Source organism: Methylobacterium sp. Gmos3 (assembly GCF_056430985.1).
In genome coordinates, this window is sequence record NZ_JBWJYL010000002.1 from 1 (window position 1) to 55,685 (window position 55,685).

At 68.3% G+C, this 55,685-nt stretch carries 51 protein-coding genes and 1 tRNA gene (1 of these 52 running past the window's edge); 18 read left to right on the forward strand and 34 right to left on the reverse strand.

The window, feature by feature from the left end:
- Positions 1-106: 106 nt before the first annotated feature.
- The 6 genes from tssG to tssA all read right to left on the reverse strand — a co-directional run bounded on the left by tssG (position 107) and on the right by tssA (position 7,184).
- A complete protein-coding gene (gene tssG, locus ACS5Q7_RS03425; protein ID WP_478338027.1) occupies positions 107-1,039 on the reverse strand; it encodes a type VI secretion system baseplate subunit TssG in 933 nt (310 codons plus the stop codon).
- The gene (gene tssF, locus ACS5Q7_RS03430) at positions 1,036-2,784 is read right to left on the reverse strand and encodes a type VI secretion system baseplate subunit TssF (RefSeq protein WP_478338028.1); all 1,749 of its coding nucleotides are present in this window, start codon (positions 2,782-2,784) and stop codon (positions 1,036-1,038) included. Before tssF ends, tssG begins: the two co-directional genes overlap by 4 nt.
- Before the next feature lie 255 nt (positions 2,785-3,039).
- A complete protein-coding gene (gene tssE / locus ACS5Q7_RS03435) occupies positions 3,040-3,441 on the reverse strand; it encodes a type VI secretion system baseplate subunit TssE (RefSeq protein WP_478338029.1) in 402 nt (133 codons plus the stop codon).
- 53 nt (positions 3,442-3,494) lie between these two features.
- Positions 3,495-4,979, reverse strand: coding sequence for a type VI secretion system contractile sheath large subunit (gene tssC, locus ACS5Q7_RS03440; RefSeq protein ID WP_478338030.1), 1,485 nt, complete (start codon positions 4,977-4,979; stop codon positions 3,495-3,497).
- Between the two features lie 27 nt (positions 4,980-5,006).
- Positions 5,007-5,510: a type VI secretion system contractile sheath small subunit gene (gene tssB, locus ACS5Q7_RS03445; RefSeq protein WP_478338031.1), complete on the reverse strand. Its 504-nt coding sequence runs from the start codon at positions 5,508-5,510 to the stop codon at positions 5,007-5,009.
- A 42-nt stretch (positions 5,511-5,552) separates the two neighbouring features.
- Entirely contained in the window at positions 5,553-7,184 is a 1,632-nt protein-coding gene (gene tssA / locus ACS5Q7_RS03450; protein WP_478338032.1) for a type VI secretion system protein TssA, read from the reverse strand.
- 292 nt (positions 7,185-7,476) lie between these two features.
- On the opposite strand from tssA, the gene ACS5Q7_RS03455 reads away from it, so the two are divergent.
- The gene (locus ACS5Q7_RS03455; protein WP_478338033.1) at positions 7,477-8,025 is read left to right on the forward strand and encodes an OmpA family protein; all 549 of its coding nucleotides are present in this window, start codon (positions 7,477-7,479) and stop codon (positions 8,023-8,025) included.
- Positions 8,026-8,036: 11 nt separating this feature from the next.
- Here ACS5Q7_RS03455 and ACS5Q7_RS03460 read toward each other — a convergent pair whose 3' ends face one another.
- From ACS5Q7_RS03460 to ACS5Q7_RS03470, 3 genes are all read right to left on the reverse strand, one after another.
- Complete coding sequence (locus ACS5Q7_RS03460) at positions 8,037-8,558, reverse strand: GAF domain-containing protein (protein WP_478338034.1); 522 nt, start codon at positions 8,556-8,558, stop codon at positions 8,037-8,039.
- A 294-nt stretch (positions 8,559-8,852) separates the two neighbouring features.
- Positions 8,853-8,928: transfer RNA gene (locus tag ACS5Q7_RS03465), tRNA-Lys, on the reverse strand.
- Between the two features lie 103 nt (positions 8,929-9,031).
- Positions 9,032-10,606 carry a 2-isopropylmalate synthase gene (locus ACS5Q7_RS03470; RefSeq protein WP_478338035.1) on the reverse strand — a complete coding sequence of 525 codons (1,575 nt, stop codon included), beginning with the start codon at positions 10,604-10,606 and terminating at the stop codon, positions 9,032-9,034.
- 403 nt (positions 10,607-11,009) lie between these two features.
- Here ACS5Q7_RS03470 and leuB point away from each other — a divergent pair, with 403 nt between their 5' ends.
- The 3 genes from leuB (at position 11,010) to ubiB (ending at position 14,572) form a co-directional block, all read left to right on the forward strand.
- On the forward strand, positions 11,010-12,119 hold the full coding sequence (leuB, locus tag ACS5Q7_RS03475; protein ID WP_478338036.1) for a 3-isopropylmalate dehydrogenase: 1,110 nt from the start codon (positions 11,010-11,012) through the stop codon (positions 12,117-12,119).
- A 103-nt stretch (positions 12,120-12,222) separates the two neighbouring features.
- The gene (gene ubiE / locus ACS5Q7_RS03480; RefSeq protein WP_478338037.1) at positions 12,223-12,996 is read left to right on the forward strand and encodes a bifunctional demethylmenaquinone methyltransferase/2-methoxy-6-polyprenyl-1,4-benzoquinol methylase UbiE; all 774 of its coding nucleotides are present in this window, start codon (positions 12,223-12,225) and stop codon (positions 12,994-12,996) included.
- 13 nt (positions 12,997-13,009) lie between these two features.
- Positions 13,010-14,572 (forward strand): 2-polyprenylphenol 6-hydroxylase, encoded by a 1,563-nt coding sequence (ubiB, locus tag ACS5Q7_RS03485; protein ID WP_478338038.1) that lies wholly within the window; start codon positions 13,010-13,012, stop codon positions 14,570-14,572.
- Between the two features lie 192 nt (positions 14,573-14,764).
- Here the strand turns inward: ubiB and zapE are convergent, their stop codons facing one another.
- The gene (gene zapE / locus ACS5Q7_RS03490; protein ID WP_478338039.1) at positions 14,765-15,997 is read right to left on the reverse strand and encodes a cell division protein ZapE; all 1,233 of its coding nucleotides are present in this window, start codon (positions 15,995-15,997) and stop codon (positions 14,765-14,767) included.
- 265 nt (positions 15,998-16,262) lie between these two features.
- Between zapE and ACS5Q7_RS03495 the strand changes: the two genes are divergently transcribed.
- A complete protein-coding gene (locus tag ACS5Q7_RS03495) occupies positions 16,263-16,859 on the forward strand; it encodes an N-acetyltransferase family protein (RefSeq protein WP_478338040.1) in 597 nt (198 codons plus the stop codon).
- Here ACS5Q7_RS03495 and ACS5Q7_RS03500 read toward each other — a convergent pair.
- The gene (locus ACS5Q7_RS03500; protein WP_478338548.1) at positions 16,856-17,641 is read right to left on the reverse strand and encodes a ComF family protein; all 786 of its coding nucleotides are present in this window, start codon (positions 17,639-17,641) and stop codon (positions 16,856-16,858) included. The genes ACS5Q7_RS03495 and ACS5Q7_RS03500 overlap by 4 nt on opposite strands.
- Positions 17,638-17,868, reverse strand: coding sequence for a hypothetical protein (locus tag ACS5Q7_RS03505; RefSeq protein WP_478338041.1), 231 nt, complete (start codon positions 17,866-17,868; stop codon positions 17,638-17,640). Before ACS5Q7_RS03505 ends, ACS5Q7_RS03500 begins: the two co-directional genes overlap by 4 nt.
- 147 nt (positions 17,869-18,015) lie before the next feature.
- Here ACS5Q7_RS03505 and ACS5Q7_RS03510 point away from each other — a divergent pair, with 147 nt between their 5' ends.
- Positions 18,016-18,897 (forward strand): methyltransferase domain-containing protein, encoded by an 882-nt coding sequence (locus ACS5Q7_RS03510; RefSeq protein WP_478338042.1) that lies wholly within the window; start codon positions 18,016-18,018, stop codon positions 18,895-18,897.
- Between the two features lie 21 nt (positions 18,898-18,918).
- On the opposite strand, the gene ACS5Q7_RS03515 is transcribed toward ACS5Q7_RS03510, so the two are convergent.
- Positions 18,919-19,158 carry a DUF2188 domain-containing protein gene (locus tag ACS5Q7_RS03515; protein WP_478338043.1) on the reverse strand — a complete coding sequence of 80 codons (240 nt, stop codon included), beginning with the start codon at positions 19,156-19,158 and terminating at the stop codon, positions 18,919-18,921.
- Between the two features lie 126 nt (positions 19,159-19,284).
- Between ACS5Q7_RS03515 and ACS5Q7_RS03520 the strand changes: the two genes are divergently transcribed.
- Entirely contained in the window at positions 19,285-19,551 is a 267-nt protein-coding gene (locus tag ACS5Q7_RS03520) for a hypothetical protein (RefSeq protein ID WP_478338044.1), read from the forward strand.
- 1 nt (position 19,552) lies between these two features.
- On the opposite strand, the gene fabI is transcribed toward ACS5Q7_RS03520, so the two are convergent.
- From fabI to fabA, 3 genes are all read right to left on the reverse strand, one after another.
- Complete coding sequence (gene fabI / locus ACS5Q7_RS03525; protein ID WP_478338045.1) at positions 19,553-20,383, reverse strand: enoyl-ACP reductase FabI; 831 nt, start codon at positions 20,381-20,383, stop codon at positions 19,553-19,555.
- A 98-nt stretch (positions 20,384-20,481) separates the two neighbouring features.
- Entirely contained in the window at positions 20,482-21,708 is a 1,227-nt protein-coding gene (gene fabB, locus ACS5Q7_RS03530; protein WP_478338046.1) for a beta-ketoacyl-ACP synthase I, read from the reverse strand.
- 183 nt (positions 21,709-21,891) lie between these two features.
- Positions 21,892-22,431 carry a 3-hydroxyacyl-[acyl-carrier-protein] dehydratase FabA gene (gene fabA / locus ACS5Q7_RS03535; RefSeq protein WP_478338047.1) on the reverse strand — a complete coding sequence of 180 codons (540 nt, stop codon included), beginning with the start codon at positions 22,429-22,431 and terminating at the stop codon, positions 21,892-21,894.
- Between the two features lie 191 nt (positions 22,432-22,622).
- Here fabA and irr point away from each other — a divergent pair, with 191 nt between their 5' ends.
- Positions 22,623-23,141: a Fur family transcriptional regulator Irr gene (gene irr, locus ACS5Q7_RS03540; RefSeq protein ID WP_478338048.1), complete on the forward strand. Its 519-nt coding sequence runs from the start codon at positions 22,623-22,625 to the stop codon at positions 23,139-23,141.
- Positions 23,142-23,195: 54 nt separating this feature from the next.
- Here the strand turns inward: irr and ACS5Q7_RS03545 are convergent, their stop codons facing one another.
- Positions 23,196-23,747, reverse strand: a complete 552-nt coding sequence (locus ACS5Q7_RS03545) for an SH3 domain-containing protein (RefSeq protein ID WP_478338049.1) — start codon at positions 23,745-23,747, stop codon at positions 23,196-23,198.
- A gap of 192 nt (positions 23,748-23,939) precedes the next feature.
- Between ACS5Q7_RS03545 and ACS5Q7_RS03550 the strand changes: the two genes are divergently transcribed.
- Complete coding sequence (locus tag ACS5Q7_RS03550) at positions 23,940-24,938, forward strand: 2-hydroxyacid dehydrogenase (protein ID WP_478338050.1); 999 nt, start codon at positions 23,940-23,942, stop codon at positions 24,936-24,938.
- Here the strand turns inward: ACS5Q7_RS03550 and ACS5Q7_RS03555 are convergent.
- Together ACS5Q7_RS03555 and ACS5Q7_RS03560 are read right to left on the reverse strand one after the other, a co-directional pair.
- On the reverse strand, positions 24,935-25,555 hold the full coding sequence (locus ACS5Q7_RS03555; RefSeq protein WP_478338051.1) for a Crp/Fnr family transcriptional regulator: 621 nt from the start codon (positions 25,553-25,555) through the stop codon (positions 24,935-24,937). The genes ACS5Q7_RS03550 and ACS5Q7_RS03555 overlap by 4 nt on opposite strands.
- Positions 25,556-25,619: 64 nt before the next feature.
- Positions 25,620-26,927 carry a flavin monoamine oxidase family protein gene (locus ACS5Q7_RS03560; RefSeq protein ID WP_478338052.1) on the reverse strand — a complete coding sequence of 436 codons (1,308 nt, stop codon included), beginning with the start codon at positions 26,925-26,927 and terminating at the stop codon, positions 25,620-25,622.
- An 89-nt stretch (positions 26,928-27,016) separates the two neighbouring features.
- Here ACS5Q7_RS03560 and ACS5Q7_RS03565 point away from each other — a divergent pair, with 89 nt between their 5' ends.
- Together ACS5Q7_RS03565 and ACS5Q7_RS03570 are read left to right on the forward strand one after the other, a co-directional pair.
- A complete protein-coding gene (locus ACS5Q7_RS03565) occupies positions 27,017-27,718 on the forward strand; it encodes a sulfate transporter family protein (RefSeq protein ID WP_478338053.1) in 702 nt (233 codons plus the stop codon).
- Between the two features lie 93 nt (positions 27,719-27,811).
- Positions 27,812-29,086, forward strand: a complete 1,275-nt coding sequence (locus ACS5Q7_RS03570) for an efflux RND transporter periplasmic adaptor subunit (RefSeq protein WP_478338054.1) — start codon at positions 27,812-27,814, stop codon at positions 29,084-29,086.
- Positions 29,087-29,088: 2 nt separating this feature from the next.
- Here ACS5Q7_RS03570 and ACS5Q7_RS03575 read toward each other — a convergent pair whose 3' ends face one another.
- Positions 29,089-29,466 (reverse strand): cupredoxin domain-containing protein, encoded by a 378-nt coding sequence (locus ACS5Q7_RS03575; RefSeq protein ID WP_478338055.1) that lies wholly within the window; start codon positions 29,464-29,466, stop codon positions 29,089-29,091.
- 324 nt (positions 29,467-29,790) lie between these two features.
- Here ACS5Q7_RS03575 and ACS5Q7_RS03580 point away from each other — a divergent pair, with 324 nt between their 5' ends.
- Positions 29,791-32,508, forward strand: a complete 2,718-nt coding sequence (locus ACS5Q7_RS03580) for an EAL domain-containing protein (protein ID WP_478338056.1) — start codon at positions 29,791-29,793, stop codon at positions 32,506-32,508.
- A 40-nt stretch (positions 32,509-32,548) separates the two neighbouring features.
- Here ACS5Q7_RS03580 and ACS5Q7_RS03585 read toward each other — a convergent pair whose 3' ends face one another.
- The 7 genes from ACS5Q7_RS03585 to ACS5Q7_RS03615 all read right to left on the reverse strand — a co-directional run bounded on the left by ACS5Q7_RS03585 (position 32,549) and on the right by ACS5Q7_RS03615 (position 38,899).
- Entirely contained in the window at positions 32,549-33,931 is a 1,383-nt protein-coding gene (locus tag ACS5Q7_RS03585) for a class II 3-deoxy-7-phosphoheptulonate synthase (RefSeq protein WP_478338057.1), read from the reverse strand.
- Positions 33,932-34,024: 93 nt separating this feature from the next.
- Positions 34,025-34,348 (reverse strand): RNA polymerase sigma factor region1.1 domain-containing protein, encoded by a 324-nt coding sequence (locus ACS5Q7_RS03590; RefSeq protein ID WP_478338058.1) that lies wholly within the window; start codon positions 34,346-34,348, stop codon positions 34,025-34,027.
- A gap of 76 nt (positions 34,349-34,424) precedes the next feature.
- Complete coding sequence (gene gor / locus ACS5Q7_RS03595) at positions 34,425-35,804, reverse strand: glutathione-disulfide reductase (protein ID WP_478338059.1); 1,380 nt, start codon at positions 35,802-35,804, stop codon at positions 34,425-34,427.
- Entirely contained in the window at positions 35,801-37,015 is a 1,215-nt protein-coding gene (locus tag ACS5Q7_RS03600; RefSeq protein ID WP_478338060.1) for an O-antigen ligase family protein, read from the reverse strand. The genes gor and ACS5Q7_RS03600 overlap by 4 nt, the downstream gene beginning before the upstream one ends.
- Before the next feature lie 6 nt (positions 37,016-37,021).
- Complete coding sequence (locus ACS5Q7_RS03605) at positions 37,022-37,564, reverse strand: DUF2059 domain-containing protein (RefSeq protein ID WP_478338061.1); 543 nt, start codon at positions 37,562-37,564, stop codon at positions 37,022-37,024.
- 29 nt (positions 37,565-37,593) lie between these two features.
- A complete protein-coding gene (rpiA, locus tag ACS5Q7_RS03610; protein ID WP_478338062.1) occupies positions 37,594-38,307 on the reverse strand; it encodes a ribose-5-phosphate isomerase RpiA in 714 nt (237 codons plus the stop codon).
- Positions 38,308-38,434: 127 nt separating this feature from the next.
- Entirely contained in the window at positions 38,435-38,899 is a 465-nt protein-coding gene (locus ACS5Q7_RS03615; protein WP_478338063.1) for a hypothetical protein, read from the reverse strand.
- Between the two features lie 127 nt (positions 38,900-39,026).
- Here ACS5Q7_RS03615 and ACS5Q7_RS03620 point away from each other — a divergent pair, with 127 nt between their 5' ends.
- Positions 39,027-39,704, forward strand: coding sequence for an HAD-IA family hydrolase (locus ACS5Q7_RS03620; protein ID WP_478338064.1), 678 nt, complete (start codon positions 39,027-39,029; stop codon positions 39,702-39,704).
- A gap of 6 nt (positions 39,705-39,710) precedes the next feature.
- Here the strand turns inward: ACS5Q7_RS03620 and ACS5Q7_RS03625 are convergent, their stop codons facing one another.
- Positions 39,711-40,865: a pyridoxal phosphate-dependent aminotransferase gene (locus ACS5Q7_RS03625; RefSeq protein WP_478338065.1), complete on the reverse strand. Its 1,155-nt coding sequence runs from the start codon at positions 40,863-40,865 to the stop codon at positions 39,711-39,713.
- Between the two features lie 123 nt (positions 40,866-40,988).
- Here ACS5Q7_RS03625 and ACS5Q7_RS03630 point away from each other — a divergent pair, with 123 nt between their 5' ends.
- From ACS5Q7_RS03630 to aat, 4 genes are all read left to right on the forward strand, one after another.
- The gene (locus ACS5Q7_RS03630) at positions 40,989-41,765 is read left to right on the forward strand and encodes a DsbA family protein (RefSeq protein ID WP_478338066.1); all 777 of its coding nucleotides are present in this window, start codon (positions 40,989-40,991) and stop codon (positions 41,763-41,765) included.
- Positions 41,766-41,926: 161 nt separating this feature from the next.
- On the forward strand, positions 41,927-42,394 hold the full coding sequence (accB, locus tag ACS5Q7_RS03635; protein ID WP_478338067.1) for an acetyl-CoA carboxylase biotin carboxyl carrier protein: 468 nt from the start codon (positions 41,927-41,929) through the stop codon (positions 42,392-42,394).
- Between the two features lie 20 nt (positions 42,395-42,414).
- Positions 42,415-43,767 carry an acetyl-CoA carboxylase biotin carboxylase subunit gene (accC, locus tag ACS5Q7_RS03640; protein ID WP_478338068.1) on the forward strand — a complete coding sequence of 451 codons (1,353 nt, stop codon included), beginning with the start codon at positions 42,415-42,417 and terminating at the stop codon, positions 43,765-43,767.
- Between the two features lie 57 nt (positions 43,768-43,824).
- Positions 43,825-44,502 carry a leucyl/phenylalanyl-tRNA--protein transferase gene (aat, locus tag ACS5Q7_RS03645; protein ID WP_478338069.1) on the forward strand — a complete coding sequence of 226 codons (678 nt, stop codon included), beginning with the start codon at positions 43,825-43,827 and terminating at the stop codon, positions 44,500-44,502.
- A 111-nt stretch (positions 44,503-44,613) separates the two neighbouring features.
- Here aat and ACS5Q7_RS03650 read toward each other — a convergent pair whose 3' ends face one another.
- Positions 44,614-45,261: a DUF2155 domain-containing protein gene (locus ACS5Q7_RS03650; RefSeq protein ID WP_478338070.1), complete on the reverse strand. Its 648-nt coding sequence runs from the start codon at positions 45,259-45,261 to the stop codon at positions 44,614-44,616.
- Between the two features lie 86 nt (positions 45,262-45,347).
- Positions 45,348-45,761: an NADH:ubiquinone oxidoreductase subunit NDUFA12 gene (locus ACS5Q7_RS03655; RefSeq protein WP_478338071.1), complete on the reverse strand. Its 414-nt coding sequence runs from the start codon at positions 45,759-45,761 to the stop codon at positions 45,348-45,350.
- 482 nt (positions 45,762-46,243) lie between these two features.
- On the opposite strand from ACS5Q7_RS03655, the gene ACS5Q7_RS03660 reads away from it, so the two are divergent.
- Positions 46,244-49,948: a vitamin B12-dependent ribonucleotide reductase gene (locus ACS5Q7_RS03660; protein WP_478338072.1), complete on the forward strand. Its 3,705-nt coding sequence runs from the start codon at positions 46,244-46,246 to the stop codon at positions 49,946-49,948.
- 124 nt (positions 49,949-50,072) lie between these two features.
- Here the strand turns inward: ACS5Q7_RS03660 and ACS5Q7_RS03665 are convergent, their stop codons facing one another.
- The 4 genes in view from ACS5Q7_RS03665 to ACS5Q7_RS03680 are tightly spaced (at most 37 nt apart) and all read right to left on the reverse strand, a layout consistent with a single transcriptional unit that may run on beyond the window.
- On the reverse strand, positions 50,073-51,755 hold the full coding sequence (locus ACS5Q7_RS03665; protein ID WP_478338073.1) for an alpha/beta fold hydrolase: 1,683 nt from the start codon (positions 51,753-51,755) through the stop codon (positions 50,073-50,075).
- Between the two features lie 37 nt (positions 51,756-51,792).
- Positions 51,793-54,228 (reverse strand): glycosyl hydrolase 2 galactose-binding domain-containing protein, encoded by a 2,436-nt coding sequence (locus ACS5Q7_RS03670; protein ID WP_478338074.1) that lies wholly within the window; start codon positions 54,226-54,228, stop codon positions 51,793-51,795.
- A gap of 3 nt (positions 54,229-54,231) precedes the next feature.
- Positions 54,232-55,200: a DUF1839 family protein gene (locus ACS5Q7_RS03675; RefSeq protein WP_478338075.1), complete on the reverse strand. Its 969-nt coding sequence runs from the start codon at positions 55,198-55,200 to the stop codon at positions 54,232-54,234.
- 5 nt (positions 55,201-55,205) lie between these two features.
- Positions 55,206-55,685: the 3' portion of an amino acid--[acyl-carrier-protein] ligase gene (locus tag ACS5Q7_RS03680; protein WP_478338076.1), read on the reverse strand. The gene runs 489 nt beyond the window's last position; only the last 480 of its 969 coding nucleotides appear in the window; the start codon falls outside the window, past its right edge — the gene reads right to left on this strand; it ends in the stop codon at positions 55,206-55,208.

Here is a 55,685-nt window from a genome sequence, read left to right on the forward strand (position 1 = left end):
AGCACATCCGCCTGCCGTAGCTTGGCGACGATCTCCTCGGGCTTCGGATGCTTGGCCATGTCGTCCGTCCTCCAGGCTCAAAAGCCATACCAAAGGGCGGACCACTTCAGTGGGGGCGGACCATTTCTGCCTCGTCGCCCAGCCATCCTTCCCAACCGAGCCGATTATCGCCGAGAACAAACGCTTTGGCTTCGCCTGGAGAGAGAATGAATGCCAAATCCCAGTCCAGGGGATCCCGAATCGCCAGCCGAAATATTTCAACCAGCGGTCGATGATCTTTCCCGTCTGGCAATAATTGATTGCAACGCTTGGCGCTGAGCGGCCCGAGTCGAAGGCGGAATTTCCCGGCCGCATCGCCCATCCGCTCGCCGGTGATCGTGTCGATCCCGAGGGCGAGTCCACTCCCGCCCAGTTGCCAGCGTGCCTCATCCGGGATGCGGATTTCCCGCGCGACGAATTCCTCGACCGCGCAGGGGATCTGGAAGAAGTCGCCCACGATGCTCGCCAGCACCGGTGCCGAGCGATTGGAAAGGGACAAGATGCCCGCATAGGGCATGAGCAGCGGTCGCGCCGTCCGCGCATCGTCGGTCAGCATACCGAACAGGGCCGCCACCGTACCGGAGATCGGATCCGACGCACCGCTCCGGTAACGCTGATGGTGCCGATAATGCTTCCACACCAGGAACAGCAACGACAGCAAACGGTGGTTGAAGAGATCCAGAAAGTCCCGCAACGCCCCCGAATCGTCGGCCAGGACGACCCGCTCCGTCAGGGACGGCGGCAGGGGCGAGGATGGCCCATGTAAGCCGAAGAGGTTCGCCGTGACCGTGACGGGCCCCCCATCCTCTCGCGGCGGATCGATCGCCGCGACTTCCTCCGGCGGAAAGCTCAACGACGGGTTGGCTCGGAAGCGCACGGTTTCGCGCCGGGGCGAGAATGTCGAGCCGATTCCCCCCGGCTGGGGGTAGCGCCTCTCCAGCCACAGACACAGTTCGTTAAACTGGATCGCGCTGGCCTCGGGAAGGACGGTGTCGCTCATAGGCCGACCGCCGTGCCGCGACGGGGCTGCCACCGATACTCGACCTTGGTGTCGCTCCCGCGGATCGTGAAGCGGTGCAGGGTGTTCAGGCTTGCATAGACTGTGAAGAACCGATCGAGCACGGCGCCGAGCAGGAAGAGTTCCGCTTCGCCGCCGATCTTGCCCTCGCTCACGGTGCAGACCAGGCTACGCAGGCGCACCGGGCAACCCGCTATCACCCCATCTTCGGCGCTGTGGGTGAACTCCTCGAGGGCCTCCTGCAGCAGTTCCAGGCGGCGCTGCGCCTGGAGATCGTGGATCGCGCGGAACTCGTAGCTCGCGAAGAGCGTGCGCAGGGCGCCGACATCGGCAAGCGATGAGAAGTTGCGCGCGAGGTTGGAGATGAGGCGCCAGAGCAGGCTCTCGCCCACAGGCGGCGGGGTGTGCGGGCTCACGCCCATCACGTTGGTGCAGCGAACCGTCGCCGGCGTCTCCGAAGTCGGCTGATCGATCATGCCGACCGCAAGGCGCTCCGCCAAGGCACCGTTGGTGCAGGTCAGCGACACCGAGACCACCTCCCCGGCGGCTCCGGTCAGTGCCGTTTCGGGTGTCACGAAGGACAGGAAATGGTCGATGCCGCGCCCGACCGCCGCCGGCCGCAGGCGTTCCCGGAAGAAGGGGCGCGTCCCGTCTTCGCCGGGGAGGTCATGGCGGAACGTCTCGAACGGTTCGTAATCGATCCGCCCCGCCTTCCCCTGCGTGTAGCCCGTCACGCTGTCGATGCCGTAGATGGCGGCGTCGGGATGCCCGCCGGTAACGACCCGGTACTCACTGCGCGAGCGGTCGAGGCGGAGGGGATGCGCGTCCTGCGAGAACAGGTTGATGACCGGAGTGCAGTTCAGCGCGATGTGGTCGCGCATGATGCGCAACTGATCCGGGAAGGCTCGCCCGAACCGGAAAGTCATCGTGAGGCGCCGCCCGGACATTTGCGCCGCGGCTTGCAATCCCGTGACGTCGAGGAACAGGAATTTCTGCGGGAAGGCGAGGTATTCCTGGAGGTAGCGGAATCCCGCGAAGGCGTTCGGCGGATAGGGAATCACAGCCTCATCCGGGCCGAACCCGACGGGCCGGATCACATCGCCGGGAAGCTCAATGCTCTCGCCGGCCTCGTTCGTGAGCACGATCGCCCGCAGATGCCGCGACAGCCACAGGAGCAGCGTGCGCCCGACGGAGGGCTCGCGCTCCGTGTTCAGGAACAGGCGCAATGTCCCGCCCTGAAGGGCTTGCAAGCTGGCTCGGCCGGTTGCCTGGATGGTCAGCGCCAGCCGCGCACCCGCCGGACCGCTCTCGCCCTCGAGATCGGTGATCGCCAAGGGCAGGACTTCGACCGGGTAGCAGGTGCGGAAGCGGCAGGAGACTCCGTCGATCGGCCGCGACGCCACCGAGATTCCGGCCGGCACCATGACAGCACCGGTCTCGCCGTCATTCACCGGCGCGAACGCCACTACGCTCATCGGCGGGATGGGCCGCAAGTAGTGCGGCCACAGCAGCCGGATGAGGCCGTGCACGAGTTCCGGCATCTCGTCTTCGAGCTTCTGCCGAAGCTGCGCGACGTTGAAGGCGAAGCCTTCGAGCAGACGCTCGACATCGGGGTCGCTCGCCTCCCGGGAGAGAAAGCCAGCCAGCCTGGGATTGGCTCGGGCGAAGTCTTGCCCGAGTTCTCGCAGGTAGGACAGCTCGTTCTCGTACAATGCGTTGAGCGACATGCTCTGATTGCCTGACTTCCTCGGCATAAAGAGCCGGAACGGTGCGCCGTATCGTAGGAGCCGACGACGAAAACTGGAGAGAACAGACCCGTCCTTGTGAGCGGAGCGAATCAGATCTGAAATTCCCGCCGTTCCGAGGCGTTTTGCTTTCAGGAATTGCGACGCTCCGTCCGCCGTGACGGCCGGAGTTGTTTCGGCGATGAGGCGGGGCGCCGCGTTGCCGCGTGCCGATCCGGTGCACGCCGATCGCTGTTGCTAATCCTTGAGATGGACTTGCCCGTCGCGATCGACGACCGCGTCGAAGCGAAGGCCCCCTTCCCGCGCGTCGTCGGAAAGAGTGGCGGAGATTGCGAACGTGTACACGCTCATCATCTCCGCCGTCGGCATGGGCCGGACGGTGATGTTCCGCAGGCGCGGCTCGAACCGCTCGAGCAGGAGTTTCACCGCACGGCCGATCTCAGGAACGGCCTCCGACGCTTCGTCCGACAGGTGAACGACATCGGGTAGGCCGAAATCGTGCCGGGTCTGGCAGCAACCCTGCCGGGCGTTCAGGATCCGGCGAACGTTGCTCAGCACGCTTTCCGCCTGGCTCGATGGACGCGATTGGATCGCCCCACCGACGCTCGCCGCCTCCAATCGCTCGAAGAGACTCGCCACCGCTCACCCCCCTGTCGCGGGCCGCCGCGTCGAACGCGACGGCCCCGTAAGCCTCACAGTTTGTCGAGCTTACCGGTGAGGGAGAGGGTGAAATCGGAGCCCATGTATTTGAAGTGGGGGATCACCGACAGGCCGACACGGTACCAACCGGGCTCGCCCTCGACGTCCTGGACGCGGATCTCGGCCTTCCGAAGCGGGCGGCGGGCCCGGACTTCGGGGGCCGGATTGTCCTGATCGACGACATACTGGCCGATCCACTTGCCGAGCTCGTCTTGCAGCTCGGCCTTGTTTTTCCAGGAACCGATATTCTCGCGCTGCAGGATCTTGATGTAGTGCGCCAACCGATTGATCATGAACATGTAGGAAAGCTGCGACCCGAGCTTGTAGTTCAGCTCGGCGCGCCGGCCCTCCTCGCTGGTCCCGAAGAATTTCGGCTTCTGAACCGAGTTGGCCGAGAAGAAGGCGGCGTTGTTGCTGCCCTTGCGCATGGTGAGCGCAATGAAGCCCTGCTCGGCGAGTTCGAATTCCCGGCGGTCGGTTATCAGAACCTCGGTCGGCACCTTGCTCTGCAACTGGCCCATCGATTCGAAGTTATGGACCGGAAGGTTGTCGACCACGCCGCCGGATTGAGGCCCGATAATGTTCGGGCACCAGCGGTAGAGCGCGAAGGATTCAGTGAGCCGCGTCGCGAAGGCGAAGGCCGCGTTGCCCCACAGGTAGTTCGTTGTCGAGCCGCCGCTCTTCTCCTCATAGTTGAAGGATTTCACGGCCGCGGCCTCGGAGCCGTAGGGCAGGCGCAGCAGAAAACGCGGCAGGGTCAGGCCGAAATAGCGGGCATCCTCGGTCTGGCGGAACGCGTTCCAGCGGGAATAGCGCGGTCCCTCGAAGATCGAATCGAAATCCTTGAGGTTGGCGATATCCTCGTAAGTCTCGGCGCCGAACATCTCCGGCGCGGCGGCGGCGATCATCGGCGCATGCGAGATGGCGCCGACACTCGACATGAACCGCATCAGCTTCACGTCCGAAGCTCCAGCGCCGAACGTGTAATTTGCGATGACCGCCCCGTAGGGCTTGCCGCCGAACTGGCCGAACTCCGCCGAGTAGATGTGCCGATAGAGGCCGGACTTGACCACCTCGGGACTGTCCTCGAAATCGGCCAGCAAATCCGATTTCGAACAGTTCAGGACTTCGAGGCGCACGTTCTGGCGGAAATCCGTGCGGTCTACGACGAATTTGAGGCCGCGCCAGGACGATTCGAGTGTCTGGAACGCCTTGTGATGGAGGATCTCGTCGATCTGCCGTGAGATTTTACCGTCGATATCGGCGATCATCTGGTCGATGACGCCGTTATTGATCTGCTCGTTCTTCCGCCGGGGCTGCATCAGCTCATAGACGAAGGCCGCGACGCCTCGCCGGGCGATGTCGTAGCCCTCGTCGGTGGGCTGTACCTTGGTCTCGCTGAGAATTTGGTTGAGCAGGGGAAGATTGTGCGGGACGGTGGGCGTCGCCTGCACCTCGGTGGAATACTGGACTGTCATGGATGGCGTCCTGGTGCGTGGGCGGGTTCAGTTGGCGTCGCCGGCCTCGGGGCCGGTGAGTTCGAGAAGAAGCTTCTCGCGCGTGCTCTCATTCTCGAGCATCCCCTGGATCGTCTTGCGGAAGGTCGGGACGTTGCCGAGGGGCCCGCGCAGGGCGACGAGCGCCTCGCGCAATTGCAGCAGCGCCGCGAGTTCCGGCACCTGCCGGGCGAGGGACTCGGGCTCGAAATCCCTGAGGCGCGAGAAGGCGAGGTTGACGCGCATTTCGCTGTCGTCCCGGCCGTCTTCGAGCCGGTTCGGCACATTGAGCGAAAGCTCGAGGGCGTGGCTCTTGAGAACCTCGTCGAAGTTGTCCTTGTTGATATCGACCGGGGGACGGTCGTCGACAGGCCTTTCATCCGGCCTGCCGGTGAAATCGCCGAGCATGAGGAGCTTCAACGGTAGCTCGATCTCTTCCCGTTGGTTGCCGGTACTGGGCCGGAACTTGATGTTGACGCGTTCTTTAGGCGCGACAGATACCTCTTTGGACATCGCTCTCTCTCGTCTGTGAGCGGGTTACCCGTGCGTCTGTCCTCAGCGGAACAGACGAGCGGCTGTGGCAAAGTCGAGCCTGACGAGCCGCTGGCGGGTCAGATCGAGCCCTTGGCGGCGGCGATCTTCAGGCACGAGTTTGAACGCGTCGGCATGGGTCAGGGCGCGGAACCGAAGTTCGGCCACCTGCGCCGCGAGGGCGGGCTCGAAACTCTCGAGGTTGTGCGCCTCGAGAAGGTGATCGAGATGGTCGAGAAGCGGCAGGGCGGCCGCGACCAGCCCGACATCGAGGCAGAATTGGGCTTGCGCGATCTGCCGGAGCAGACGGTCGCGACCGCTGCCGTTGCCACCGCTCTGGGTCAGCGCGGCCATGCGGTCCACGGCCTCCTTGCCCCGGCCGGAGGCGATGAGCGTGCGGACCTCGGCCTGGATCCGGTCGAGACCGTCGTCCAAATCGGCGGGAGACCCGCCGCATTCGGCAAGCCACGCCCGCGTCTCCGCCCCCACCAGCGGCGTACCGTCCGCGAAGCTGAGCGACGTCAGCGCCGGATGTCGGCGGAACAACAGAGACATCGCCCCGCAGACCGTCGCATGGGCATCCGTATAGTCCGGCCCCATGCGCCGGAGGATTTCGGCCGCGATTCGATGGCCCTCGATCCAGAACGGGGCGGTCCAGACCAGATCGTTCAGCGCCAGGAGCGCGGCGACGTCTTGCCCGCTCCGACACAGCTCCCGCAAAGCCGCCGTCTCTTCGACCGGCGGCATCGCCTGAGTACGGCCCTTGTCGTTCTGAGGTATCTGCCGGATGCGCCACCACGATGCGACGCGCGAAAGTAGGTATGGCCGGAAATCCCTGGGGTCGGCGGCCATCATTCCCGCGGAAAGGCTGCGTAGGGTCTCCGGCAGACCCTCGACCGTGGCCGGATCGACAGGAGGCGATGCGGGCGTCGCCGCCGCGGTCGGCACCGGGAGTTGCGCCTTCGCGGCCTCCTCTTCCCGCAGCCGCTCGGCTTCCGCTTGGGCGCGGCGGACATCGTCCCGCCTGGGATTCAGGGCGCGGACCAGTTCATCGAGCGAGCACGGGACCCGTTTGAGCCGCTGCGCCATCTCCCGCTCGATCTCGCCGAGCGCTTCGACGGCGTAGAGGACGGCGGGACCTTCATCCTCGGTCGGCTCGGCATCACAGAGGAGGGCCGCCCGCCCCGCGAGCCATTCCAGGGCGCCGGCGCGCGCCCGTTCTCGGTCGACCGGCGGCTGCATCGTCTCCCAATGCTGGGTGATCATACCTCGCAGGATGCCGAGGCCGGCGGCAAGGCCCTGGTACCGTTCCAGCCGGCACAGGGCGTAGGTCAGCCAGCAGCCGACGACGAGATCCTTGCCGTAAGCCTCGATCAGGGCCGTAGCGATGCGGGCGACCTCTTTCCACTCGACCGCCGCCGGACCTTCCGCTTCGAGTTGTTTGAAGCGCTCCTCAAGCTCCTCATATTCCGGCGTGGCACGGAGACTGACTCCGCTTTTCGCCGTATTGATCAGCGATGATCCCAGGATAATACGCGGATCGCTGAAGATTGGCGTCGATACAGCGGCTCGACGTCGCTCTTTCAATTTCGATGACAATGAATTCATGGCTGACGCCGTAATTCGTTTATTTGACGTAAAGATGACAATCAGCAAAATGCGCCAATATAGGACGAAATACTATAAGTTGTCCACGCGTATCGATGAAACCAAAAATTCCAGAACCCCCGTGTCACACGATATTCACGGAGCTTATCGCAAAACATCTCATGAATTAGTCCAGTGAAGCGTCGACAGCTTGCGCCAAGCCCTCTGTGATGGGCGACGGGGCGACGTCTAGCCGGACGATGCACCCGCATTATCGGTGCATAGGGTGTGAGAGGGGCACATCGGACCCGTGAACGCTCAAGTACGACTTCGCTATTTCCAGACCGGCTTTTATAGTGTCATGCTCATTGCGATCCTCTTGATCATTTCACTTCTGTTTCCGTATCTGTTGCCTGCGCCGAAGATCGAGGGCCCGGCACAGATCATCGCCAGCGTCCTGCCCAAGCCGAGCCAGCTTGAGCGTATCCGGGGGGCGCTCCGCGACGAGATCGCGGGAGGATCGATCGCCGTGGAACCGTTCGGCAGCTGGATCGCCATCCGCATCGGCAACGTCGTGGCGTTCTCGTCGGCCGACGCCCGGGTGCTGCCCACCTGCATCGGGCTTGTCCGGCGCATTGCCGACGTTGTGGAGCTGGAAAAGGGTTCGGTCCGAATCGTCGGTTATACGGACGATCAGCCGGTGCGGCCTGGCGGCACCTTCCGGGACAATCAGGCCCTGTCCGTGGCACGGGCCGAGGCGGTCGCTGCCCTGATCCGCCCGGCGCTTTCGGATCAAGCGCGAGTCGCGGTCGCCGGCCGGGGGTCGGACGAGCCGATCACCGACAACGCAACTGAGGACGCCCGCGCCCGCAACCGGCGAGTCGAGGTGCTCATAGCGCGGCAGCCGTGAGAGTCGGCGGCTTAACCCGCGGCTGCCTCGGCTTCGCGGTTTATGGAAAGCCGCCCGAGGGCGGTCCCCGCTGCCTGTGCGAGCATTTCAAGCCGCCGCACGGTTCCGGCATCGGGCTCGACGAACGCGCACCAATAGGCGCCGAGCGCCGCCATGGGTTCAGGCTCACCGATGGGCACCATCGCGAGGGTGCGTATGGATGTCCGCAGGTAAGACGCGAGCGGAACCCGAGGATCGTTCTCGATGTCGGGAATGATCACGGAGCGATTGTGCAGCATCGCCCAGCCGGAGACGCACTCGGTCAGTGGGAAGCTCTGACCGCGCCACAGGGGTTCGATCGAATCCTCGGCCACATAGCGGCAGCGCTCGCCCTCGCGCAGGATCACGGCAATGCCATCGGAGCCGACAACGGAACGGGCGTAGTCGCAAAGGACCGCCACAAGCTCATCGATGCCGGAAGCCATTGCGAGAAGCTTCGCAGCCTTCGTCAGCGCGACGCAGGGATCGTGAGCGTTCTCTGTTTCCAACACCATCCCACTACCCGCGATGAACCATCGCTCGACGGCCGGGTCGACGCCCGAGGAAGACCTCGGGCAGGACCGGGGCCGCACTAAGGCATCGACCCGGTCTCAACGCATGAGGCGAGGATATGGTTTGCCGGTAGGTGAAGCGAGTGACCGATGGAAGTAGTGCGCCGGTTAATCAGCGGTGCTGATTACCGATTCGGCGCGACGCGGATTGGTCCGCCAGCATCAACCGGACAGTCGTCCGGTGACAGCCGCATCACTGCGACTTATCCAATTTCAGATGTGGCTGTCTGATTTGCTTGGTGGGCGCACTAGGGTTCGAACCTAGGACCCGCTGATTAAGAGTCAGCTGCTCTACCAACTGAGCTATGCGCCCGATCACTTCAGTGATCGCCCCCGGCCGGCCACCAAGTCCGTCTGGGGTGCCGGGCTGATACCAATGCCACCGGGGGCTGTCCACCCCCGGTGGCGATTTTTTCTCACTCGGCCGCCGCGTGCTGTGCATGGAGCCGCACGGCCTGGGCCGAGAGCTTGTTCAGGGCAGACAGATAAGCCTTGGCCGACGCCACCAGCGTGTCCGGGTCGGCGCCGCGGGCGGTGATGCTGCGATCGCCGTCGCGCAGGCGCACCGTCACCTCGGCCTGAGCATCGGTGCCGCCGGTCACGGCGTGGACGTCGTAGAGGTCGAGCTGCGCTTCGTGCGGAACCAGGGCGCGGATCGCGTTGAACACCGCATCCACCGGCCCGTTGCCGTCCGCTTCCTCGATCCGCGAGCCGGCCTCGTCCTGAATGCGCAAGGTCGCCCGCTGCGGCCCGCGCGTGCCCGCGATGACCGACAGGGAGACCAGCCGGATCCGGTCCTGCGCCGTGGCGAGGTTCTCGTCCACCAGAGCCTCGATATCCTCGTCGTAGACGTGCTTCTTCCGGTCGGCCAACGCCTTGAAGCGCTCGAACGCGTCCTGGAACTGGTTATCGGACAGGTGCAGGCCGAGATCGTCCAACTTGGAGCGGAAGGCCGCCCGGCCGGAATGCTTGCCCATGACGAGGGAGGTCTTGGTGAGGCCGACCGAGGCCGGCGTCATGATTTCGTAGGTCTCGGAATTCTTCAGCATCCCGTCCTGATGGATGCCGCTCTCGTGCGCGAAGGCGTTCCGGCCGACGATCGCCTTGTTGAACTGCACCGGGAAGTTCGTGGCATGGCTCACGAGCTTCGAGGCGCGCGTCAGCATCTGCGATTCGATGCCTGTCTCGTAGGGCATCACGTCGGCGCGGGTGCGGATCGCCATCACGATCTCTTCGAGCGCCGCGTTGCCCGCCCGCTCGCCGATGCCGTTGATGGTGCATTCCACCTGCCGGGCGCCGCCCTCGATGCCCGCCAGCGAGTTCGCGATGGCGAGGCCGAGGTCGTTATGGCAGTGCACGGAGAAGATCGCCTTGTCGGCGTTCGGCACGCGCTCGCGCACGGCCCGGAACATCTCCCGGTACTCGGCAGGCGTGGCGTAGCCCACCGTGTCGGGCAGGTTGATGGTGGTGGCGCCCGCCTTGATCGCCGCCTCGACGCAGCGGCACAGGTAATCGATGGGCGTGCGGGTTGCGTCCATGGCCGACCATTCCACGTCCTCGATGAGGTCGCGGGCCTGCGCCACGGTCTTCAGGATGATCTCCAGCACCTCGTCCTGCGTCTTGCGCATCTGGTGCGCGAGATGGATCGGCGAGGTCGAGACGAAGGTGTGGATGCGTCCGCGCTGGGCGTGCCGCACGGCCTCGCCGGCGCGGGCGATGTCGGCGGTGATGGCGCGGGCCAGCCCGGCGATGGTGGCGCGCTTGGTGCGGCGGGCGATCTCGGACACAGCCTCGAAATCGCCGATGGAGGCGATGGGGAAGCCGGCCTCGATGATGTCGACGCCCATCGTGTCGAGCAGTTCGGCGACCGCGAGCTTCTCGTCGAAGGTCATGGTCGCGCCGGGGCATTGCTCGCCGTCGCGCAAAGTCGTGTCGAAGATCAGGACGCGGTCACGGGTGCCGGTCGTCTGGGTCGGGGATTGGGTGCTCATCGTGTCGCCTTCTTGAACCCTGTCGCGCTCCGCCCGGGCTGCTGGCCGGAGGCGGGATATGCCCTCGTCGGGCGGCTATTCGCGAAACAAAATCCCCTAAGGGCCCAGGCGCATGCCCGGACGGCCCTCAGGGGCGGGTAAGCAGAAGGTCGAGGAGGAGGACCGGGCGCGCGCGCGACAGCAGGGCCGCGTGAGCGGCACCGGCGGTCTCGGACGCTGAGCCGGCGCTGGCCAAGGCTCGTCTCTCCTCATGGGTCGCGCGGCCGAAGTCGCGCGTCAGGCGCGAAGAGGTACATCCGCACCGTTCGAAACTCAAGGGCATGGCGGGCGCGGACGGCTTCCCCTCGGACGGAGACCGCACTAAAGCCGCGCAAGTTCTCTCAAATCGTGCGCGAGACCCACCATGGCCAGCTACAAACTCCTGCTCCTGCCCGGCGACGGCATCGGCCCGGAAGTGGCGGGCGGGCTTCAGGAAGTGCTCGGCGCGCTGAAGGAGACCGGGCTCGCCAGCTTCGAGACCGAGACCGACCTCGTCGGCGGCTGCGCCATCGATGCCCATGGCGTGCCGCTGGCGGACGCGACCCTGCAGCGCGCGAAGGACGCCGACGCGATCCTCCTCGGCGCGGTGGGCGGGCCGAAATGGGCGGGCGTCGCCTACGAGAACCGCCCCGAGGCGGGGCTCCTGCGCCTGCGTAAGGATCTCGACCTTTTCGCGAATCTGCGTCCGGCGATCTGCTACCCGGCCCTGGCCGAGGCCTCCGCGCTCAAGCGCGAGCTGGTCGAAGGCCTCGACATCATGATCGTGCGCGAGCTGACCGGCGGCGTCTATTTCGGCGAGCCGAAGCAGATCACCGAGCTGCCGGATGGCGGCAAGCGGGCGGTCGACACGCAGGTCTACACGACGGGCGAGATCGAGCGCATCGCGCATGTCGCCTTCGATCTCGCGGGCAAGCGCTCGGGCCGCGTCGCCTCGGCTGAGAAGCACAACGTGATGAAGACCGGCGTCCTGTGGAAGGAGGTCGTCACCCGCGTCCATGCCGAGCACTACGCCGACATCGAACTGGAACATATCCTGGCCGACAACTGCGCCATGCAGCTGGTGCGCCGCCCGAAGCAGTTCGACGTGCTCGTGACCGACAACCTGTTCGGCGACGTGCTCTCGGACATCGCGGCGATGCTCACCGGCTCCCTCGGGATGCTGCCCTCGGCCTCCCTCGGTGCCGTGGACGAGAAGGGCCTGCGCCGCGCCCTCTACGAGCCGGTGCACGGCTCGGCGCCCGACATCGCCGGGCAGGACAAGGCGAACCCCATCGCCATGATCGGCTCGCTGGCCATGTGCCTGCGCTACTCGTTCGGCCTCGGCGATGCGGCGGATGCCCTCGACGGCGCCATCACCGATGCGCTGGCGGGGGGCGCCCGCACGGCCGACATCGCCGGCGAGGGCGCGAACCCGATGGGCACGAAGGCCATGGCCGAGGCCATCGCCGGGGCGCTGAAGGCGCGGGTCGGCTGAAGACACACCTCGAAACGACGTCTGGGACGCATGGCGGCGTGGGCGGACTCCGGCTAAGACGCCCGGATCGCCCGGCGGTCCGGGCGCGAAGGGCGGGAGCAGCATGACGGTGTCGGACGAAGGCTCGCGGCGCGAAACCACGGATTTTGGCTTCGAGCGCGTGGCCCTCAGCGAGAAGCAGGGGCGCGTCGACAGCGTGTTCCACTCCGTGGCCCGCCGCTACGACCTGATGAACGACCTGATGTCGGCGGGCCTTCACCGGGCATGGAAGGCGCAGCTCGTCTCGATGCTGCGTCCGTCCAAGACCCGGCCCTACGACCATCTCGACGTGGCCGGCGGCACGGGCGACGTGGCGTTCCGGGTCCTCGATGCGGGCGGCCCGGCGACGCGGGTGACGGTGCTCGACATCAACGAGTCGATGCTGCGCGTCGGCGCCGAACGCGCACCCGAGAAGTACGAAGGCCGGGTGAACTTCGTCACCGGCAACGCCGAGAGCCTGCCGCTGCCGGACGCTTCGTTCGATTCGTACACGATCGCCTTCGGCATCCGGAACGTGCCGCGCATCGATCTCGCGCTCAGCGAGGCGCGGCGGGTGCTGAAGCCCGGCGGGCGCTTCCTGTGCCTCGAATTCTCGGCGGTCGACGTGCCGTTGCTCGACAAGGTCTACGAGGCCTATTCCTTCCACGTCATCCCGCGCATCGGCGCGCGGGTGGCGGGCGATGCGGATTCCTATCGCTACCTCGTGGAGTCGATCCGCAAATTCCCGACGCGGGGCGCCTTCGCCGGCATGATCGAGCGCGCGGGCTTCCGCCATGTCACCGACCGGCCGCTCTCCGGCGGCATCGTGGCGATCCATTCCGGCTGGAAGGTCAGTTGAGGGTGGTGCACTCGTGATCGGCGCCGCCATCAACCTCGTCCGTGGGGCGCGGGTGGGCTTCGTGCTCGTCCGCGAGGGCGCGCTCGCCTTCGCCGACCCGTCCGAGATGCCGGCCGTCCTGCGCTTTGCCCTGAAGGTCGGCCGCTCCATCGAGCGGAAGGGCCTGGGCGACGGCGCCGCGCGGCTGTCGGCGGCGATGACGCGGCTCGGGCCGTCCTACGTGAAGTTCGGGCAGTTCCTGGCGACCCGCCCCGACATCGTCGGGATGCGCGCCGCCCTCGACCTCGAAAAGCTTCAGGACCGGGTACCGCCCTTCCCGCAAGCCACCGCCGTGCGGGTGGTGGAGGCCGCGTTCGGCAAGCCGATCGGCCAGCTCTTCGTGTCGTTCAGCGAACCCATCGCCGCCGCCTCCATCGCGCAGGTCCACCGGGCCGTGGTTCAGGATGCGGACGGCACCCAGCGCGCCCTCGCCGTGAAGGTGATGCGCCCCGGCGTCCGCGACGGGTTCAAGCGCGACCTGGAGGTGATGCGCTTCATGGCGCGGATCGTCCACGCCCTCTCGCCCGAGGCCGAGCGCCTGCGTCCGCGCGAGGTGGTGGAGATCCTCGCGCGCTCCGTGCTGATGGAGATGGATTTTCGCCTCGAAGCGGCAGCCGCCTCGGAACTGGCCGAGAAAACCAAGGGCGACGAGGATTTCCGGGTGCCCCGTCCCGAATGGGAGCTGACCGCCCGCGACGTGCTCTCCTCCGAATGGATCGACGGCATCAAGCTGCACGGCCCCGCCGACATCATCGCGGCGGGCCATGATCCGCGCGCGGTGGGGCGCGCGGTGATCCAGACCTTCCTCCGGCAGGCGATCCGCGATGGGTTCTTCCACGCGGACATGCACCAGGGGAACCTGTTCGTGGACAGCCAGGGCCGGCTGGTGGCGGTCGATTTTGGGATCATGGGCCGGCTCGGGCCGAACGAGCGGCGCTTCTTGGCCGAAATCCTGCTCGGCTTCATCACCCGCGATTACCTGCGGGTGGCGCGGGTGCATTTCGAGGCGGGCTATGTGCCGGCGCACCATTCGGTGGAGGATTTCGCCCAGGCCATCCGCGCCATCGGTGAGCCGATCCACCAGCGCAAGGCCGACGAGATCTCGATGGCCAAGGTGCTGACGCTGCTATTCGACGTCACCGCCCTGTTCGACATGAGCACGCGCACCGAACTGGTGATGCTGCAGAAGACCATGGTGGTGGTGGAGGGCGTGGCCCGCTCCCTCGATCCCAAGCTCGACATGTGGACCACCGCCGAGCCGGTGGTGCGCGCCTGGATCGCCCACAATCTCGGCCCCATCGGCCGGCTTCAGAGCGGCGCGGAGGCGCTGCGGACCCTCTCCGACGTGGTGACGGACTTCCCCGACCTCGCCGTGCGCCTGAAGCGGGTTCTGGTTCGGCTCGATGAGGCCGGCACGGGGGACGCAAAGAGGCTCGAACGCTTCGCCCGCAACGAGCGCCTGCGCGCAGTGTGGTCGACGCTCGCCCTGTGGGGCATCGCCATCGGCGCGCTGACCCTGGCGTTCCGGGGCTTGTAGAGCGCCTTCGCTGGTCCGCTACGCCCCCCCGATTCCCATCCGCCCCCCTCATCCTGAGGTGCCGCGAAGCGGTCTCGAAGGAAGCTTCCAGCATGCCGCGAGTGTCCTGGATGTCTCCTTCGAGGCCCGCTTACGCGGGCATCTCAGGATGAGGGAGTGGATTGGAGACAGGTAGGCTACCTGCTCCTACCCTTACGTCTCCACCAGCCCGCTGCTCGATCCGCTGGCCTCGGACGTCGCCCGGCCGTGCGGCTTGGCGATGTACTCTTCCGAGCGCATCTCGATGAGGCGCGAGACCGTGCGATCGAACTCGAAGGCCTCCCGGCCGGTGGTGGCCTTGTAGAGGTCCTGCGCCTCCGCTTCCGCCGAGGCAACGAGTTTCACGTTCCGGTCGTAAAGCGTGTCGATGAGCGTGATGAAGCGCTTGGCCTCGTTGCGCTCGGCCTCCTGCATCACCGGAATGCCGTCGATTAGCACCGTGTGGTAGGCGCGGGCGACGGCCATGTAATCCGAGGCACCGAGCGGTTGGCGGCAGAGATCGTCGAACCCGAACCGGGCGACGCCGCCGGCCTCCTGCGGCACCTTCACCTCGCGGCCGTGCACCGTCAGGCTCCCCGCCGCGCCCTTGGAGCGGCCGGTGAGACCCTTGAAAGCGGCATCGAGGGCGGCGCGGGCATCGCCATCCGCCGGCACGTGCCAGACCTTCGCGCCGCCGAGCTTTTCCAGCCGGAAATCCGTCCGTGAATCGAGCCGCAGTACCGAGACCCGCTCCTTCAGCACCGCGATGAAGGGCAGGAACAGCGCCCGGTTTAGGCCGCCCTCGTAGAGCCGGTCCGGCTCGACGTTCGACGTCGCGATGACGGTCACGCCCCGGCGGAACAGGTGATCGAACAGCCGCCCCAGGATCATCGCGTCCGCGATGTCGGTGACGGTGAACTCATCGAAGCACAGAAGCGTGGCCTCGTCCGCCAGAGCGTCGGCGACCGGGCCGATGGGATCGTCGCCCTTCACCTCGCCGCGCTTCAGCGCCTGCCGGTAGGCGTGAATGCGCTCGTGCGCGTCCGCGAGGAACCCGTGGAAATGGACTCGGCGCTTGGGTCCCGGCGCGGCCTCGTAGAACAGGTCCATGAGCATGGTCTTGCCGCGCCCGACCGAACCCCAGACGTAGAGGCCGCGTACCTGCTCAGGCTCGTCCTTGCGCTTGAACAGCCAGCCGAGGGCGCTGCCCTTGCTGGCGCGCTTGCGGCGGCCGAGTTCCTGCGCGATCGCATCGAGGCTGCGCACCGCAGCAACCTGCGCCGGATCGCGCTCGATGGCGCCGGTGGCGATCAGCGCCTCGTAGCGATCATGAACGGGGCCGGGCGAGACAGCGCTGCGGCGTGCCTCGGGAGACGGGCCGCGCCCTGCCGCGGATGTCTGGCTCACGAAACCGGTTCCTCGAAAATCCCTGGCCCGACAGCGCCGGGCTGCGACGTCCCTCTGCCGTGGGCCGGCATGACGAATCAAGTCTGCCAACTCGACGGCGGGGCCAAACCGTTCCATGCGAGGGCGTCATCGCAGCCCCGGCGGCGGACCCGTGCGACAGTTGTGCTGCATTGCACAATCAGGGTCCGTCTGCCATATGGCTTTGCTATTCGGGAGGAACGTCCGGATCCCGTGGCGCTGAAGCGCCAACCGACCGGAGACGTTCATGGCCGACCATCGGCATTCAGAACCATCACCCCTTGTCCGGCGCCTCTGGCTGAGCGACCGGCAGGCTGTGCTCGACTATTTCTGCCGCCTCGACATCGACACCCGCGCCAACCGCTTCATGGGTCAGGTCAGCGAGGCCGGCATCCGCGCCTATGCCGAGCAGGCGATGTCCGCGCGCGGTGTCATGTTCGGTGCCTTCCTCGACGGCACCCTGCGCGGCCTCGGCGAGTTGCGGCCCGCCGGCCCGGGCGCTTCGACCTACTTCATCGGGCCGGCGGCGGAAGCGGCCTTCGCCGTGGAGCGTCCGTTCCGCCGCAAGGGCCTCGGCGCCGCCCTGTTCGCCCGCATCACCCAAGCGGCACGAAACCGCGGCGTCAGCGACCTCCATGTCCGCTGCTTCGCCCGCAACGGGCCGATGATCCGTCTCGCCGCCCGCCAGGGTGCCACGCTCAATCGGGATGGGCTCGATGCGGACGGATCGCTGCATCTCGACCGGGCGACGCCCCTGTCTCTCTGGTACGAGAGCATCGCCGAGGCGTTCGATTTCACGCTCTCGGTGTCGTCGAAATCCACCGACCGGCGGGACGCGGCCTAGCCGACCGGTTCGCCCACCAGGGAGAAGGTGAGGAGATCGACGGATGCTGCCCCGCCGCGCAGCAGCGCGCGGGCGGCGGCATTCCCGGTGGAGCCCGTCGTGCGCACATCGTCCACGAGGAGCACGCGTCTCCCGGCGATGTGATGCGCCTCGGATCGGGGCACGTGGAAGGCCCCCGCGAGGTTTTCCGCACGCGCCGCGCGGCTGAGGCCGACCTGCGTGCGGGTCGCGCGTCTGCGCGCCAAGGCTTGCGGCAGGAAGGGCAGTTGCGCGCCTTCCGCGATGGGGCGTGCGAGCAGAGCCGCCTGATTGAAGCGCCGCCGCCACAGACGCCAACGGTGCAGCGGAACCGGCACGATGCAATCGGCCTCGGCGATCAGCGTCCGCCCGGCGGCGGCCATCATCCGCGCCATGGGCCGGGCGAGATCGTGCCGGTCCTCGTATTTCAGGCGATGGACGAGGCCGCGCGCCACCTCGTCGTAGAGCGCGACCGCACGCGCGCGGGCGAAGACCGGCGGCTGCGCGAAGGCTTGCGGGGAGGTGAGGCGACCGATCCCCAGATCGACCGCGAAGGGGATCCCGAGGCGGTCACAGAGCGGCTCATCGATCAGCCGCAGGCCGGACCAGCAGGCGGGGCAGAAGGCACCCGCATCGGCGGTGGCGGCGCCGCATCCGGCACAGGTGGGTGGATAGACGAGGCCTAACGCGGTGTCGCGAGCCTGACGCCATAGCGCGACGGCGCCCCGAAGGACGCCGCCGCCATCGTCGGAAAGGGCGCTCAGCGAGCCCCGGCAGGCTGCATCGCCTGCTGGTCGGCGGCCTTCGCCTTCGAGTTCGCATGGTGACGGCCGATGGCACAACCGGCGGCTGCGCCCATCACGCCGTGGCCCGCCATGTGGCCGGCGACACCGCCGACGATAGCGCCCTTGATGCAGCCCTTCGCCTCGGCGGCGCCGGTGGCGGTGAGAGCGGACAGGGCGACGACGGTGCCGAGAATCAGACGCTTCATCAGGTTTCTCCCGATCGATGATGTGAGCCAGGCTGGCTTGTGGGGCAGGAACGGCGACCGGCGGTTCCGGTTCCGTTTTCATCCCTCAGCCGACTTCACGACTTCGCGGGTAGTATCGTGCCCCTGCATACGCCATTTCAGCCGGTGATGAGTACGCCCCATCCGCTTTTCGACACCGCTCTGATCCGCCGCCGCCTCGCCCGCGCGAAGGCCGAGGGTTATGCGGGCTTCCTGATCGAGCGCGCCGCCGAGGATCTGGAGGAACGGCTCGGCACGGTGCTGCGCGACTTCCGCCGCGTCCTCGATCTCGCCAGCCCCGCCGCCTCGGCCGATCCGGTCCTGACGCGGCGTTATCCCGGGGCCGACCGCTTTCGCCTCGCGCCCCTGCCGGAGCCGGGACCGGGCCGCGCGGTGGCCGATGCGGAGGCTTTGCCTGTCGGGGCCGCGAGCGTCGATCTCGTTGTCTCGCTCCTTGCCCTGCACGCGGTGAACGATCTCCCCGGCGTGCTCGTGCAGGTCCGTCGGGCGCTGAGGCCGGACGGCTTGTTCGTGGGGTGCCTGTTCGGCGGCGCGACCCTCACCGAGCTTCGCCAGAGCCTCACCCAGGCCGAGAGCGAGATCGAGGGGGGCGTGAGCCCGCGCGTCGCGCCCTTCGTCGCGATCCGCGAAGCCGGGGGATTGCTCCAGCGGGCGGGCCTTGCCCTGCCGGTCGCCGATTCGGATCTGCTGACGGTGCGCTACGCGGACGCCTTCGCGCTCATGCGCGACCTGCGCGCCATGGGCATGACGAACGCGCTCACCGACCGCAGGAAGCGCCCGATGCGCCGGGCGACGCTGCTGCGCGCGGCACAGATCTATTCCGAGCGGTTCGCCGACGCGGACGGGCGGATCCGGGCGAGCTTCGAACTGGTGTGGCTCTCCGGCTGGGCGCCGCACGAGAGCCAGCAGAAGCCGCTCAAGCCGGGCAGCGCCACGGCGCGGCTGGCGGACGCCCTCGGCACCACCGAACTGAAAGGTGAGGAGGGCTGATCCGCCCTCCCCGCGCGCGGCCTATTCTTCGACCTTGGCCACCGGGCGGTCGTTCCCCTGCGCGGTTTCGTCGTGCCACTGGCCCGCCTTGTCCTGGTAGCGGATGCCCTCGGTCGAGCCTGGCACCTGCTGCTCGGCGGCGGCGGCTTGCGCGGCCTGGAGCGCCTCGTTCCGGCTGGGGAAGGTTTCGGAGAAGACGTCGCCGACCTTGTAGGCGTAGCCGCCGTCGTGCTCGACGATGTGATAGGTGACTTCCGACATGACGCCTCCGAACGCGTGAATGGGTTTCGGAGCGCGAACCCTCGGGGCGCCGCAGCGGTTCCGCGGCCACCGATCCGCCCGAATGCGCCACCAGATGCAGCGGCGGTTCTTCCGCAGGATGTCTCGATGCCGCTTCGCACCCGTCTCCTCGCCGTCGCAGCCTGCGCCGTGACGCTGAGCGCCGTCGTACCGGCGCAAGCGGAGGAAGGCTTTCTCGACAGGCTGTTCGGGGGCACGCCGGGCGCGGCGCCGGCCAATCCGTTCGCGTCGAACTACCCGTCCGCACCGCCGTCGCAACGGGAGGTCGCCGCTGCGCGGGCCGAACGGGGCGCGCGCCGGGCGCGCGGTGGCGAGGCGGGGCCGATCCCGCCCGGCCGCATCCCGGAGGAGTAGTTCAGGCGTCGCCGACGACGCCGGCCTCGTCCTGCGCCTGAAGCACGTCCGGACGCGGCATCGAGATGATGTTGTAGCCCGAATCGACGAAATGGGTCTCGCCGGTCACGCCGCCGGAGAGCGGCGAGAGCAGGTAGAGCGCCGATCCGCCCACTTCCTCCAGCGTCACCGTCCGCCGGAGCGGCGCGTGGGCGCGTTGGTGGTTGAACATGAGCCGCGCATCGGCGATGCCCGCGCCGGCCAGCGTCCGCATCGGGCCCGCCGAAAGGGCGTTCACGCGGATGCCATCGGGCCCCAGATCGGTGGCGAGATAGCGAACCGAGGCTTCCAGGGCCGCCTTGGCCACGCCCATGACGTTGTAGTTCGGCATGACCCGCGTCGAGCCGCCGTAGGTCAGCGTGAGCAGCGATCCGCCGTTCTTCATCCGCTTGGCGGCGCGCTGGGCGATCTCGGTGAAGGAGAAGCACGAGATCGTCATCGTGCGCACGAAGTTGTCCCGCGTCGTCACATCGACGTAGCGACCCTTCAATTGCGCCTTGTCCGAGAAGCCGATGGCGTGGACGACGAAATCGAGCTGGCCGTCGAAACGCTCATCCAACGTTTCGAAGGCGGCATCGACGGAGGCCAGATCCTCCACGTCGCAGGGCAGCACCACGTCGGAATCGAGCTTGGCGGCGAGCGGCGTGACCCGGCGCCCGAGGGCTTCGCCCTGATAGGTGAAGGCAAGCTGCGCGCCGTGAGCGTGAAGCATCTTCGCGATGCCCCAGGCGATCGAATGGTCGTTGGCCACGCCCATGATCAGACCACGCCGGCCTGCCATCAAACCCGTCATGCGATACCGTCTTCATCGTGGCCCACCGCCCCGGATGAGGGGCGGCTTAGAGACCCTGCCTTAGCCCGCCCGTCGCGGCGCTGTCCAATCGCCCTGCGTCAGGCGTCGATGTGCTTGAGCACCAGCGTCGCGTTGGTGCCGCCGAAGCCGAAGGAGTTCGAGAGCACATGGCCGAGCTTGGCGTCGTCGCGACGCGCGCGGAGGATCGGCATGTCGGCGAAGGCCGGGTCGATCTCGTCGATATGCGCGCTCTCGCAGATGAAGCCGTTGTTCATCATCAGCAGGGAGTAGATCGCCTCCTGCACGCCGGTCGCGCCGAGGGAGTGACCGGTGAGCGACTTCGTCGCCGCGATGGGCGGACACTTATCGCCGTTGCCGAACACCTCGCGGATCGCCTCGATCTCCTTGTCGTCGCCGACCGGGGTCGAGGTGGCATGCGGGTTGATGTAGTCGATATTCGCGCCCTTAAGGCCGGCGATCGCCTGCTTCATGCAGCGGATCGCGCCCTCGCCCGAGGGGGCGACCATGTCGTAGCCGTCGGACGTGGCGCCGTAGCCGGCGATCTCGCCGTAGATCCGCGCGCCGCGCGCCTTCGCGTGCTCGTACTCTTCCAGCACCACCACGCCCGCGCCGCCGGCGATCACGAAGCCGTCGCGCCCGGCATCGTAGGCGCGTGACGCCCGGGCCGGCGTGTCGTTGTACTTCGAGGACATGGCGCCCATCGCGTCGAACAGGACGGAGAGCGTCCAATCCAGCTCCTCGCAGCCGCCCGCGAAGATGATGTCCTGACGGCCGCCCTGGATGATCTCGGCGGCGTTGCCGATACAATGGTTCGACGTCGCGCAGGCGGACGAGATCGAATAGTTCACGCCCTTGATCTTGAACCACGTCGCGAGGGTGGCCGAGGCGGTGGAGGACATGGCCTTCGGCACCGCGAAGGGGCCGACGCGCTTCGGCCCCTTGCTGCGGGCGATGTCCGCCGCTTCCACGATGGACCGGGTCGAGGGGCCACCCGAGCCCATGATGATGCCCGTGCGGTCGTTCGAGACGTCGCCGTCCTCAAGGCCCGCATCCCGGATCGCCTGCTCCATGGCGACCTGATTCCAGGCGGTGCCGCCACCGTGGAAGCGCATCGCGCGGCGGTCGAGGACGGTCTCGGGGTCGAGGGACGGGGCTCCCTGGACCTGGCAGCGGAAGCCATGCTCCGCGAAGGGCGCCGCGCGGGTGATTCCCGAGCGCGCCTCGCGCAGGGAGGCCAGGACCTCCTGCGTGTTGTTGCCGATGGACGACACGATGCCCATTCCGGTGATGACGACGCGGCGCATGGAAAAACCAAACCTCCGTCGCGGCGTAGGTTGCCCGCGCCGCGTTGCGGTCAGCTAAGGGGTAGCCGGTGCAATCTCAACAGCCGGAAACACAAGGCGTTGCCCGCGCCACCCTCAACTTCGACATGCCGGGCCACTCGCGGCCCGACGACACCTTCTAGATGGGAGCGGATATCAGGCGTTCTAGGCCCGGAAAAGCGCGACGCGCAGGTCGCTCGCCTCATAGATCCGGTTCCCGTCGGCTTCCAGCCAGCCATCGGCGATGCCGAGCACCAGCCGGCCCTGACGGACACGCTTGATGTCGATGCCGTAGACGACCTTCTTGACCGTCGGCAGAACCTGATCGGCGAATTTCACCTCGCCGACGCCCAGGGCCCGGCCGCGTCCCGACGCGCCGAGCCAGCCGAGGTGGAAGCCGACGAGCTGCCACAGGGCATCCAGGCCCAGGCATCCCGGCATCACCGGATCGCCCTGGAAATGGCAGGGGAAGAACCAGAGGTCGGGCCGGATGTCGAATTCGGCCAGGACATGTCCCTTGCCGTGGGCGCCGCCCTCCTCGCCGATCGAGGTGATGCGGTCGAACATCAGCATCGGCGGCATCGGCAATTGCGCGTTGCCGGGGCCGAATAGCTCGCCGCGCCCGCAGGCCAACAGGTCCTCGTAGGAGTAGCTCGAGCGGCGGCTCGCGGCCGGCGATTGCGCGGTATCGGCGTCAGGCGGCATGAAAGCGCAGCAATTCCCGTTCAGTAGCGACGTTCCGGCGCCCACCGCCGGCACGTCCGGTGGCGGGTTAGCACGGGCGGGGGCGCGTTCAAAGCGTCTCCCCCCGTCAAGCTGCGCCGGGTTGCGACGCGGGGTCGCCTTCCGTATACTAGGGAAAGTTGTTTGCCCTCTCGTAGAGCGTACAGTCCCACATGTCAGAGATGGTGCCCCTGCAGGCTGTGCTGAGCGGTCGTATCCCCGCCCTCCCCACGGAGGCGAATGGGGCCGGCCGTCGCGGCTGCCCGCTGTCGGACCTGCGGGAGCGGCTGCGTCGCGCCGGTCTGCGCCCCACCCGTCAGCGCCTGTCGCTGGGCTGGCTCCTGTTCGGGCGTGGCGACCGTCACCTGACGGCGGAAATGCTCTACGACGAGGCGATGCGTGCCAAGGTGCCGGTGTCGCTGGCGACGGTCTACAACACCCTGCACCAGTTCACCGAGGCCGGTCTGCTGCGCCAGCTCGCGCTGGACGGGTCGAAGGCCTATTTCGACACCAACCCGAGTGAGCACCACCACTTCTACCTCGAGGAAGAGGGCGCGGTGATCGACATGCCCGATTGCGGCATCACGGTCGATTCCCTTCCCGAGGCCCCCGAGGGCATGGAGATCGCGGGCGTCGAGGTCATCGTCCGCCTCCGCCGCAGCCGCCCCGCCGGCCGCCGCCAGCAGGGTTGAACGGCCGTCCTTCGGCATAGCGTTGAAAATGGCCCGGCTCACGCCGGGCCTTTTTCATTCGACCTTTTCGTTCGGGTAGACACCCCAAAGACGGTTTTGCCGGATGTAACCGTCCACATCGCGCTTCGTCGGAAGCGCGACGACCAGGCGGCACCAGGTGCCGTTGCAGGTCTTGACGTTACCGATCACCCCGGATTGCAGCCGCGCCTGATCGCTCGCCGTGTCGTCGGGGCTGGAGCGCAGCGGCACCGCCGCCTTGGCGCCGTCCTTGTCCGGCCCGGCATTCACGATGGCCGTGCGGCGGCCCGAGAGAAGCGAGTGCAGCACCCAGCCCTCGGTGCCCTCGGAGTCGCGGATTCGCCGCCACGTCTCGAACTCACCGATGATCTCGACGGGCAAGCCGGCGCGTTGGAACACCCACAGGGTGCGGTGGTCCTTGGACGGACCCTCGCGCAGGTTCACGCGATCGGTCTTGAGGCTGGCGTAGCGCGGCAGCGGCAGTTTCGTGACCGGGCCGACGCCGCTTTCCTGAGCCGAGGCTGGGCCGGCGAGGCCCATTGTACTGGCGAACAGGACGGCGATGAGAGTCGGGCGTAGCGCGCGCATCGTCCCTCCGAGGATGACGTCCGGGCCGGATCTCCTCACCGTGGATCCGGGCTCCGATTGTGTTCCGCCCGGCCTCTGCTAGACAGGCCGTCAGAGCCGGCGTGAGCCGGCAACCGGGGTGCGGAAGCCGGTCCTGTGTGGCCGAACTCGGTTAACGGATGCTTGCGGCCGATGGGCCCGGGGGAGTGAGACGTGTCGAAGCGTAAGCCGCTCGTGGTGGTGACGCGCCGTCTGCCGGACGCCGTCGAGACGCGGATGCGTGAATTGTTCGACGTTCGGTTGAACGAGAGCGATGCGCCGCTCGGCGCCGAGGCCATGGCTGCCGCCCTGCGCGAGGCCGACGTGCTCGTTCCGACGGTGACGGACGAGATCGATTCCGGCCTCCTCGCCCAGGCCGGTCCGAACCTCCGGCTGATCGCGAATTTCGGCAACGGCGTCGATCACATCGATGTCGGCGTCGCGTTGGAACGCGGCATCACCGTCACCAACACCCCCGGCGTCCTCACCGAAGACACGGCGGACATGACGATGGCGCTGATTCTCGCCGTCGCCCGCCGGGTGCCCGAGGGCGCGCGCGTCATCCCCGAGGACGATTGGACGACCGGCTGGTCGCCGACCTGGATGCTCGGCCGCCGCATCACCGGCAAGCGCCTCGGCATCGTCGGCATGGGCCGGATCGGTCAGGCGCTCGCCAAGCGCGCCCGCGCGTTCGGTCTGCAGGTCCACTACCATAACCGCCGCCGCGTCCCGGCCGCGATCGAGAGCGCCCTGGACGCGACCTATTGGGAATCGCTGGACCAGATGCTGGCCCGCGTCGACATCGTGTCGGTGAACTGCCCGCACACGCCGGCCACCTATCACCTTCTCTCGGCGCGGCGGCTCAAGCTGCTGAAGCCGGAGGCCATCGTGGTGAACACCGCGCGCGGCGAGGTGATCGACGAGAACGCCCTCGCCCGCCTCATCGAGGGTGGCGACATCTCGGCGGCGGGCCTCGACGTGTTCGAGCAGGAGCCGGCGGTGAGCCCGCGCCTGGTGAAGCTCGCACGCCAGGGCAAGGTCGTGCTGCTGCCGCACATGGGTTCGGCGACCTTCGAAAGCCGCGTCGACATGGGCGAGAAGGTCATTATCAACATCCGGACCTTTATGGACGGTCACCGTCCACCGGACCGGATCCTGCCGAGCATGCTCTAAAGCACATCCCCGGTGGCGACGCGTTCGCCGCCGCCGGTCGTGTGAAACAGGCGCTCGCTGGTGAGCTTCAGGAAGTAGAACCCGAATTCCGGGTTCTGATAGTAGAGCTGCTTGACCTCCGAATAGGAGATCCGCAGCACCCTGCCCGCCTGCATGCAAACCAGCGACGCCGTGCGCGTGTTTCCGGGCGAAAGCAGTCCGAGTTCCCCCACGATCCCGCCCTGGCGCACCTCGACGCCCACTTCGGGGATGAGGAAGACGCCGCTTTCGACGTAGTACATCTCGTCGGCCGGATCGCCCTTTCGGAACACGGTCTCGCCCGTGCCGAAGCGCCGCTTGGCGCCGAAGGGAGCGAGCCATTCGAGCGTCAGGCTGCCCGAAGCCGCCGCTTCCGTCTGGCGTACGAGGCGTACCATCTCCCACAGCCTGTAGGCGTTGAATGGGATCTGGATGCACTCGGTCAGAACCACGGGCATGCTGCCGATGAGAATGCCGTAGCTGACGACGACGCAGCTCGCGCAAAGAGAGATGATCCGCAGCGGGATCATCGTGCTCATCGCGGAGGCCGAAATCGTCAGCACGGTGCCGAGATAGCCGACGGCCTCGATCCAGTTCATCGCCATCCCCGGAAGCGGTTGCGGCGGGGGAATGCCCGTCCGCATCCGATCCGGCAAGCCGCTCTCATGCTGACGTGGTGGCGCTCGGTGTCTTCAGCACCGCGTCGGCGGCACGCAATCCTTGTTCGTAGGCGCCGCCCACAGTGCCCCATTGCTCGCGGGAGAGGGCCTCGCCCGCGAAGAACAGCTTGTGGCCCACGCCGTCGCGCAGGGTGAGCCGCGCCTGCGCATGGCCCGGCGGCACCACCGCCCAGGAACCGCGCGCGTAGGGATCGTGCCGCCATGCGCTGACGGCGGGGATCGTGAGATCACGCAGGCGTGCCCGACCCACCTGCTCGGCCAGGACGGCGCGCACATGCCGGCGCACCGCATCCGCGCCGCCTCCCATGGCGTCGATGGCGGCGGCCTCGTGCACGTCGAGCTCGTAGAAGTGGAACGGCGTGCCGTCGATGCGGGTGAGCAATCCCGCCGGTGAGCGGCGGCGCCCGTGGAAGCCCGCGAGCCGGTCCCGGCCGCCGAACGGGCTCGACGGCCAATGCAGCACGGCGTGCTCGTAGATGCCGGTGGTGAAGCCGTCGATCGCCGCGCGAACCGTATTCGGCAGGGGCGGCGTGAAAGCCGGGCCGTCGCGCAGCACCATCATCGGCACCGTGACGATGGCGGTCTTCGCCGACACCTCCGTGCCGTCCTCCAAGGCGATGCGCACCCCCTGCCCGGCCCAATCGATGCGGCGGACGGGCGCGGTTAGGCGGATCGGCAGGCCGGCGGCGAGCCGCGCGAGGTAGTTGCCGTAACCCCCGGCGATGAAGAAGTTGTCGCCGTATTCCATGCTCGGGAAGTCGTGCAGGGAAACCTCGCCGAGGGGCCGCCCGGAGACGAGGCCGTGGACCTGCGCGACGCGCCCGGCCCAGGGTCCGAGCCCGGCCGGCAGGGCGCTGGCGGCGGGGCGGTCCTCGCCGTCCTTGCCGGCGCTGCCCGTCATGGCATGATCGGCGCGCGCGAAGGCGTTGGCGCCCGCGCGTGCTTCCCACGGACGGGCGGGCCTGCCCGATACCCAGGTATGGCTGTCCTGCGGCGCCCGGCGCAGACGCTCCCCTCGATCATGCCCCAGGGCGACGAGGGGGTTGATCGGCCCGGCATGGAGCCAGTGGGCGCCGAGATCGACCGGGTGGCCGCGCAGTGCCACCGTCCAGGCCCGGCCGCCGACCCGGTCGCGCGCCTCGAACACGGCCACCGACCGGCCCGCCGCGACGAGTGCCCGCGCGGCGGCGATCCCCGCGGCGCCCGCGCCGATGATCGCCACGTCCGGCGAGGGCGGCAGCGGCGCCAGGGCCGGACGGAAATCGGGAGCGTGGACCGGTTGCGTCGCCATCGTGACCGTCTTGCTCCTCACTCGCCCTTGCGCCGGGAAAGGCGCGATCCCACAACCCAGCCGTCTCGATCCGCTCCGGACCAGAACCGATGATTCTCGATTCCGCTTCCGCGGCCCTTCGTCAGACGCTGTCGCCCGCCCTGCGCGGTATCCTCTGGAAATCGCTCGGCCTCACCCTCGGGATCCTCGCGCTCCTGTGGCTCGGACTTACGCGGCTGCTCCAGGCGTTCCAGGCGAGCCACCACATCTCGTCGCAGTACCCGATCCTCGACAGCCTCGCCTACTACCTCGCCGGGTTCGGGCTGTTCGTCGCCCTCGCCTACCTGATGCCCGCCGTATCGATCATCGTGGCCGGGTTCTTCCTCGACGATGCCGCCGAGATCGTCGAGCGCACGGATTTCCCCGGCGAACCTCCGGGGCGGGCCATGCCGTTCGGCGTGTCCATGCTCTACGCCCTGCGCTTCGCGGGTGTGACGCTGCTCGTGAACCTCGTCGCGCTGGCCATCTTCTTCGTGCCGGTGATCGGCGTGGCCGCGTTCTTCGCCGCCAACGCCTACCTGCTCTCGCGGGAATATTTCGAGATGGCGGCGGCGCGCTTCCGCGACATGGACGGCGCGGCGCAGATGCGGCGGGACTACGCCGCCCGAACGCTCCTCGCGGGGTGTCTGCTGGCCGGCATGATGATTGTGCCGATCCTGAACCTTGTGACGCCGCTGTTCGGCATCGCTTTGATGGTGCATCTGCACAAGCGGATCACCGCGCGCCAGCTTCGCCTCGCCCAACCGCGCTGACGCCGCTGCGGCGAGGGGCGCCCTGGCCTTCCGGCCGAGGCGCCTCTAGCGTGAGGCGATGCCCGGTCGCCGCCGGGTCGGAGCGAGCCGTGCATGGAACCGCGTGAGGAAGGCCGGGAGCCGCCGCCCCCGCCGGGGAAAGCGCCGTTCGTGCTGCTGGTCCTCGCCGGACTCGGTCTGATCGGCTGGGGTGCCTACGGCCACTGGCAGCGCGACAGCGAGGCGACGCTAACCCTCGACAAGATCCGCAACGTCGTCCCCCGCGTGCGTACGGCGCTGGCGGAAAGGGCCGATGGCCCCCTCGACCTTACCTTGCCCGGCGAGACGCGGCCCTTCCTCACCGCCGCCATCGCCGCGCGGGCGACGGGCTACATCGCGGAGCGGCGGATCGACATCGGCTCGCGGGTGAAGGCGGGTGATCTGCTGCTGAGGATCGCGGCGCCCGATCTCGATCAGCAACTCGCCCAGGCCCAGGCCCAACTCGGCCAGTTGCAGGCGCAGCGGCTCCAGGCCGAGGCGCAGGTCGAGCAGGCCAAGGCCAACGTCACGCTGGCGAATCTCACCAACAATCGCACGACGACCCTGGCCGACCAGGGCTGGGCCTCTCGCCAGAACGCGGACACCTCCCAGGCCGGCGTGCTCTCGCAGGCCGCGACCCTCGCCAGCGCCGAGGCGGGCGTGAAGGTCGCCGCCGCCAACATCAAGGCGCAGGAGGCGGTGGTGGAACGCCTGAAGGCGCTCGCCGCCTTCGAGCGGATCGTGGCCCCGTTCGATGGGGTCGTCACCACCCGCAACGTCGATGTCGGTGATCTCGTGCGCGCCGACAACGGCGGCACGCCCCTCGTGACCATCGATCAGGACAGCACCCTGCGCATCGCCGTGAACGTGCCGCAGAACCTCACCCGCGGCGTGGCGCCCGGCATCGATGCGACGATCCGCGTGCCGCAGCTGCCGGGCCGCACCTTCGCCGGCTCGGTGGAGCGCAGTTCGGTGGCGCTACAGGCGGCCTCGCGGACACTCACTACCGAGGTCGATGTCCCGAACCCGGACGGCACCCTCCGCGCCGGAATTCATGCGGACGTCACGCTGAAGCTCCCGCGCGACAAGCCGGGCGTGATCGTGCCCTCCGAGGCCGCAATTTTCGCGAAAGGACAATTGCGCGTGGCGGTCGTGAAGGATGACGGGCGCATCACGTGGCGCACCATCCGCATGCGCCGTGATTTCGGCCGGGCCCTCGAAGTCGAGGATGGCGTCGAGCCACAGACCCGGATCATCCTCGGCCCCTCGCCGGACCTCCGCGAGGGCCAGCCGGTGGACCGGGACGACGGGCCGTCCGGCTACCATCCGATGCGATCGGCGGCGCGCTGAGATCAGTTCACGCGGACGAGGAGCTTCATCTTCGGGTGGATGCCGCAGAGCACCTGGAACACGCCCGTCTGGGTGAACGTGACCGGCGTGCGGCTCCCAGGCTCCTGATCGCCGGAATCGAACGTGAAGTTCGGCGAATCCACGTAGGCATGGTGGAGGAGATCGCTGTCGTCGTTGACGATGGTGACGGTCTCGCCCTTCGTCACGACGAGGGTTTCCGGGTGGAAGGTCCGCCCCTTCTGCGAAACGATGATCCCCGACGCCTGTAGCTTACCGACGATGGGTAGGCCGGCGACCATGCCGAGCCCGAGCGACAGGAGCGTCGGAAACAGCACGGCAAGACCGGGCTTGCGGGGCGGGACTGTCGCGGGGATCGTCATGCAGGCTCCCGTATCTTCAGAGACGATAGCCATACAAGGTTGAGAAAAGCTTTTGCTTGGTCGAACGACCGGCGCTGCTTGCCTTCGTGATGCAAGGGCGCGGCTGACGTGCCACTTTCTCAATTCAATGAAACGCTCAGCTAATCACACTTTAAGATGTGGCCCATAGGATCGACCACGCGGACCGAGTGGTGACCCGGTGAGATGCAATATTTTGAGGTCGCATTCCCGATGAAGGCCAGGGCTTCCGCTCACAGGCGGAGCTCGCCTCTCGGCGCCTTCGCCGCAACGATCAAAGCGCGCATCTTCATCGCGTTCTTCGTGATGAGCCTGCTGTCCGGCGGACTTGGCTTCTATGCCATCGTCGCCATCGCCCATGTCGGTGACCTCGTCGGGCGGACGTACGACCAGTCACTGATGTCGATCAATTACGCGCGTGCCACGGCGGCCGACTTCGCCAAGATGCGCGCGGCCTTCGCCCGCCAGGGTCTCACGCGCGACAAGGCCGCCATCGCCAAGCTCGACGCACAGATCACCGAACTGCACACGACCCTCGCCGAGGATCTGACGATCGCGGTCGAGCGCTCCCAATCGGATCGGGCCGTGCGTGCCGCGCTCGCCGTCCAATCCGGGGTTGCCGCCTGGGACGATATCCGGCGCAGCTTCGGCGATCTCTCCTCGGTTCGGCCCGAGCGGTGGGACGCCCTCGATCACCAAGCCGATGCCATCGACGCCCAGCTCGACATGCTGGTGAACTACACCGCCGGCGACGGCTTCACCTTCCGCCAGGCGGCGCGGATGGCGGTCGGCAGCGAGCTGCGCCTGAACATGGCGGCGGCGGCGCTCGCCTTTTTCGGCTCGGCCGTCATCGCATGGCTGCTGCACCGTCGCATCCGCGGGCCGATCGTCTCGGCCTCGCTGGCGGCTCAGCGGATCGCGGGCGGCCACCTCGACGATTCGATTCCCACCGACGGGCGCGACGAACTCGGCAGCCTGCTCCGCTCCATGGCGGCGATGCGCGACAACATCCGCGCGATGATGGAGCGCGAAGTCCGCCAGCGGCAATCGGCGGAACGGCTCCTGACCGACGCCCTGCAAAGCTCGCGGGAGGGCGTCATCGTCGTCGATCCCTCCGGTCGCATCGCCTTCGCGAACCCGATGGCGATCCAGTTCTTCGACGGCCTCTGCACCCAGGGCCGTGTCGCGGACGATGCCGGCTGCCGCGAAGCCCTGTCCGGCGACGGCGAGTTCCACCTCTCGAACGGCCGTTGGCTGCGCGTGAGCCGCAGCGCCACCGAGGGCGGCGGCTTCGTGGCCGTGTGCAGCGACATCAGCTTGGAGAGAGCCCAGCAAGCCCAGCTTCGCGAGACCAATCTTCGCCTGGATGCCGCGCTCGACAACATGTCCCAGGGCCTCTGCCTGTTCGACGCCAACAACCGTCTGATGGTGGTGAACCGCCGCTACGCACAGATCTACGGCCTGCCCCCGGATGCGGTGGCGCCGGGCATGACGGCGCAGCAGGTCCTGGCGGTCAGCGTCTCGCGCAACGGCGATGCCGGCCGCGTCCTGCTCGACGCGTCGCAGGGTGATCGCGACGCCGCGAACGGCCCCTTGTCCTTCCCCGTCATCGATGAACTGCCGAACGGCAAGGTCATCGCCGTCGAGCGCCGGAACACCGCCGATGGCGGCTTCGTGGCGACCTACGAAGACGTCACTGAGCGCCGCCACGCCGAGGCGCGCATCGCCTTCCTCGCGCATCACGACGTGCTCACCGGCCTGCCGAACCGCATCGCCCTGGAACAGCAGATCAACTCGGCCATCGCCCAGACCGGGCGGGACCAGGGCTTCGCGATCTTCGCCCTCGACCTCGACGATTTCCGCCCGATCAATGACACGTTCGGCCACTCCGTGGGCGACGAGCTGCTGGTGGCCGTCGCAAATCGCCTCAGCGCTTGCGTGCGCGAGATCGATTGCGTCGCCCGCATCGGCGCCGACGAGTTCGTCGTCGTCCAGCGCGCCGTCGAGCGGCCGGAGGATGCCGCCGTCCTCGCCCGGCGTATCATCGATGTCGTGAAGGCGCCCTACGTCCTCTCGAACCAGACCGCCTGCGTCGGTGTCACCATCGGGATCACCGTCGCGCCCGGCGACGGCACGAGCTCGGGCAAGCTCCTCAAGAATGCCGACGTCGCGCTCGCCCGCGCGAAGGCCGAAGCGCGCGGCGCGTTCCGCTATTTCGAGCCGGATATGGATGCCCGGCTGCAAGCCCGCCGCATTCTGGAAAGCGACCTGCGTACCGCCCTGGAGACCAAGGCGTTCGAGGTCTACTACCAGCCGATCTACAGCCTCGGCTCCGAGCGGATCTGCGGCTTCGAGGCCCTGCTGCGCTGGAAGCATCCGGTGCGCGGCTTCATCTCGCCGGCCGAGTTCATTCCCCTTGCAGAGGAACTTGGGCTCATCGTGCCCCTCGGCGAATGGGTGCTCGCGCAGGCCTGTTCCGATGCCGCGCGCTGGCCGGAAGGGTTGAAGATCGCCGTGAACGTCTCCGCGGTGCAGTTCACCTCCGCGAGCCTCGTTTCGGCGGTGCGCGACGCCCTGCGCAACACCGGCCTCCCCGGCCGGCGACTGGAACTGGAGATCACCGAATCGGTCCTCGTGGCCAATCCGGGTGTCACCACCGCAATCCTGCACAGCCTGAAAGGCCTCGGCGTGCGCGTGTCGATGGACGATTTCGGCACCGGGTACTCATCGCTGAGCTACCTGCGCAGCTTCCCCTTCGACAAGATCAAGATCGATCAGTCCTTCATCCGCGACCTCTGCGAGGAGGACGGCACCGACTTCATCGTCCGCGCCGTCATCAGCCTCGGCGCCAGCCTCGGCATGACGACCACGGCGGAGGGCGTCGAGACGGAAGCGCAGCTTGCACGGCTGCGCGCCGAAGGGTGCGACGAGGTGCAGGGCTATCTCTTCAGCCGCCCGGTGCCGATCACCGAGGTGCCGGGCCTCATCACCCGCTGGAACGGCGCGACGCGCGCCATCGCCTGACAAAGAGAGGGAAGGCCGGGCTCGTCACCCGGCCTTCGTCTCATTCCGCCGCGTCGAGGCGCGGGGTGTCGAGATCGGCCCGCTCGCGCTTCACGAGTTCGGCCGTACGGAACGCCACCTCCAGGGCCTGCTCCGCGTTGAGGCGCGGGTCGCAGTAGGTGTGGTAGCGGTCGCTGAGGTCGTCGGCCGTCAGGGCGCGGGCGCCGCCCGTGCACTCGGTCACGTCCTTGCCGGTCATTTCCAGATGGATGCCGCCGGCAATCGTGCCCTCGGCGCGGTGGACGCCGAAGAAGCCCTCGATCTCCTGCATCACCCGGTCGAACGGACGGGTCTTGTAGCCGCCCGCCGAGATCGTGTTGCCGTGCATCGGATCGCACACCCACACGACCGACCGCCCTTCCCGCTCGACCGCGCGAACGAGGTTCGGCAGGTGCTCGCCCACCTTGTCCGCGCCGAAGCGGCAGATGAGGCTGAGGCGGCCGGGCTCGTTCTCCGGGTTCAGGAGGTCGATCAGCTTGATCAGCCCCTCCCCCGTCATCGACGGCCCGCACTTGAGCCCAATCGGGTTCTTGATGCCGCGCGCGTATTCCACGTGGGCATGGTCGGGCTGGCGGGTGCGATCACCGATCCACAGCATGTGCCCGGAGGTGGCGTACCAATCGCCGCTCGTGGAATCGACGCGGGTCAGGGCCTGCTCGTAGCCGAGCAGCAGCGCCTCGTGGCTCGTGTAGAAATCGGTGGTCCGCACCTCCTGGTGCGTCTCCGGGTTGATGCCGATGGCGCGCATGAAGCCGAGCGCATCGGTCATGCGCGAGGCGACGTCCTGGTAGCGCGAGGATTGCGGCGAATCCTTCACGAATCCCAGCATCCACCGATGCGCGTTCTCGAGGTTGGCGTATCCGCCGGTCGCGAAGGCGCGCAGCAGGTTCAGCGTCGCCGCCGATTGCCGGTAGGCCTCGAGCTGACGGCGCGGATCCGGGATGCGGGCCTCTTCCGTGAAGCCGATGCCGTTGACAATGTCACCGCGGTAGCTCGGCAGTGACACGTCGCCCTGCGTCTCGTTCGGGGACGAGCGCGGCTTGGCGAACTGCCCGGCGATGCGCCCGACCTTCACCACGGGCGATCCGCCCGCGAAGGTCAGCACCATCGCCATCTGCAGGAACACGCGGAAGAAATCGCGGATGTTGTCGGCGGAGTGCTCGTCGAAGCTCTCGGCGCAATCGCCGCCCTGGAGCAGGAAGGCCTCACCGGTTGAGACACGGGCCAGCGCCGCCTTCAGCTTGCGGGCCTCACCTGCAAAAACCAGCGGCGGAAAGCTGGCGATCTGAGTCTCGACGGCAGCCAGGGCGGCGGCGTCCGGATAGGCCGGCACCTGCTGAATCGGCAGGTTCCGCCACGTCGTCGGTGTCCAGCGCTCGCCCATGATTCCTCTCCACGCACCTCGTTCGTGCGGCCGCGCCCTTCGCGCGGATGGGGGCTTATAGAGACATTCCTCACGGATCGCGAGGGGGCTGCGCTAGAGGCCGGGCTCGCCGTCCTCGACCTCGATTCCGTGCTCGGCGAGGATCCAGAAGATCGCTTCCAGATCCTCCGCCGACACGTCCCGGGGCGGGAGCGCCTCCTCGAGGTCGTCGTAGGTCAGGCAGCGGCTGCGCTGCGCCTCGGCCTTCGCCAGCAGCCTGTCGATCGCCCGCCTGATGTCAGCCGGCAGCGCATCCTGGCTCGGCAGGCGATACGTGAAAGCCGGCCGCAGGGCATCGGCCAGAAGGCCGTCTATGATCGCTTGACGCCGCTCGTGGGCATCGTCGCGCTTTCCGTCGCCAGAGCCTTGCTTGCCCATCCGCCTGATATGGCTCAGGGGCGCACCGCGTCGAGGCCTAGGATGCCGCTTCCGTTCCGCGTCGCTCCGGAAAGGGTCAACCGACTCCCACCGGATGCTTGGTCACGGCCGGCACCCGCATGGTGACGAGTTCCTCGGCGGCGGTGGGGTGGACGGCGATGGTGCGGTCGAAATCCGCCTTGGTGGCGCCCATCGTCACGGCGATGCCCACCGCCTGGATCAGCTCGCCCGCATCCTGTCCGAACAGATGGACGCCCACCACCCGGTCGGTCGCGCAATCGACGATGACCTTCATCAGCACCCGCTCGTCGCGGCCCGACAGGGTGGCCTTCATCGGCCGGAACGAGGCCTTGTAGACGTCGATCCGGTCGAAGGTCCTGCGCGCTGCCGCCTCGCTGAGACCCACGGTGCCGATCTCAGGCGTCGAGAACACGGCCGTGGGGATGAGGTGGTGATCGACGCTGGTCGGCTTGCCGCCGAATTCGGTGTCGGCGAAGGCATGGCCCTCGCGGATCGCGACCGGCGTGAGGTTGGCTCGGTTCGTGACGTCGCCCACGGCGAAGATCGAGGGCACGCCGGTCCGTGAGAACTCATCCACCGGGATCGCCCCAGCGGCATCGGGCACGATGCCCACCCGGTCGAGGCCCAGCCCGCCAATATTCGGCTTGCGGCCCGTGGCGAGGAGAATCTGGTCCGCTTCGATCACGCTGCCATCGTCCAGCGTGGCGGCGAGGCCGGAACCGGACCGCTCGATCCTGCTCAGGGTGCGCCCGAGGCGCAGGTCCATCCGCTTCCCATAGGCGTCGGCGAGGGCGTCGCGCACCTCGTCGTCGAAGCCGCGCAGCAGCTTGTCGCCCCGGTGCAGGAGCGTGGTGCGGCTCCCGAGCGCCGCAAACACACCCGCGAATTCGACCGCGATATATCCGCCGCCGATCACGAGGATGCGCTCCGGCAGGCTCTCCAGTTCGAACACCTCGTTCGAGGTGATGGCCAGCTCCACCCCCGGCACGGCCGGCTCCTTCACCGGATGCGCGCCCACCGCCACGAGGATCCGCTCCGCGCGCACGCGGCGATCCGACGTCAGTAGGCGGACCGTATGGGCATCCTCGATCACCGCCCGCTCGGTGACGATCTCGACGCCCGCCCGCATCAGGTTCACGTCGTAGATGCCTTCGAGCCGCGTGACCTCGGCATCCCGTCTCGCCTTCAGCACGGACCAGTCGAAGCGCGGCTTCTCCACCGTCCAGCCGAACCCCGCGGCGTCCTCGAACTCGTCGGCGAAGCGGCCGGCATAGACCATCAACTTCTTCGGCACGCAGCCCCGGATCACGCAGGTGCCACCGACGCGGTATTCCTCGGCCAGCATGACCTTGGCGCCGTAGCCGGCCGCGATCCGTGCCGCGCGCACTCCGCCCGAGCCGCCACCGATGACGAAGAGATCGACGTCGAAGCTCATAGCGGCAGATCCGTCGCGGAGGGTCGGGAATGGGCATGGGCCGCCCGCGCCCAGGTGATGGCAGCACCGAGCCCGGCCGTCCACCATCCGGCCCAGCCGTTATGCTCAACGAAGGCGATGGAGGCCGAACAGGCGACGAGGCCGAGGGCCACGGCGAGATCCGCCGGCGGCAGGACGCTCAACCGCGCGAGCATCAGCATCAGGACCAGCGCCGCGAGGAACGCCCCCGGCACGCCGAGTTCGGCCCAGACCTGCAGGAAGCTGTTGTGCGGGTGGCCGACGGCGAGAAGGGTCCGCATGTCGGGCGCCACCCGTCCCGCCACGGGGGTCTGGGCGAAGCGTGCGCTGGTGCCGATGCCGGCCCCGCGCCAGGGCGCGGCGGCGACCGCCGTGCCGAAGCTGCGCGCGATGGCGACCCGCGCCCGCGACGAGGATTGTGTCAGCTGCTCGTGCGCCGCCTCGGGCATCAGCTTGGCGAGGAGGTCCCCCTCGACCGGCGCGAGCGCCACGGCGAGGCCGAGGCCCAACCCTGCGACGGCCACGCCGACGCCTCGCGGCAGCACCCGGCTTAAGCCCGCCATGGCGAGCCCGGCCATGAGCCCCATCATGGCCGCGCCGCTGATCGAGCGCAGGATGCCGAGACCCGCGAAGCCCAGCGTCGCGAGGGCGGCGAGCCGCATCCGAGCCCGCCACAGGAGGAGCGCGAGGGGCGCCGCGACGAGATCGAGGGTCAGGGCAGGACGGTTGAAGACGAAGGCTGCCACGCGGGTGCCGAGCATCCGTTCCGCCGGCAGGTCGAGCGCCAGATCGACGGCGATGAACAGGCCGGAGGCGACGATGGCGAAGCAGCCGAGCGGCAACGCGAATTCAGGGATTCGCCCCGGCGCGAGCCGCGCCAGCAGGTAGGCCGCAAGCAGCGTAGGCAAAAACTCGCCGAGCACGCGCAGCGAGAGCGCGGGGAACGGGCTCCAAGCGAGCGAGACCAGCCCCCATCCGAGGAAGGCCAGGGCGGCGAGACCGAGCGGTGTCCTGAGGGGGGCGACGAGCAGGGATGGCGTCTCGCCCCTCCCCTCGCGCCAGCGCCCGGCCAGGAAGGCGAGCGCCGCGATGGCCATGACGACCGGGCTCGACCGGTTGGCGAGCACCATCGCCAGCGGAAGCAGCGCCAGGGCCGCCCCGCCGAGGGCGTAGAACGGCCGTGCCGCGTGCATGGCGGCTTACTGGAGCTGGTGGCCGCGCTTGCCCAATTCCGCGCGGACGCGGATCATGATGTATTCCGAGACTTCCTCCGTCCAACCCTGCATCGCCCGGACCATCTCGTCCAAGAGGGCCGGCTGCATCTCGACGTAGCGCTTGCCGGCGGGCGAGCGGAAGAAGTTGGCGATATCGGTCAGTTCGGCCTCGGAAAACTTCGCCGCATAGGTCCGCGCGGCGATGTCAATCATCCGCTGCTTCTGCAACTCCATCTCCGGCTGCAGGGCGACCAGAACCTCATCGAGGTCCTTCTGAAGCTCCGGCCGGGTGATGGCCTGCTTGCGGATCTGGTCCGCGAAGGACGGGATGATCGAATCGAACGAGCGGGCGATACCGGAGGAGAGCATCACCTCGCGGGCGAGCGCGAGATGGTTGGCGCTGTAGGTCGGCCCGGCTGGGGTGTTGGCCGCCGGGGTCGGGGCGGCCGGTTTCTTGGCCTGGGCGAGCGCCGGCAGACAGGGAGCCGCGAGGGTGAGGCCGACCAGCGCGGCGAGGAGGCGGGACATCGATGGGTCCTGTCGGTTCGAGAATGGGTTCAGCCGAGGCGACCGAGCACGGTCACTTCGGCTTGTCCGCCGACATCGGCGGCGAGAATGGCGGCGGTCGCGATCCCCAGGAAGAGGCCGTGCTCCACCACGCCGGGCACCGACCAGAGGGCGGCGCCGAGCCGTTCGGGATCAGGGATGCGGCCGAGCTTGGCATCGAGGATGACATGGCCGCCATCGGTCTTCACCGGCTGCCCGTCCGGCCCGAGGCGTAGGGCGACCGGCCCCTGGCAACCGGCGGCGGCAATTGCCCCCTCCACCGCATGGGTCGTCGCGGTGAGGCCGAACAGGTTCACCTCGATGGGGAGCGGAAAGGCGCCCAGCGTCGCGACGTACTTGGCGGCGTCCGCGATCACCACCATCCGCTCGCTCGCGCAGGCGACGATCTTCTCCCGCAGCAGCGCAGCGCCGCCGCCCTTGATGAGGCGCAGATTGCCGTCGACCTCGTCCGCCCCGTCGATGGTGAGGTCGAGGTGCGGAAGCTCGTCCAGGGTGGCGAGGCGGATGCCGAGGCCCTCGGCCTGCTTTCGCGTCGCCTCCGAGGTCGGCACGCCGATCACGTCGAGCCCGTCGCGGACCTTCGCGCCGAGAAGCTCCACGAAGGCCGCAGCGGTCGAGCCGGTGCCCAGACCCAAGCGCATTCCCGGCCGAACCATTTCGAGCGCGCGGGCGGCGGCGGCCCGGCGAAGGTCGGGGCCGCTCATGGCAGGCGGCTCCGGCAGGTTTCGACGGGGGAATAGGCGCGCATGGTCGGGCTGGCCCTGAGGGACATTCACCGCGCCCCTACCACGCCGGCCGCCGGACAGGAACGGGACTCGCGCACCGTGACCGTCACGGACGGCCGCCCTGTGGAGGGGTGGCGCTGGTCCCCGGCCTTCCGGCGGAGATGGACGGGACGGGCGAACCGTCCTGCGCCTCGGCGCCGGGGCGGGATTGCTGGGTGCAGACCACCTGCTCCTTCTTCACCAGCACGAAGCAGATGCTCATCTCGCCGGTGCGGTAGTTGACCCGGAACACGCCCGCCTCGCGGGCATGGCGGCTGGCCACGAGGCCGTACTCGGAGGGCGGCTGCGCTCCCGCGCCTTCGCCGGCGCCGAAGCACACCGTCTGGCCGATGCCGCCACCCGATTCCTGGAGGCCGTACTGGCAGGAGGTGACTTCGCCGGTCACCTTGTCGACCCGGTACATGCGGTTCAGATCGGTCTGGGGTGCGGGCACGAATTCGTAGGACGACGCCAGGGCCGGCAGGGCGTGCAGCGAGGCGCAGACGAGGAGCGTCGGCAGGAGAGGGCGCATGATACATCCGCAGGAGGGAGACCTCCGCTCTCGCTGAGGTTTCGGGCAAGTCTTAGGCACGCCGCCCCTTGCCGGTGGGTCGGGGGGCGGATAGCCAGACGCGATTCCCTGGATAACGGATTTTGCCATGGCCGCCCCGCCCATCGCCGTGTTCGATCTGGACGGTACCCTCGCCGAAACCGCCGGCGATCTGATCGGCACGCTGAACGTGCTCCTTGCCCGCGAGGGGCTCGCGGAGCTGCCGCTCTCGCAGGCGCGGGAATTGATCGGCGCGGGCGCGAAGGCTCTCATCAAGCGTGGCTTCGAGGCCGAGGGGCGCGAGATCGGCCCGGCCGAGCATGAGCGGCTGTTCGATGACTTCATCGCCCATTACGGCGAGCACTTGGCCGATTCCTCGCACCTGTTCGAGGGCGTCGTGCCGGCGCTGGACCGGCTGGAGGAATCGGGCTTCCGTCTCGCCGTCTGCACCAACAAGTACGAGGGCCAGTCGGTGAAGCTCCTCGGCCTGCTGGGCATCGCGGATCGCTTCGCCGCCATCTGCGGTCGGGACACGTTTCCGCAATCGAAGCCCGATCCGCGCCATCTCACCGGCACGATCGCGCGTGCCGGCGGCGATCCCGCCCGCGCGGTGATGGTGGGTGATTCCCGCACCGACATCGACACGGCGAAGGCCGCCGGCATCCCGGTCGTGGCCGTCACCTTCGGCTACACGGACACGCACGTCTCCGCGCTCGGACCCGACCGTGTGATCGAGCACTTCTCGGAGTTGCACGAGGCCGTCACCTCGCTGGTGCGCGCAGCCTGACCGGGCTCAGGCCAGCCACGTCCTGAGCCGGGCCACCGTCTCGCGGCAATCCTTCTCCGATCCGGCGAAGGAGAACCGCACATGGTGGCCCCCGGCGGCGGGGTCGAAGTCGAGGCCGGGCGTCGAGGCGATGCCGGCCTCGTTGAGCATCCGGCGGCAGAAGCCGGCGGCGTCGTTCGTCAGGTTCGACACGTCCGCGTAGATGTAGAACGCCCCATCCGCCGGATGGACCTTGCCGAGGCCCAGACCGGGGAAGGCATCGAGCAGGATCGCGCGGTTGCGGGCATAGCCCTCGCGCACGGCCTCCAATTCCTCGGTCGCGTCGAAGGCGGCGAGCGCCCCGACCTGCGAGAGGTAGGGTGCCGAGATGTAGAGGTTCTGCGCCAGCCGCTCGACGGCGCGCAGCAGGCTTTCCGGCACGACCATCCAGCCGATGCGCCAGCCGGTCATGCAATGATACTTCGAGAAGGAATTGATGATCACCGCATCCGGCTCGAACTGGAGCGCGGTGGCGGCCGGAGCGCCGTAGGTGAGGCCGTGGTAGATCTCATCCGAGATCAGCGGCAGGCCGAGGCTGCGGGCGCGGGCGCAGAGGTCGCCCAGCGCCTCGGGCGCGATCACCGTGCCGGACGGGTTCGCCGGGCTCATCACCAACACGCCGTTCAGGGTGTTCGCCGCGTGGGTGGCCTGTAGCAGGCCGGCGGTGGGGGCGAAGCGGTCCTCGTCGCGCAGCACCATCGGCACTGGCTCGACGCCCAGCGACGCGAGGATGTTGCGGTAGGCCGGGTAGCCCGGCTGCGGCACGCCGACCCGGTCGCCCGCATCGAACAGCGCCATGAAGGCCAGAAGGAAGCCCGCCGAGGAGCCCGTCGTCACCACGACCTGCTCGGGTGCCACCGCGACACCGTAGCGCGACCTGTAGTCCCGCGCGATGCGCTCGCGCAGAGCCGGCAGGCCCAGCGCCTCCGTATAGGGCACGCGCCCGAGGGTGAGCGCCTGCCGCGCGGCCTCGATCACCGGACGCGGCGCGCCGGCCGAGGGCTGCCCGACTTCCATATGGACCACATCGAGGCCCGAACGCTCCCGCGCGGCGGCGGCGCTCATCACGTCCATGACCATGAACGGTGCGACGGCCGAGGCCCGGCGGGATGGATGCGGCATGGGACCAATCAGGTTCGCGCGCCCGTCGGGCGCAGACCGGCTATTTGACCGCGCGCCGTGAAAACGCCAAACCCTCGGGCAATAGGCTCGCGCCTGTCAGACGCCCGCGTCCCGCGAGGATCCATGCCCTTCTCCCGCTCTCTTCCTGCTCTCGCGCTCGCGCTGAGCCTCGGCGCTTCCGCCACCGCCCTGGCGCAGGAAGCCGCCGCGCCCTTCACCGACGCGCAGCGCTCGGCCATCGAGGGGATCATCAAGGACTACCTGATCAAGAACCCCGAGGTTCTGCAGGATGCCCTCGCCGAGGCCGAGAAGCGGCAGGTCGAGACGCAGCGCCTCGCCCAGGCCGCCGCGCTCAAGGAATCCCGCGAGATGCTCGTGAACGGCAAGCACGACGTGATCGGCGGCAACCCGACGGGCGACGTCACCCTGGTGGAATTCTTCGATTACAATTGCGGCTATTGCCGGAAGGCCCTTGGCGATGTCCAGGCGCTCATCAAGTCGGACCCGAAGCTTCGGGTCGTCATCAAGGACTTTCCCGTCCTCGGCCCGGAATCGCTCGAAGCGAGTCAGGTCGCCGTGGCCGTCGCGCAGCAGTTGAAGGGCGACAAGCTCTTCGACTTTCACCAGAAGCTCCTCGAAACGAAAGGCCGGGTGAACGGCGCCAAGGCCCTCGAGGTAGCCAAGTCGATGGGCCTCGACACCGCCAAGTTGCAGAAGGACATGGCCTCCCCCGAGGTGAAGGCGGCTCTGTCCGAGAATCGCGGCCTGGGTGATCGCCTCGGCCTGTCCGGCACGCCGGCCTTCATCGTCGGCGACGAGGTGATCCCCGGCGCGGTCGGCGTGGAGCCGATGCGCAAGACCATCTCCGACGTCCGCCAGTGCGGCCACGCCTCCTGCTGAGGCAATCGACGCAACAACCTTTCATCGCGTCTTGTCGCGGGGCGGCATCGTCGTCTAAGACCACGGGCGCCCGCGGCGAACCGCGGTGCCTTCCGGCGCCCGGTCGAGCCTGAGCCCCGCCCGCCGGAACATCGGACCCGATGCCAGACGAAGAAGGCCGGATGCCCAAGCACGACTCCATCGATCCCGAGCTCGTCCGCGAGCTCGCCCACCTCGTCACGGAGACGGGTCTCTCCGAGATCGAGGTCGAGAAGGGCGACCTGCGCATCCGCGTGGTCCGGCGGATCGAGCCCGTGTCCGTTCAGGTCGCGGCGCCCGCACCCATCGCGGCGGCGGCGCCCGCGCCGATGCATATGCCCGCGGCCCTGGCCCCGGCCGAGCCCGCGCGCACGGAGCCCGGCACGGTGCCCTCCCCCATGGTCGGCACCGCCTACCTGCGTCCGTCGCCCGAGGCGAAGGCCTTCATCGATGTCGGCTCAAGGGTCGACGTCGGTGACAAGCTGCTGCTGATCGAGGCGATGAAGACCTTCAACGAGATCGTCGCGACCCGAGCCGGCACCGTGACGGCGATCTTCGTCGAGGACGGCCAGCCGGTCGAGTTCGGCGAGGCGCTCCTCGTCATCGCCTGACGCCCCGGGAAGCAGCCGCCATGTTCGACAAGATCCTGATCGCCAACCGGGGCGAGATCGCGCTGCGTATCCTGCGGGCGGCGAAGGAACTCGGCATCGCCACCGTGGCGGTCCATTCCACCGCCGACGCGGATGCGATGCATGTGCGCCTCGCCGACGAGAGCGTGTGCATCGGCCCGCCCGCCGCGCGCGACAGCTACCTCAACATCCCCTCGATCATCGCGGCCTGCGAGATCACGGGGGCGGATGCGGTCCATCCCGGCTACGGCTTCCTCTCGGAGAATGCCCGCTTCGCCGAGGTGCTGGCCCACCACGAGATCGGCTTCATCGGCCCCAAGGCGGAACACATCCGCATCATGGGCGACAAGATCGAGGCGAAGCGCACGGCGCTGAAGCTCGGCATTCCCTGCGTTCCCGGCTCCGAGGGCGGGGTCGAGACCGGCGACGAGGCCAAGCGCGTGGCGGCCGAGATCGGCTATCCGGTGCTGGTCAAGGCCGCCTCCGGCGGCGGTGGTCGCGGCATGAAGGTCGCCCGCACCGAGGCCGATCTGGATCAGGCCATCGGCATGGCCCGCTCCGAGGCGAAAGCCGCCTTCGGCGACGATTCTGTCTATCTCGAAAAGTATCTCGAGAAGCCGCGCCACATCGAGGTCCAGGTGCTCGGCGACGGCAACGGCGGCGCCGTTCACCTCGCCGAGCGCGATTGCTCGCTCCAGCGCCGCCACCAGAAGGTCTGGGAGGAAGGCGGCTCGCCGGCCCTGAACGAGGCGATGCGCGCCGAGATCGGCGGCATCTGCGCCAACGCCATGCAGAAGCTCGGCTATCTCGGCGCCGGCACCGTGGAGTTCCTGTACGAGGACGGCCGCTTCTACTTCATCGAGATGAACACCCGGATCCAGGTGGAGCATCCGGTGACGGAGATGATCACCGGCATCGATCTCGTGAACGAGCAGATCCGGGTCGCGGCGGGCGCGCCCCTGTCGGTGTCGCAGGGCGACATCAAGGTCGAGGGGCACGCCATCGAGTGCCGCATCAACGCCGAGGACCCTGAGACCTTCCGGCCGTCACCGGGGCTGATCACCTATTATCACCCGCCGGGCGGCCTCGGAGTTCGCGTCGATTCGGCCGCCTTCCAGGGCTACCGCATCCCGCCGAACTACGATTCGCTCATCGGCAAGCTGATCGTCCATGGCCGCACCCGGAACGAGTGCCTGATGCGCCTCCGCCGGGCGCTGGACGAGTTCGTCATCGACGGCGTCGACACCACGCTGCCCCTGTTCCGGGCCCTGGTCCGCAATCAGGACGTGCAGAACGGGATGTACGACATCCATTGGCTGGAAACGGCCCTGGCCAGCGGCGCTCTCAAGACCTGACGCCGCGCGGCGCCCGGGCCTCTGGCCTTTCGCGCGGCGGCGGGCGACATTTCCGCCATGCATGACGGCGCCCGTATCGACATCACGCCCGAAATCCTGCTGAAAGCCTACGCCGCCGGGATCTTCCCGATGGCGGAGGATGCGGACGATCCGACGCTCTACTGGGTCGAGCCGCGCGCCCGGGGCATCCTGCCCCTCGATGGGTTCCGCATCCCGCGCCGCCTCGCCCGCACCGTCCGCTCGGACGTGTTCGAGGTCCGCTCCGACACCGATTTCGGCGGCGTGATCGAAGGCTGCGCCGGGCCGCGCCGGGACAGCGAGCGCACCTGGATCAACGGGCGTATCCGCGACCTCTACGGCGCCCTGTTCGACGAGGGCTACGTCCACACGATCGAGGTCTATGCCCGCGACACGCAGCGCCTCGTCGGCGGGCTCTACGGCGTCTCCCTCGGCGCGGCCTTCTTCGGGGAGAGCATGTTCCACCTCGCCCGCGATGCCTCGAAGGTGGCCCTGGTCCACCTGATGGCGCGGCTGAGGACGGGCGGCTACCGGCTGGCCGACACGCAATTCGTGACCGACCATCTCGCCCAGTTCGGCGCTGAGGAGATTCCCCGCCACGCCTACAAGCGCAGGCTCGCCACAGCGCTGGACGGCGAGGCGGATTGGGACATCTGGCCGGGGGACGGCAGCGTCAGCGGAGAGCAGGCGCTGCTGGCACTCGAAAGCCCGGAATGATCCGCCTCCCGCCGTCATTGCGAGCGTAGCGAAGCAATCCAGGGAAGCGCCAAGCCAGGAAGGCGGCCCTTCGCCCCTGGGTTGCTTCGCTACGCTCGCAAAGACGAGAGATCAGCGAAAGATCGCGTCGAAGATCGATTGCGGCTGAGGCGGCGGCGGAGCCGGCGCCGGGCCTTCGTTCGACGGGAAGAACTTTCGCGAGGGCTTCTGCTTCGGCTGGACCGGAACGCCGCGCGGCGCCTCCACGTCCACCTGCCCGGCCGAGTTGACCTGCTGGGCGGTCTTCGTCGCGTCCTTGCGCTTGCCCGACTTCTCGGGCTTCGCCGCCACGGCCGTCACGTCCTCCTGCTCCTTCGCCTCGGCGATCACGTCGCTGCCGCCCTTACAATCGACGAGCCACACGTCGTAGATCGGATGCTCGATGGCGTGCAGGCCGGGGCTCGACGCGAACATCCAGCCGGTAAAGATGCGGCGGTACTTGTTGTCGAGGGTCACTTCGTCCACCTCGAGGAAGGCCGTGGTCTTGGCCGGCTCGGTGGGCGGGCGCGAATAGCAGACGCGCGGGGTGAGCTGCAGGGCGCCGAACTGGACCGTCTCGTCCACGGCGACTTCGAACGACACGATGCGGCCGGTGATCTTGTCGAGGCCGGAAAACACCGCCGTCGGGTTCTTGATCTTGTCGGCGAATGCCGGCACGGCCGCGAGACACGCGGCACCGAAGCAGAGCGCCCGGACGGCGCGGGAGAGGGTGCGGCTCAAGGCGTCTGCCTTTCGGCGGTCTGGGCTAAGCGAATTGCGCCCGGTTCAACACCGCAACGGTGGCGGCAAAAGGGCGCTGCCCGGCCCTATTCCGGCGACCAGGGCGCGTAATCGCCCGTCGCGGCGGGACGCGAGCCCCAGGAGAGTTGCGAACCCTGCGGCCGGTACGCGTTGGCCGTGCCGGTCTGGTTCTCGACATGCGGCTTCTGCCAGGGCTTGGGCGTGTACTGCTCCTCGCTCGGCGCCACGTCGACGTTGTGGCAGAGCCAGCCGCGCCAGCCGGGCGGCACCTTCGAGGCATCCGCATAGCCGTTGTAGACCACCCAGCGCCGTTCGCTGCCGACCGAGCGGTCGATCAGCACGCCCTGCGCCTTGTAGTACTTGTTCCCCAGTTCGTCCTCGCCGACGAAGATGCCCGAGCGCGCGGTATCGACGGCGACCGAGACGGTCTGCCCGTTCCACCACGTGAAGATGCGCAGCAGGGTGTCTTTCAGTGCCATCACCGGATCCGGTCTGGACCGCGCCCGGAGGCGCGTCGGACGCGGTTATGGGCAGGCGGCGCCCGTGAGTCCAGTGCCGCGTGGCGATGAGCGGACCTGTCGCACGGATGCCACGGTGGCCGGCTGCGAATTCCGCGACGGCCTGCGGTGCCATGTGGACGTAAAATAATCCCGGCGGAAATCCTCGACGCCGAAAGGGCACTTAGGCCAAGCTCGGTGGATATCCACAGGGTTTTTCCTCACACCACAAGATGTAGCGGGAAACCTTCCGCCCGCACACCACTTGTTGACGTGAAAGGCGGGTCGGCGTTAATCTCTTGGACATGGTGGTGCCCTCTCGGTCACGGCGTTTAGTGGGCCGCCCCCGTCTCTAGAATCAACGTCGCGGGACCGAACCGTGCCCAGTGCGGGCCGGGTCGGAACCGCTGCCCCCGCCGCAGGCGGGACCGGGGCCATGCGCCCCGTCGGGAGAGGTGTGACTTATGCGGTTCGAGCGTCGATTCACTACGGCTGGGCAATCGCCATACGCGGCCATCGCGTTCCGCAAGACGCTGAGTGAGATCCGCAATCCGGACGGATCGGTCGTGTTCCGTCTCGACGGCATCGACGTGCCCGAGAGCTGGAGCCAGGTCGCGAGCGATGTCCTTGCTCAGAAATACTTCCGCAAGGCCGGTGTTCCCGCCCGCCTGAAGAAGATCGAGGAGAACGACGTTCCCTCCTTCCTGTGGCGCTCGGTGCCCGACGAGGCCGCGCTGGCCGACCTGCCCGAGGATGAGCGCTTCGGCTCCGAGATCTCCGCGACGCAGGTGTTCGACCGTCTGGCCGGATGCTGGACCTATTGGGGCTGGAAGGGCGGCTACTTCTCGTCCGAGGAAGACGCCTCGGCCTTCATGGACGAGCTGCGCGCGATGCTCGCCCGGCAGATGGTGGCGCCGAACTCGCCGCAATGGTTCAACACCGGCCTGCACTGGGCCTACGGCATCGATGGGCCGGGCCAGGGCCACTTCTACTGCGATTACCGCACGGGTGAGCTGACCCGCTCGGGTAGTGCCTACGAGCACCCGCAGCCGCATGCCTGCTTCATCCAATCGGTACAGGACGACCTCGTGAACGAGGGCGGCATCATGGACCTGTGGGTCCGCGAAGCGCGCCTGTTCAAGTACGGCTCGGGCACCGGCTCGAACTTCTCCATGCTCCGCTCGGAGAACGAGAAGCTCGGCGGCGGCGGTAAGTCCTCCGGCCTGATGTCCTTCCTGAAGATCGGCGACCGTGCGGCGGGCGCCATCAAGTCGGGCGGCACCACCCGCCGCGCCGCCAAGATGGTGATCGTCGACATCGACCACCCGGATATCGAGGCCTTCATCGACTGGAAGGTGAAGGAAGAGCAGAAGGTCGCCGCGCTGGTGACGGGCTCGAAGGTCGTCTCCAAGCACCTCACCGCCGTCATGAAGGCCTGCACCCAGTGCGAGGCCGAGGGCGATGCCTGCTTCGATGCCGAGCGGAACCCCGCGCTGAAGCGCGAGATCAAGGCCGCCCGCAAGGCGATGGTGCCTGATTCCTACATCAAGCGCGTCGTGCAGTTCGCCAAGCAGGGCTTCACCAAGATCGAGTTCCCCGTCTACGACACCGATTGGGACTCGGAGGCCTACCTCACGGTCGCCGGCCAGAACTCGAACAACTCGGTCTCGCTCACCGACGGCTTCCTCCGCGCCGTCGATGAGGACAAGGATTGGAACCTCACCGCCCGCGTCACCGGCAAGGTCACGAAGACCCTGAAGGCGCGCGACCTGTGGGAGAAGATCGGCGAGGCGGCCTGGGCCTCGGCGGATCCGGGCCTGCACTTCAACACGACGATGAACGACTGGCACACCTGCCCGGCGGGCGGGCGGATCCGGGCCTCGAACCCGTGCTCCGAGTACATGTTCCTCGACGACACAGCCTGCAACCTCGCCTCCACGAACCTGCTGACCCTCTACGACCGCGAGTCGAAGCGCTTCGACGTAGAAGGCTACGAGCACGTCAACCGCCTCTGGACGGTGGCGCTCGAAATCTCGGTGCTGATGGCGCAGTTCCCGTCCCGCGAGATCGCGCAGCTGTCCTACCGCTACCGGACGCTCGGCCTTGGCTACGCCAATATCGGCGGCCTGCTGATGACGATGGGCCTGTCCTACGATTCGCATGAGGGCCGGGCCCTGGCCGGCGCCCTCACCGCGATCATGACCGGTGTCGCCTATGCGACCTCGGCGGAGATGGCGGCCGAACTCGGCGCCTTCCCGGCCTACGACGAGAACGCCGACGCGATGCTGCGGGTGATCCGCAACCACCGCCGGGCGGCTCACGGCGAGGCGGACGGCTACGAGTTCCTAAACATCGCGCCGGTCCCGCTGGACCATGCCAACATCCCGCAGGGCGATCTGGGCCAGCACGCCCGCGCCGCCTGGGACCGGGCGCTCGCGCTCGGCGAGGAGCATGGGTTCCGCAATGCCCAGGCGACGGTGATCGCGCCCACCGGCACGATCGGCCTCGTGATGGATTGCGACACCACCGGCATCGAGCCCGACTTCGCCCTGGTGAAGTTCAAGAAGCTCGCGGGCGGCGGCTACTTCAAGATCATCAACAACGCCGTGCCGGATGCCCTGCGCGCGCTCGGCTACCGGGAGAGCGAGATCGCCGAGATGGAGGCCTACGCGGTCGGCCACGGCTCGATGGGTCAGGCGCCCGGCATCAACCCCACGACGCTGCGCGCCAAGGGCTTCACGGACGAGGCGATCGCGTCGGTGGAGAAGGGCCTGAAGTCGGCCTTCGACATCAAGTTCGTGTTCAACCGCTGGACGCTCGGCGACGACTTCCTGACCCAGACCCTCAAGGTCCCGGCCGAGAAGCTCGCCGACCCGACCTTCGAGCTGCTGCCGTTCCTGGGCTTCTCCAAGAAGGACATCGAGGCCGCCAACACCCATGTCTGCGGGGCGATGACGCTGGAAGGCGCGCCGTTCCTGAAGACGGAGCATTACGCGGTCTTCGATTGCGCCAACCCCTGCGGGCGGATCGGCAAGCGGTATCTCTCGGTGGAGAGCCACATCCGCATGATGGCGGCGGCCCAGCCGTTCATCTCGGGGGCGATCTCCAAGACGATCAACATGCCGAACGACGCCACGGTCGAGGATTGCAAGGCGGCCTACCTGCTATCCTGGCGCCTCGCCCTCAAGGCGAACGCCCTTTACCGCGACGGCTCTAAGCTGTCGCAGCCCCTCAACTCGGCGCTCATCGCGGACGAGGACGAGGATGCCGACGAGGCGATCGAGGCCCTGGTCCAGGCCCCGGCGGCAGCCAAGGCGACTGCGGCGGCCGAGCGGATCGTGGAGCGGGTGATCGAGCGGGTCGAGCGCATCCGCTCGCGGGAGAAGCTGCCCGGCCGGCGGAAGGGCTACACCCAGAAGGCGGTGGTGGGCGGCCACAAGGTCTACCTGCGCACCGGCGAATACGACGACGGACGCCTGGGCGAGATCTTCATCGACATGCACAAGGAAGGCGCCGCCTTCCGCAGCTTGATGAACAACTTCGCCATCGCGATCTCGCTGGGCCTGCAGTACGGCGTGCCGCTGGAGGAGTTCGTGGAGGCCTTCACCTTCACGCGCTTCGAGCCGTCGGGCTTCGTGCAGGGCAACGACGCGATCAAGAACGCGACCTCGCTCTTGGACTACGTGTTCCGCGAGCTGGCGATCTCGTATCTCGGCCGCACGGACCTCGCCCACGTCAACCCCAACGAGATCGGCAACACGGTGCTCGGCGGCGGTGAGGCGGGCGACACCACCCGCGAGGGCCCGAAGTCGACCTCGGCAGCCTCCATCGTGTCGCGCGGCCTGCTGCGCGGCTCGGCCGACCGGCTGACCGTGATCCAGGGCGGCCCGGCGGGGGCGACCCTTGCCGTCTCCCCGGCGGCCTCCGGCGGCACGGTCCACGCCATGCGCGGCGCCACGGCCTTGAAAGCCGAGCCAGTCGAAACGGCGCAGATCGCCGAGACCCTGCCCTTCACCGCGCCGACGCGCACGGTGGAGGATCGCCGGGCCGAGGCGAAGATGAAGGGTTATGTCGGCGAGGCCTGCCCGGAATGCGCGAACTTCACCCTCGTGCGCAACGGGACCTGCCTGAAGTGCGACACCTGCGGCGGCACCACCGGCTGCTCGTAAGCCCCTCGGCAAGGCACTAAAACGAACCCCGCCCGGCTGCTGAGCCGGGCGGGGTTTTTCGTATCGTAGGTTTTGGCGAACGCGGTCCCGGCCGGCGGCGAACCTCAATGCGTTGGTAGGAAGATCAGCGGCGCGCGGCGGCGAGCGTGTCGGTGATGATCCGGTGCATCCGCTCCTGAGCGCCTTCGGTGCTCAGGTTGTGGTCGGTATCCGGCAGCATGATGATCGGTTGTCCGAGGCGCTTGGCGACGGCCTTCGGTGAGCGGCCGAGATGAAGGGCGACCTCACCGAGACCCGCTTCCCCTTCGCTGAACACGAGGACGAGGGAGGCGTTGCGTTTGCGCAGAGCGGCGACCCGGCCCGCGACGCTCGTCGCGGAGGGAAAGGGCTGCATCAGCTTCCCCGCGATCTGGCGCAGACGGCCCAGTGCCACCGCGGCGAGGCGACCGGCGATGGCAGCGACCTTAACCTCGCCGCGCAGGACGCGGCGCCATGCGTCCTTCTGCTTGAGCAGCGAGGCATAGGCCGCCGGACTGCGGAAGCCCGGGGTCAGGGCCGCCGTGAGGTCGGTCGCCGGGTCCCAATCGAAGCAGTAGAGGTTCGAGAGTACGCCCGCCCGGACGCGCGAATCCGTGCAGAGAAGGTGGAAGCCGAGATAGGCGCCGCTGCAATTGCCGGTGACGAGGACACCATTGCCGTCGTCCAGGCGGTCGATGCCGGCGCGGGCCTCGTCGAGCGCGTCGAGATTGTAGAGCGGCGGCGCACCGTCCGTCCGGTCCGCCGCATCCCCGACGCCGCGCAGGTCCATGCGTAGCGAGCGGACACCCTCGGCGGCGAGGAGCCGGGCGAGGTCCGTGGTTTGGCGCCCGTAACCGGAGCGCGGGTTCACCCCGGAATTGAGGAACAGCACGGCCGGGCTATCCGGGGCGGGCGTCGCCGGAGCGCAGACGATGCCGACATTGTCGCCGAACCGAGTCACGCTCTCACGCCAGCCGGGGCCGGCGATCGGCGCTGGCGGCGGCGCGAGGCGCGGCGCGTTGAGCGCGGCGGGAGCGTTCTGCGCGATGAAGCGGGCAACGGTGGCGAAGACCTCCGTGGGAGTCTCGGAGATCAGGGCGTTCGACAGGAACGGCGCGAGGCCGGGGAAAGGCCCGGCGGTGACGATGCCCCCCCCCGCACGCAGGCGCACAGCGAGACCGGCCGGGTCGGGACCGAGAAGGAGCACGTCCGGCACCGGAGCGGGCGGAAGCTTGGCGAGGTCGATCGTCGCAAGGCTCGCGAGCAGGCTGGAGGGCAGGCGGAAACCGCCGAAGACCGGCGATGCCGGATCCTGCGGGAAGGGGCGGCCATCCGGCAGCTGGTCGATGGTCTTGGTGCGGATCGTCATCTCGCGCAGGTAGGCGCGGCCGGAGGCGAAGGGCGCGAGCAGCACCAGCCGGTCGATGCCGCCCTCTTCGGCGGCGAGGGTCGCGAGGGTCGCCCCGAGGCGCAGTCCGACGAGGACGATCTCCTCGGCGCCTCCCTGCTCACGCAGGAAGCGCACCGCGTTGCGGATCGAGGCCACCAGGGTCTCGGTGTCGACTGAAGCCGGGTCGGCGGAATCGCCCTCGCCGGGATAGTCGAAGCGCAAGGTCGGATGACCGGCGGTGGTGAGGTCGGCCGCGAGACGACGCCAGCCGCGCCCCGCCGAAATCTGCTCGTAGCCGAGCGTGCCGCAGAGCACGACGCCACGCCGCGAGACGCCCGCGCCGTACCAGCCGAGCAGGCCGTCGAAAGTGACGGGCATGGCGGGGATCGGTGTCGACATGGCAAAATCCGTGTCGGGTCGGGCGAGCGTCATCGCGTCAGATCCTCACCACGTCGTCGTCGTTGAGGGCGCGCACGCAGCCCTGCGGGCGGCCGGCGAGGCCGAGGAGCGCGACCCTGCGGGGCAGGCCGGGCATGACGTGAAACCCGTTCTCGGCGGGCCGCCCCTGCCCTGCCAGGTCGATCTGCACGGAGAGCGCCGGGCGCGCGGTCGAGAGATTCAAGATCCAGCCTTCCGGCCCCTCGGCGAGTTCGGCTGCAAGGCCCGTCGGCGCGGGCGCGATCTCCCGGCCGGCGGGGAAGTGGACGGCATCCGCGATCCATTCCCCCCGGTCATCGAGCAGCACGGCGTGGGCGAGGCGATGCTGTGCCGGGCCGAAGCGATAGGCGCAGGTCGCGTCGAAGAACCGGCCGAGCATCTCGGCGGAGGTGAGGGTGAGGTCGCCGCGCGGAGCCAGGGTGACGGCGCGCTCGGCCTTCACCACCGCCTTTCCGGCGGCATCGAGGAAGGCGAGGCGCAGGATGGCCTCAACCGGATCGGACGTCTCGTTGAGGGCGTGGACGTGCAGCCCGTTGAGGCCTTCGTCGGAAATCGTTACCTGGACCGGGCGGAAGGCACGCTTCAGGGCGTACCACGCCGATTTCGGCAACCCGTCCTTTGCGATCACACCCCAGCCGGCGCCGGGGGCGAGATCGCGCCAGGAGAGGACGAGCCCGCCCATCGTGCGCGAGCGGGCGCGGCGCCATTCGCCGAAGGTGGCCTCCATGCACTCGGCCACCGCCGCGCGGCCAAGGGCGAGGTAGCGTTCGGGATCATCGCGGCGCAGCCGCGCCGGGTCGGCGCCGTAGAGGGTGGCGACGTAATGGTCGCGCACCGTCTCGAAATCCCAGTCCGCGCCCCGGTCGCGGGGCACACCTGCGGGCCAGCGCGGATCGTTCGGATCGGTGAGGCCGGCACGGCGCAGGCTTTCGGGCTCCGGCACGTTGGCGAAGGCGAGGCATTCGCTGGCAAAACCCACCTCAGCCCGGCGGGCATCCTCGAACGGCCGCAGGTAGGCTCCGACGCCGAAGTAATGCGCGACGCCAGCATCCACCGAGAACGGCAGATCGCCGCCGGAGGGCGAATTCGGCACGACGATCAGGTCCGGCCGCTTGTCGGCCACGAGGGCGGGCAGCGTCGTGGCGGGGAAGCCGCCCGACCATGTTTCGCGCGGAAGCCCGAGCATCGAAGCCTGCTGCCACACCTCGCTGCCGCCGCAGAGAACGCAGAGCGAGGGAGAGGTCTGGGTGCGGTCGAGAAACGCCGCGATCTCGGCGCCGAGGCTATCGCGGAAGGTGGGATCGTCGTGCGGGTAGTCGAAGTTCGCGAGCATCAGGTCCTGCCAAACCAGGATGCCGTACTCGTCGCAGAGGTCGTGGAACGCATCCGCCTCGTAGAGGGTGATGCCGGGCACGCGCAGCATGTTCACCCCGGCCTCGCGGGCGAGGTCGAGGAGCGGGCGTAAGGTGTCCCGGTCGCCGGAGAGGCCCACGAGATCGGCAGGCGTCCACAGGGCGCCCCGGCAGAAGATCGGCACGCCGTTGATGGCGAGGCTCAAGCCCTCCTCGAAGGGGCGCGTCACGGTGATCGCGCGGAAGCCGACCCGGCCGAGGTCGAAGCGGTGTCCGCCGATCTCGGCTTCCACCGCGTGCAGGTGCGGCTCGCCATGGGTGTGCGGCCACCAGGGGGCGATGTCCGGGAGGATGAGTTCTCCGGAGAAGCGGCCGGGTGCTTCTTCGCGGAGCGCGACTTCGCGACCATCGCAGCGGAGCAGGGCTTTCCCCTCGCCGCCGGGGAGGTGAAGGCGGACCACGAGGCGGCCGGTGGTGCCGTCGAGGCTGGCGCGCAGGTCGGCCTCAGGCGGGGCAACCGGCTCGCGGAGCACCGGCCGGAACGGGCCGACATGGTCGATCACCGGAGACCAGCCGGGCATGAAGCCGAGCAGGGTCGTTCGGGCGTTGCGCAGCGAGCCCGGCGTGGCGAGGCGGGGCCGCCAGCGCCCGCGCTTCTGTGGCTTCGCCAGCGATGCGGCGAGCGAGCGGAAGCAGAGCGTGAGTTCGCTGCTCTCGGTCAGATCCGCCACGACGGTGAAGGGGCGGAACATCGAATCGGTTGCGAGGAGGAGCGCCCCGTCGAGCCAGATCTCGGCGTTGGTCGCCAAGCCCTCGAAGCGCAGGCGTTCCCGGCCCGATCCGGGAAGAGGTGCGCGGTACCAGATGTCCTTGTCGTGGAGCGGGGCCGGCTCATCCTCGCGCCAGAGGCCGGCGTCGCGGAGCGCCTGGGCGGCGGTGCCCGGCACGGACGCGGAGATCCAGCCGTCGCGCATGGCGATGTCGCCCGGCCCGGCGCAGGCGCCGGCTTCGGTGGCGAGCATCCGCCAGGGACCATCGACGGCACGCGGCGGCGCTCCGTCGATGGCGCGGATCCGGGCCATGGCTCAGACCAGGGCGTTGCGAAGGGAGGAGAAGACCGCGTCGTAGGTCTCGGCGGCCTTGTCGAGGCGCTGCGGCAGGCCGGCGGCGCTGCGCTTGGCGAAGGCGCGGGCCAGTTGAAACTGGAACGCCTTGGCCTCGCTGCCGAGCCGGGTCGCGGCCTCGGCGGCGGCGGCGAAGTCGCCCGCGCCGGAGGCCGTCAGCCACGCGAGGTGGCTGCCGAGCATCTCGAAATTGGCGCCGAGCTGGCGCGTCGTGTTGAACGCGTATTTGTGGAACACCGAGAGCGGGCGCACCACCAATCCGTCGCCGGTCTCTGCCAGGGCGCCCGCGAAAGCCTTCACCGGGTTGCGCCGGGGTGCTCGCCGAAGGTTGTCCCGCAGAAGGCCGAGGGCGATGTGGGGCAGGCCCTCCGCCGGCACCGGATCGGCCACTCGCCGCACGAACTCGGCATAGGGGGGCAACGTCGTCTCGGCGAAGATGCCGTCGTAATCCTCGCCCGAGAGCGTGAAGCGGCCGGCATTGTGCAGGTAGTCGAGCCGGCGGCCCGCCTTGTCGATGGCGAGGATGCCGATCGTGGTCTTCGAATGTTCGCGGCCGTAGGTCGTGCCCGCCGTGTCGGGGAGGAAGATCGCGTCCACCTCCACCAGCACGACGTTGCCGCGCGCGGCCTGGATCAGGGCGTGGCCTTCGAGCCCGTCATAGACCGCGAGCTCATCGAGGCGCAGGCCGTACAGCGCCTCGATCTCGGCCATGGACGGCTTGAAGAAGGTGAACTGGTCGCCTTCGAAATCCTGCCTCACCGTGAAGCCGAGCATCGCCTCCGGCGCGAGCCCGCGATGATGCAGAAGCTCGATCCAGAGGTCGACGTAGCAGTTGGTCTCGGGCCAGGCCCGATCCTGCCCATGGAGCGGATGCGCCGCATAGGCGGGCGCCTCCGTCCCGTCTTCACGGATGGCGAGGCTGGCGGACACGTCGCTCAGCCCCAGAGCGTCGCGCGGACGTCCGCCGGCCAGCGGGCGAGGTCGAGCCCGTGGTGGCGCAGCAGCGCGAGGGTGATCCGCTCCAGCCCGAAACCGACGCAGGCCGTGTGCGCGACGCTGCCATCGGCCTGGGTGAGGCCCCAGGTCGTGCCGAAATGGTCCTGATGGTAGTTGAAGCTGAGGCAGGCGGTCGGCTTCTCGACGCTGTTGACCGGCACGTTCAGCTCGAACTTCAGGTTCTGGTTACGCTGGTTGTTGGCGAGCATCTTGCCGGCGCGGCCGAAGAACGGATCGTTGGCGAGGTCCACCGCCAGCGGCAGGCCGAGGCCGGCCATCATCTTGGTGCCCCGGTCGAGCCATTGCTCGCGGAAGGCCAGAACCTCGTCCGGGCTGCCCATGCGCACGTATTCGCGCATCCGGAACAGCTGCATCCGGGTCGGCTCCAGCGAGGGCTCGTGCCGGAAGCAGTAGGATTG

Excerpts from the sequence above, each read along its gene's own strand:
- tssG (WP_478338027.1), bottom strand. The coding sequence starts at position 1,039 with ATGAGCGACACCGTCCTTCCCGAGGCCAGCGCGATCCAGTTTAACGAA.
- tssF (WP_478338028.1), bottom strand. The coding sequence starts at position 2,784 with ATGTCGCTCAACGCATTGTACGAGAACGAGCTGTCCTACCTGCGAGAA.
- tssC (WP_478338030.1), bottom strand. The coding sequence starts at position 4,979 with ATGACAGTCCAGTATTCCACCGAGGTGCAGGCGACGCCCACCGTCCCG.
- tssB (WP_478338031.1), bottom strand. The coding sequence starts at position 5,510 with ATGTCCAAAGAGGTATCTGTCGCGCCTAAAGAACGCGTCAACATCAAG.
- ACS5Q7_RS03455 (WP_478338033.1), top strand. The coding sequence starts at position 7,477 with ATGCTCATTGCGATCCTCTTGATCATTTCACTTCTGTTTCCGTATCTG.
- ACS5Q7_RS03460 (WP_478338034.1), bottom strand. The coding sequence starts at position 8,558 with ATGGTGTTGGAAACAGAGAACGCTCACGATCCCTGCGTCGCGCTGACG.
- ACS5Q7_RS03470 (WP_478338035.1), bottom strand. The coding sequence starts at position 10,606 with ATGAGCACCCAATCCCCGACCCAGACGACCGGCACCCGTGACCGCGTC.
- leuB (WP_478338036.1), top strand. The coding sequence starts at position 11,010 with ATGGCCAGCTACAAACTCCTGCTCCTGCCCGGCGACGGCATCGGCCCG.
- ubiE (WP_478338037.1), top strand. The coding sequence starts at position 12,223 with ATGACGGTGTCGGACGAAGGCTCGCGGCGCGAAACCACGGATTTTGGC.
- ACS5Q7_RS03495 (WP_478338040.1), top strand. The coding sequence starts at position 16,263 with ATGGCCGACCATCGGCATTCAGAACCATCACCCCTTGTCCGGCGCCTC.
- ACS5Q7_RS03505 (WP_478338041.1), bottom strand. The coding sequence starts at position 17,868 with ATGAAGCGTCTGATTCTCGGCACCGTCGTCGCCCTGTCCGCTCTCACC.
- ACS5Q7_RS03510 (WP_478338042.1), top strand. The coding sequence starts at position 18,016 with ATGAGTACGCCCCATCCGCTTTTCGACACCGCTCTGATCCGCCGCCGC.
- ACS5Q7_RS03515 (WP_478338043.1), bottom strand. The coding sequence starts at position 19,158 with ATGTCGGAAGTCACCTATCACATCGTCGAGCACGACGGCGGCTACGCC.
- ACS5Q7_RS03520 (WP_478338044.1), top strand. The coding sequence starts at position 19,285 with ATGCCGCTTCGCACCCGTCTCCTCGCCGTCGCAGCCTGCGCCGTGACG.
- fabI (WP_478338045.1), bottom strand. The coding sequence starts at position 20,383 with ATGACGGGTTTGATGGCAGGCCGGCGTGGTCTGATCATGGGCGTGGCC.
- fabB (WP_478338046.1), bottom strand. The coding sequence starts at position 21,708 with ATGCGCCGCGTCGTCATCACCGGAATGGGCATCGTGTCGTCCATCGGC.
- fabA (WP_478338047.1), bottom strand. The coding sequence starts at position 22,431 with ATGCCGCCTGACGCCGATACCGCGCAATCGCCGGCCGCGAGCCGCCGC.
- irr (WP_478338048.1), top strand. The coding sequence starts at position 22,623 with ATGTCAGAGATGGTGCCCCTGCAGGCTGTGCTGAGCGGTCGTATCCCC.
- ACS5Q7_RS03545 (WP_478338049.1), bottom strand. The coding sequence starts at position 23,747 with ATGCGCGCGCTACGCCCGACTCTCATCGCCGTCCTGTTCGCCAGTACA.
- ACS5Q7_RS03555 (WP_478338051.1), bottom strand. The coding sequence starts at position 25,555 with ATGAACTGGATCGAGGCCGTCGGCTATCTCGGCACCGTGCTGACGATT.
- ACS5Q7_RS03560 (WP_478338052.1), bottom strand. The coding sequence starts at position 26,927 with ATGGCGACGCAACCGGTCCACGCTCCCGATTTCCGTCCGGCCCTGGCG.
- ACS5Q7_RS03565 (WP_478338053.1), top strand. The coding sequence starts at position 27,017 with ATGATTCTCGATTCCGCTTCCGCGGCCCTTCGTCAGACGCTGTCGCCC.
- ACS5Q7_RS03570 (WP_478338054.1), top strand. The coding sequence starts at position 27,812 with ATGGAACCGCGTGAGGAAGGCCGGGAGCCGCCGCCCCCGCCGGGGAAA.
- ACS5Q7_RS03575 (WP_478338055.1), bottom strand. The coding sequence starts at position 29,466 with ATGACGATCCCCGCGACAGTCCCGCCCCGCAAGCCCGGTCTTGCCGTG.
- ACS5Q7_RS03580 (WP_478338056.1), top strand. The coding sequence starts at position 29,791 with ATGAGCCTGCTGTCCGGCGGACTTGGCTTCTATGCCATCGTCGCCATC.
- ACS5Q7_RS03585 (WP_478338057.1), bottom strand. The coding sequence starts at position 33,931 with ATGGGCGAGCGCTGGACACCGACGACGTGGCGGAACCTGCCGATTCAG.
- ACS5Q7_RS03590 (WP_478338058.1), bottom strand. The coding sequence starts at position 34,348 with ATGGGCAAGCAAGGCTCTGGCGACGGAAAGCGCGACGATGCCCACGAG.
- gor (WP_478338059.1), bottom strand. The coding sequence starts at position 35,804 with ATGAGCTTCGACGTCGATCTCTTCGTCATCGGTGGCGGCTCGGGCGGA.
- ACS5Q7_RS03600 (WP_478338060.1), bottom strand. The coding sequence starts at position 37,015 with ATGCACGCGGCACGGCCGTTCTACGCCCTCGGCGGGGCGGCCCTGGCG.
- ACS5Q7_RS03605 (WP_478338061.1), bottom strand. The coding sequence starts at position 37,564 with ATGTCCCGCCTCCTCGCCGCGCTGGTCGGCCTCACCCTCGCGGCTCCC.
- rpiA (WP_478338062.1), bottom strand. The coding sequence starts at position 38,307 with ATGAGCGGCCCCGACCTTCGCCGGGCCGCCGCCGCCCGCGCGCTCGAA.
- ACS5Q7_RS03615 (WP_478338063.1), bottom strand. The coding sequence starts at position 38,899 with ATGCGCCCTCTCCTGCCGACGCTCCTCGTCTGCGCCTCGCTGCACGCC.
- ACS5Q7_RS03620 (WP_478338064.1), top strand. The coding sequence starts at position 39,027 with ATGGCCGCCCCGCCCATCGCCGTGTTCGATCTGGACGGTACCCTCGCC.
- ACS5Q7_RS03625 (WP_478338065.1), bottom strand. The coding sequence starts at position 40,865 with ATGCCGCATCCATCCCGCCGGGCCTCGGCCGTCGCACCGTTCATGGTC.
- ACS5Q7_RS03630 (WP_478338066.1), top strand. The coding sequence starts at position 40,989 with ATGCCCTTCTCCCGCTCTCTTCCTGCTCTCGCGCTCGCGCTGAGCCTC.
- accB (WP_478338067.1), top strand. The coding sequence starts at position 41,927 with ATGCCCAAGCACGACTCCATCGATCCCGAGCTCGTCCGCGAGCTCGCC.
- accC (WP_478338068.1), top strand. The coding sequence starts at position 42,415 with ATGTTCGACAAGATCCTGATCGCCAACCGGGGCGAGATCGCGCTGCGT.
- aat (WP_478338069.1), top strand. The coding sequence starts at position 43,825 with ATGCATGACGGCGCCCGTATCGACATCACGCCCGAAATCCTGCTGAAA.
- ACS5Q7_RS03655 (WP_478338071.1), bottom strand. The coding sequence starts at position 45,761 with ATGGCACTGAAAGACACCCTGCTGCGCATCTTCACGTGGTGGAACGGG.
- ACS5Q7_RS03660 (WP_478338072.1), top strand. The coding sequence starts at position 46,244 with ATGCGGTTCGAGCGTCGATTCACTACGGCTGGGCAATCGCCATACGCG.
- ACS5Q7_RS03665 (WP_478338073.1), bottom strand. The coding sequence starts at position 51,755 with ATGTCGACACCGATCCCCGCCATGCCCGTCACTTTCGACGGCCTGCTC.
- ACS5Q7_RS03670 (WP_478338074.1), bottom strand. The coding sequence starts at position 54,228 with ATGGCCCGGATCCGCGCCATCGACGGAGCGCCGCCGCGTGCCGTCGAT.